The organism is Curtobacterium sp. NPDC089689 (assembly GCF_044749145.1).
Taxonomy (GTDB): domain Bacteria; phylum Actinomycetota; class Actinomycetes; order Actinomycetales; family Microbacteriaceae; genus Curtobacterium.
Genome location: NZ_JBIVHJ010000003.1, coordinates 1 through 54831, shown reverse-complemented (window position 1 = coordinate 54831; position 54831 = coordinate 1). Strand labels below are relative to the sequence as shown.

Here is a 54831-nt window from a genome sequence, read left to right as displayed (position 1 = left end):
GCCGCGACGCTCCCGAGGCAGGGTCTCGTGGAACCGCAGGACGACGAACACGAAGAACACCACTCCGAGCGCCGCGAGCACCACGAACATGAGGCGCCAGTTCGCGACCGTCAGCACGGCTCCCCCGGCCAGCGGCGCCACCACGGGACCGATCGCGTTGATGGCCGCGAGGGTGCCGAACACCTTCGCCATCCGCGGCCCGTCCGTCACGTCGGACACCATCGCCCGCCCGGCGACCGCACCGGCTGCCCCAGCGAGTCCCTGGAGCACCCGCGCGATGACGAGTGTCACGGCGTCCGGGGCGAGTGCGCAGCCGACCGATGCGAGCGCGAACACGGCGGTGCCGACGAGCATCAGCGGCCGGCGCCCGATCCCGTCGCTCACCGGGCCCGCGAGCAGCTGCCCGACGGCGAACGCGACGAGGAACGCCGTCAACGACAGTTGCACGGCTCCGGGTGTCGTCGCGAGGTCACGGGCGATCGCCGGGAGAGCGGGGATGTACATGTCCGTGGCGAACGGCGACACCCCGACGATGAGGGCGAGCGGCACGATCGGCGGCAGGGTCGCGCGGGTGGTCGTCCGGTCCGTGCTGCGCTCCGTCGTCACGTCGGCCACGCTACGCCGTGTCGAATCGATTCGACAAGGTTCGAGCGCGAGAAACGCGCCCTGCCGCGGCATGGAGGACCGGTGCCGGGCCGCCGGACGCGCCCCGGGCCTCCAGGCGGTCGCGGTGCGCCGGGGGCGCGACCCGGTCGCTGTCGTACGACGACCACCGTGCCGTCCGTTCGACAGCGACGGGCGGGCACCGCGCGCCGGACACGACGAAACGCGCGTCGATCGACGGGTGGGACGTCGGAACGCGCGCGCTTCGTGGAGCAGCCGGACCGGGCCGGACAGGCCGCCGGGTCAGCCGGTGTTCTGCAGGCCGGCGGCGATGCCGTTCACGGTCAGCAGGAGCAGGCGGTGGTCGCCGTCCGTCGGGTCGGTGCTGCCGCTCGTCCGGATGGACCGGAGCGCCCGGAGCTGCAGGTGCGAGAGCGCGTCGACGTACGGGCTGCGGAGCCGGACGGCGCGGGCGAGGACGGGGCGGTCCTCGAGGACGTCCGCGCCGCCGGAGATCCGCAGCACCCAGGCCCGGGTGCGGCGCATCTCGTCGAGCACGCGTGCGGCGAGGTCGTCGCGGTCGGCCAGCTCGAGGTACCGGCCGGCGATGTACTCGTCGGTCTTCGCGAGCGACATCTCGACGTTCTTGATCATCGCGCCGAAGAGGGGCCACTCGGCGGCGGCACGGCGGAGCACGTCGACGTCCCCGACGGCCTCGAGCGCCGAGCCGAGGCCGTACCAGCCGGCGAGGTTGATCCGTGCCTGCGTCCACGAGAACACCCACGGGATGGCGCGGAGGTCCTCGAGGGACTCGACCGACAGCCCGCGACGGGCCGGCCGCGACCCGAGGGGCAGCAGGCCGATCTCCTCCATCGGGGTGACCCGGGCGAACCACGGAGCGAACCCGTCGGCCTTGACCAGGTCGTAGAACGCCTGGCGCGACACGTCGTCGAGCTGCTGCGCGAGGTCGGCGAACTCGGTGGCCGCCGCGGCCGTGCGCTGCTCGTTCGACGGCGAGGACGCGAACAGCGTGGCCGACGCCATCTGCTCGAGGTGCCGCGCGGCGATGTCCTGGTCGCCGTACTGGGCGAAGATGACCTCGCCCTGCTCGGTGAGCTTGAGCCGTCCGTCGATCGACCCCGGCGGCTGCGCGAGGACGGCCTCGTTCGCCGGTCCGCCCCCACGCCCGAGCGATCCACCACGGCCGTGGAACAGCGTCAGCTCGACGTCGTTCGCCGTGGCCCAGTCGGCGATGCGGGCCTGTGCGTCGTACAGCGCCAGGTTCGCGGACACCGGACCGACGTCCTTCGACGAGTCCGAGTAGCCGAGCATGACCTCGAGGCGACGCCCGGTCGCTGCGAGTCGGCGCCGGAACGGCTCGGTGCGGACGGCCTCGTCGAGGATGTCGACGCTGGCGTGCAGGTCAGCGAAGGTCTCGAACAGCGGGATGACGTCGAGCACCGGGGCCGCCTCGGCCGACCCGAGTGCGGCGACCGCGAGCTCGTGCACGTTCGCGAGGTCCGCCGCGGACTGCGTGAAGGACACGATGTACCGGTGTGCGGCACGGACGCCGAACCGGGCCTGGAGGTCGGCGATGGTCCGGAAGACCGACAGGACCTCCTGCGTGGTGTCGCTCAGCTCGCCGCCGGCGCGGATCTCGGCGAGGGCGGTGCGGTGCACCTGCGAGTGCTGCCGGACCTCGAGCTCGGCGAGGTGGAACCCGAAGGTCTCGACCTGCCAGACGAGGTTCTGGAGCTCACCGTTCGCCGGGCGCACGGCACCGGCCGCCACGAGCGACGCCTGGATCGTGCGCAGGTCGGCGAGGAGCTCCTCGGGGCTCGCGTAGGCGGTGCGGTCGTCACGGCGGCGCGTCGCACGGATGCGGGCAGCCACGAACAGCAGCGCCCGACGGTGCGTCTCGTTCGGCGCGCGGACGCCGATCCGCTCAGCGACGGCGGGGTCGAGACGCTCCTGCTCGGCGACGAGGACGGTGAGTCCGGCGTCGGCCGGGGTCTCGCTCGCGTCGAGCGTGAGGGCGCTGCCGATGCGGGTCGCGGCACGGGCGAGGCCGAGCAGGATGTGCTCGGACGCGATCTCGGCGGCCTGCCGGGTGACGTCGGCCGTCACGTGCGGGTTGCCGTCGCGGTCGCCGCCGATCCAGGTTCCGAAGCGCACGAACGCCGGGGCGACCACCGGGGCGCGGCCCGCGTCGTCGCCCTGCAGCCGGTCGTCGAGCAGGCGGTACACCTGCGGGACGATCTCGAAGAGCGTCTGGTCGAACACGCTCATGGCCGTGCGGACCTCGTCGAGCGGGGTCGGCCGGGTGGTCCGGAGCGGCGAGGTCCGGAGGAGCGTGGTGATCTCCTCGAGGAGGCGTCGCTCGTTCTCGGCGCGGGCGGTGGCGTTCCGCGAGCGGTCGCGCTCGTCGATGAGGTCGGTGATGCGTCGGACGGCGGTGGTGACGGCGCGGCGACGGGCCTCGGTCGGGTGCGCGGTGAGGACCGGGTGGAAGCGGAGCCCCTCGAGCCGTGCCGCCGCCTCGTCGGCGCCGACCTGCTCGACGAGCGAACCGTACGTCGCCGGGAACGAGTCGCCGGGCAGACCGCCGTCGTCGCCGCGCTGCCGGAGCACGCGCACGCGGTGGTGCTCCTCGGCGAGGTTCGTGAGGTGGAAGTACGTGGTGAACGCCTGTGCGACGGCCTCGGCCCGCTCGGCGGACATGCCCGCGACGAGTTCCTCGGCCCGCGCTGCCCCGTCGGTGCCGGAGCCCTCGTAGGCCTCGATCACCGCGGCACGCAGGGTCTCCACGTCGCGCAGCAGGTCGTCGCCGCCGACCTCGCGCAGCACCCGCCCGAGCAGGTTGCCGAGGTAGCGGACGTCGGCGCGGAGGTCGCTGTCGACCGCTCCGCTCACGTCGTCCCTGGCGCGTCCGTGACGCGTCTGGCCGTCGATCGCCGTCATGTCGTCCTTTCCGGGTCTGCCGGGGACGAGCCCCGGTATCCCAGCAGCGTATCGGGCCGCCGGGACGGGTGACGACAACCGTCCGGACGGACCAGCAGCAGCGACGACGTCGTCCGGACGGACCAGCAGCGGCACTGACCGGCGGGCCGCCACCGCGGCGGCGCGGAGCAGGCGGCACGAGCACCGGGACCGCGGCACGCGGCAGGAGCACCCCTGCAGTCGCCGTGCGCCGCGGTCCCGGCGGGTCGGTGGCGCGGGTCAGCCGTGGACGACTCGCGGAGCGGACGCGGGCGTCCGGAGCGCCTCGAGCTCGGCGAGGAGCCGTCGGTCGAGGGCGTGGGCGGTCTCGACCTCGGCGATCACCCGTTCCTGCTCGTCGGCGTCCCACGGCGCCCGGTCGAGCTGCTCGCGGTAGGTGTCACCGAACGCCGCCGGGTCCGCGACCTGCTCGCAGATCCAGAACAGCACGCCGTTCGTCTCGAAGCCGAAACGGTCGCTCAGCACGGTGCCGATCGCCCGACCGCCGGACAGGTCGCCGAGGTAGCGCGTGTAGTGGTGCGCGACGAAGCCGCCCGGCCAGGTGGCGGCGACCTCGTTGAGCCGTCGGACGTACGCGGTCGTCGCCGGCAGCGGGCACACCAGCTCGGGCCAGTCCGGCCCGATGAGGTACTCGAGGTCGGCACGGATCGCGGGCATCCGGGTGAGCTGCGGCGTCACGAACGGCGCCACGACGGGGTGGTCCGCCATCCGCTCGGCAGCGCGCTCGAGAGCGTCGTACACGAAGGCGTACTGGCCGAGGAGGTCCGCGTGGTCCGCCACGTCGCACGTCCCCGCGGCGAGGTCGTGCAGCAGGCCGTCCCCCGTCGCGGAGCCGACGGCACGCCGGGTGCGACGGCGCAGCAGCTCCGAGAACGGCGTGACGGTGGTGTCCATGAGGTAAGGCTAACCTCACCTCCTGGAGAGTCAAGCACCACGCACGCGCAACCGAGAGGAGACTCGTCCCCGATGAGTCCCAAGCCGAACCGCCCCCAGCACGTCTTCGTCGTCGACCGCACCGAGCGGCTGAGCCCCCACATGGTGCGGGTGCACCTCGGCGGCCCCGCCTTCGCCGACTTCGTGTCCGGCGCCGACCCCGACCGGATCGCCGCGACCGACCGCTACGTCAAGCTCCTGCTCGCGAAGCCGGGGCTCGGGCTCGAGCCGCCGTACGACCTCGACGAGCTCCGCGCCGCGCTGCCGAAGGAGGACCGCCCCGCCCGCCGCACCTACACGGTGCGGAGCATCGACCACGCTGCGGGCACCATCGCGATCGACTTCGTGGTGCACGGCGACGACGGCCTCGCCGGGCCCTGGGCGGCCGCGGCGCGACCCGGCGACCGGCTCGCGCTGTCCGGACCGGGCGGCGGCTACGCGCCGTCCACCGACACGTCGGTCACGCACGTGCTCCTCGGCGACGACAGCGCGCTGCCCGCCATCGGGTCCGCCCTGGAGGCACTGCCCGACGCCGTCACGGGCGTCGCCCTGGTCGAGGTGGCCGGTCCCGCCGACGAGCAGCCGATCGCCCACCCGGCAGGTGTCGACCTGCGGTGGCTGCACCGCGACGCCACCGGCGCCGAGCCGGGCACCCTGCTGCTGGACGCGGCGCGTTCGCTGCCCCGTCCCTCCCGGCCGGTGCAGGTCTTCGCGCACGGCGAGCGGACCGCGGTGAAGGCGATCCGTCGGCTGCTGCAGGACGACTGGGGGCTCGAGAAGTCCGAGCTGTCGCTGTCGGCGTACTGGGCGCTCGGGCGGGCGGAGGACCGGTTCCAGGAGGAGAAGCGGGAGCCGATCGGCGTGATCTTCGAGGAGTGACAGGGCGCGCTGCGGACGAGCACGACCCGAGGACGTAGCGTCGGCGCCGTGAAGGTGCTGCTGCTCGAGGACGACGTGGAGCTCGGCGCCGCGGTGGTCGACGGCCTGCGCGACGAGGGGTTCGTCGTCGACCACGTGGGGACGCTCCGGGACGCGGACCTCCAGCGTTCCGTGACCCACTACGACTGCCTCGTGCTCGACCGCATGGTCCTCGACGGCGACGCCGTCGCCCTCGTCGACGCGCTGCGACGGGCCGGGGACACCACGCCGACGCTGCTGCTCACCGCGCGGGACCGGGTGTCCGACCGGGTCGCCGGGTTCGAGCACGGCGCGGACGACTACCTCGTCAAGCCGTTCGCGTTCGCGGAGCTGACCGCGCGGATCCGGGCACTCGGGCGTCGGGCGGCGGACCCGGCTCCCCCGGTGCTCCGGGCCGGGGACCTCGAGCTCGACACCGCCCGGCACGAGGTCCGGCGCCGTGGGCTGCCGGTGTCGCTCACCGCGAAGGAGTTCACGGTGCTCGAGGTGCTGCTGACCGCGGCCGGGCGGGTGGTCGGCCGGACGGAGCTGCTCGAGCGTGGGTGGGACGAGATGAGCGCGCCGGGCTCGAACGTGGTGGACGTCCTCGTCGGGCAGCTCCGACGCCGGCTCGGGAGCCCGGACCCGATCGAGACCGTCCGGGGTGTCGGCTACCGGGTGACGGGGTGAGCCGGGACCGACGCCGGTCGGACCCGGCACGCCGGCGCATCGCCAGCATCCGGTGGACGACGACGCTCGTGTTCGCGGCCGCGACGGCCGCGTGCCTCGGGGTGCTCGTGGGCGCGGCGCTCCGGATCGACCTCGCGTCGCGCGGCGAGGCGACCGACACCGACCTCCGACAGCGCGCCGAGACGCTCGCGGACCTCGTCACGTTCGGCGACGACCAGGCGCTCAACCTCGGACCGGTGCAGCAGAGCCACGCCGCCGAGTCCGTGCCGGTGTACGGGTTCGTGACGGACCGGGCGATCGCGTACGCGCAACCCGGGCAGGACGCGCTGCCGTCGGACGGCGTGCTGCGGCGAGCGCTCGCGGACGCTCGGCGAGCCGACGGGCAGGTCGTGACGTTCGTCGCGCCCGAGGCCTCGGCTCCCGACGGCCCCGAGCTGCACTGGGCGGCGGCGACGATCACGGACTTCGGGACCTACGTGGACGGCGGGTACACGGGTGGGATCGCCGTCGCGGGCAAGCCCGTGGCCGCCGCGGTCGGGCACACGCAGCTCCGCACCGGGTTGCTGCTCGCAGCGGGGGCGTTGACGCTCCTGGCGGCGGGGCTGGCGCACGTCGTCGCGGGGATCGCGGTGCGCCCGGCGGTGCGGGGGTTGGAGGCGCAGGAGCAGTTCCTGGTCGAGGCGGCGCACGAGCTCCGCACCCCGCTCGCGACGCTGCGGGTGCTGGCCGAGCGTCGGGCGCCGCCGGAGCAGACGGTGCGGCAGGTGGACCGGCTCGTGGCGTTGACCGAGCGGTTGCTGCTCCGGGCGCGTTCGGCGGGCCCGGCAGTGGTGTCGACGGTGCCGGTGCGGCTCGACCAGGTCGTCGAAGGAGCGGTGATCGCCCACGTCGAGGCGGCCGGTCCCGGTGCTACCGCCGACGCCGACATCGAGCTGCGGAGCGAACCGACGGTGGTGGACGCGGACCCGGAGCTGGTCGAGCGGATCGTGGAGAACCTGCTCGCCAACGCGGAGCGCCACGGGGCTGCGCCGGTCGCGGTCCGGGTCCGGGACGGTGCCCTGCGGGTCGCCGACCGTGGCCCGGGCGTCCCTGCACGGGACCGTCGACGGGCCCTGCGTCCGGGAGCGACCGGCGGGCTCGGGACGGGGACCGGGTTGGCGATCGTGCGGTGGGCGGCGCGGGCGCAGCGGGCCGAGCTGTCCCTGTTGCCCACCGCCCCGGAGGACGCCGAGCATCCCGGGCTGACCGTGGTCGTGCGGTTCCGGCAGGGTCGGGCCCGCGCCTCATCGAAACCTCATGCTCGCGGGCGGAGCGTGGACGCAGGCAGACAGGAAGGAGCCTGAGATGACCACCACGACGTGGAAGAGCGCGGCGTTCGCGGGGGCTGCGGGGATCATCGCCCTCGTCGCCCTCGCCGGGTGTGCGAGCGGCGGCGCTGTACAGGCGGAACCGACCACGGGGAGCACGCACAGCGCTGCCGGCGCGGCGTCCGCGACCGGGGCGAGCAGTGCCTCCAGTCCGGCGACCGCGTCGTCGGCGACCGACGCCGACGGGACGTCATCGGAGGCCGGGTCGCTCCGTTCGGGTGCGTGCACGGCGACACACCTGCACGGGTCGGTGACGACCGCCGCCGGCGGCGGGAGTGCCGGGCACCAGGCGTACGAGATCGTCTTCCGGAACACGGGCTCGTCGCCGTGCACCCTGCAGGGCTGGCCGGGGGTGTCCTTCGTGGGGAAGGGCAACGGGACGCAGCTCGGGGCGCCGGCGACGTTCGACCGGTCGAGTGCGCACGGGACGGTGACGATCGCGGCCGGAAGCACAGCGCACGCGACGCTGCTCGTGGCGCAGGCGCGCAACTACGAGGACTGCGGGATCACGACGGCGGACGGGTTCCGGGTGTACCCGCCGGGGTCGGAGCAGTCGTTGTTCGTGGACGCGGGGCAGCTGGAGCTGTCGGCGTGCACGGCATCGGGTGTGGAGCAGTTGCAAGTGCAGGCGGTGCAGCCGGGGGCGTGAGCGGTCGCTCCGCGTCGGTCAGGCCGGGTCCGTCCCGGTCTGACCGACGATGGTGCGCAGGGCGGTCCAGTCGGGCGTCGGGGCGTCGGTGTCGACGTCGGCGCGTGCGCCGTCGTGCGCGGCGGCGCGCGCGGCTTCGCGGAGGGCGGCGGGCGCTTCGGCGCATGCGGCTTCGTGAAGTGCGGCGCGGGCTTCGTCGTGCAGGGCAGCGGCCTGGAGGACCGTGGCCGGGCCGAGCGGGCCGGCCAACGCGGCGAGGGCGCGGGCTGCGGCCGCGTCGGCCACGGACCCGGACCGGTGGTGCGTGGTCCCGGTGCGCCGGTCCTCGACGGCCATCCAGCGTTCGAGCGTGCTCCTGACGACGCCGAGGACGAGGTGCAGGCCGATCAGGTCGGCGCCGCGGCCGAACCGCGTCGCCGCGAGGGCGAGGTCGAAGCGCACGGCGTTGTCCGGCGACGGCTCCGGCAGCCGCACCGTCCCGCCCCGGACCGCGGCGTCGACGCGCCGACCGTCGGCGAGGACGAGTCGCAGGCGCTGCACGGTGCCGTCCGCGTGGTCTCGGGTGTCCTGCCACGCCCAGGGCGTCCCGTCGAAGAGGTGCCCGGCGTCCGCGTCGCTGGTGAGGTCGAGCTCGAGGTCGAGGTCGCTCCACCGGTCGAGGTGATCGGGCGTCGTGACGGACCCGTACGGCCGGACGTCGCGGACGGTCGGGGCGGCGGTGCGGAGCCGTTCGAGGAGGTCGAGCTGCCAGTGCATGCCCGAACCCTACGAGGGTCGGTAGCGTCGCGGTCGTGGGCCGGGGACGCTGTGTCGTCGGCTCGTGTGAGACTCGCCGGGTGACGAGCTGCTGTGCACCCGGGTGCGACTCCCCCGCGACGGACGCTGCCGCTGCGGTGCCGCTCTGCGGCGTGCACCACGAGGCCGTGCTCGACGAGGCCGGGGTCGAGGAGGCCGGGGTCGAGGACGTCCTGCCCGGCCCGTGCCTGCTCTGCGGATCGCGGGTCGGCGTCCGCTACCCGAGCGGTGCCGTGTGCGCCGTCTGCGAGTGGCGCTGGGGCGACGTGCCCGACGGCGACCTCGCTCCCCCGCGGGTCGACGTCGTGTACTACCTGCGGATGCGGGACGCCTCGGGCGACCGCATCAAGATCGGGACGACCGCGAACCCCCGGCAGCGGCTCGCGGCGATCGCGCACCAGGACCTCCTCGCGTTCGAGCGCGGCGACCGCACGGTCGAGCGTCGACGGCACGCACAGTTCGCCGGGACGCGCTACCCGGGCACCGAGTGGTTCCGGACGACTCCGGAGCTGCTCGCCCACGTCGGGGTGGTCGCTGCTGGCGTCGGGGACCCGTGGGAGCTCCTGGCCCGGTGGCGGAGCGAGGCGCTGGCGCTGCGGGGCTGATCGACGTCTGCGGTCAACCGCTCAGGTCTGCCGACGCGATCGGTTCGAGCCGCATCGCGCCGCCGACCTCGCGGTACCGGACGAGGGCGAGGCACGCTCCTCGGAGGTCGCCGAGCGGCACGTCGCGTGCCCGGTCGACGTACGCGGCGACATGCGGTTCCGGTGCGGCTGCGCGGTGCACCCTCAGGGAGACGTGGGCGGTGTCGCGGACGAACGCCGGCGCGGGCGGTTCTCCGCCGTGCAGGGCGGCACCGACCTCTCGCATCCGTCGTCGGACGGCGAGCAGTCGGTCGTCGGCGAATCCCTGTGCGAACACGCCAGCAGCCGAACCGCCGAGGCCGCGGAAGGACACCTGTGGCATCCCTCCACGGAGCGCTTCTCCGGCCGCCACCCGGTAGGCCTCGACGAGTACGGGGTCCACCTCGTCGCGGTACGGCTCAAGGCTGGTGACGGTCATGTGCAGGTCGGACGGAGCGACCACGGTCTGTGGGCCGGCCATCCGGTCGGCGAGCGCAGCCGTCGCCTCGACGAGTCGTGCGTGCAGCTCCGCGCCCGGGAGCACGACGAGGCTGAGCCCCCAGCGGGCATCGCCGTCGACGGGCGGGCGGTCGATCTCGAGGTCCCCCGTGTCGTACGAGGAACGCGCACGGGCCCACAACGCGTCGTACCTCGACAGGTACTCGTGCACGGCCATGCGCTCAGCACACCACATCCGTCTCCCGACACGGTACGGTGCGGACGTGTCGACGTCGCCGCTGCCGTTCTCCCCGCTCCCGGTCGTGACCGGCGCGATGCAGTACACCCACGGGCCGTCGTCGAGACGGGCGGAGGGCGTGCCGCGGGGTCGGGTGGTGCAGTTCGACCTCACCGACAGCACGGTGTACCCCGGGACGACCAGGACCGTCCGCGTGTTCGTACCCGCCCAGTACGACGGCTCGGAGCCGGCTGCGCTCATGGTGTTCCAGGACGGTCGGCTGTACCTCGACGATGCCGAGGACATGCGTGCCGGGACCGTCCTCGAGAACCTCGTGCACGAGGGCTCGATGCCCGTCACCGTCGGGGTCTTCGTCGACCCGGGCCAGCCGACGAACCGCAACGCCGAGTACGACCCTGCCGACGACCGCTACGTCACGTTCCTGCTGGACGAGGTACTGCCCGCCGTCGAGCAGCGAACCGGTGTCCGGTTCACCGACGACCCCGCGCGGCGCGCGATCTGCGGCGGTTCGAGCGGCGGCAACTGTGCGTTCACCGCCGCCTGGCACCGACCGGACGCATTCGGTCTCGTGCTCGGCTTCGTGTCCAGCTTCGCCCAGATCCCCGGAGGCGACCCGTACCCGGCACTCATCCGTTCAGCCGAGGACAAGCCGATCCGGGTCTTCCTGGAGGCGAACCGCTTCGACCTGCGACACGACCAGCGGGAACGGAACTGGTACAGCGAGAACCTGCTGGTCGCCGCCGCCCTCGCCGAACGCGGGTACGACCACCGACTCGTCCTCGGCGACGGCGGTCACAGCCCGAACCACGGCGGGGTGGTCCTGCCTGACGCGCTGCGGTGGCTCTGGCGCTGACGCCGGCTCAGCGGGCGTAGGCGTCGACGAACAACGGCCCGCGCAGGTCCCGCAGGGTGTCCACGAGCTGCTCGATCGTCCGCTTGGAGATGCCGGACACCTGCAGGTCGTACGGTCCGAGCGCCGGGAGCCGACCGGTCCGGATGCGGACGACCTCCCAGCCGACGGCGCGGACGGCACGGTCCTTCCGTCGGTCGGTCTCTTGCCGTGGCCCGACGTGCTCGAGGCCGTGGCGCCCGGTGGAGTCGTACTCGATCGCGACACGGAGCTCCGGCAGCACGATGTCCGGCCAGGCCTCGACGTGGTCGAAGAACGGTCGGTCGAGGCGGATCGCGTTCTGGTCGAAGGTGAAGTCGAAGCGGCCGGAGAGGGCCGCACGCAGCTCGGCCTCGACCGCGGAGGCCGTCGCGGGAGCGCAGACGCTCGTGAACGACTCACCCGAGGGGACGCGCGGGGTCTTCGGGCAGATCGTGCGCGGTACCGGCGGCCGCCGCTCGCCCGTCCGCCGCGCGCCGCTGCGGTCGGGTCGGTTCCGCGACGTCGCGACCGCTCCGGCCGGGACACCCCGAGCAGGTGCGGCGGGCAGGGTCTGCCGGCCGGTCAGCCGCACGACCCGCTGGGGTGCGGGGACGGCCGCCGGCCAGTCGGCGGGCAGGACGGGCCACCGCTGCGGCTGTGCCTGCACGGCGCACTCGGGGCACCAGACCGACCGGCGTCGCTCACGGCCCGGCCGTCCGCGCTGCTCGGCGGGGGTGGCGACGAAGACGTGTCCGACGTCGCACTCCCACGTGAGCAGGACCTCGGCCGCCGGCGGGACCTGGGTCAGGACGACGCCGTGGTTCCACTCGGGGTGGTACTGCCTCACGAGCACCGGGTAGGACTCCCACGCGGCGCGGAACTCGCCGACGGCGTACGGTACCGCGACGCCACGCGACCACTGTCGGCGGCGCCACCACGCGTCCACGGGTTCGACCACGTCGCCACGGTAGGAGCGACCGCCGACAACCGGTCCTGCACAGCGAGCCCCGGAGCGCGGGCAGTCCACAGTCCGTTCGGCTCCCTGGCGACCGATGCGCACCCGTGCCAGGGTCGAGAGCGTGTACACCGACATCACCGGCCCCGAGCTCCTCACACACCGCGGGAGCGCCGTCGAACCCGCCGACTTCGACGCCTTCTGGGCGGACACCCTCGCATCCGCACGGCAGCACCCGAGCGCCGTCGAGCTGTCCCGGGTCGACACGGGCCTGTCGACGCTCGACACGTACGACGTGTCGTTCGCCGGCTGGGACGGACAACGCGTCCGCGGCTGGCTGACGGTGCCGGCGGGGACCGCGGCCGACGCTCCGCTGCCGGCGGTGGTCGAGTACATCGGGTACGGCGGCGGGCGTGGGCTCGCGACCGAGCGCCTGTTGTGGGCGTCGGCCGGGTACGCGCACCTCGTGATGGACACCCGCGGTCAGGGTTCCGGGTGGTCGGTCGGTGACACGCCTGACCCGGACGGCACCGGCCCGGCCTCTCCCGGCGTGATGACCCGGGGCATCGAGTCACGCGACACGTACTACTACCGACGTCTCACGGTCGACGCGGTCCGCGCCGTCGACGCCGTCCGGGCGATCGACCTCGTCGACCCGGACCGGGTCGCGGTCCTCGGCGTGAGCCAGGGCGGTGGGCTCGCGATCGCCGTCGCCGGACTCGTCGAGGGCCTGGCGGGGGTGTTCCCGCGGGTGCCGTTCCTGTGCGACTTCCCCCGCGCCTCGGTGATCACCGACGCCGACCCCTACCGTGAGATCGCCCGCTACCTGGCGGTGCACCGGGATCGTCGTGACGAGGTGTTCGGTACGCTCGCCTACTTCGACGGCGCGCTGCACGCGGCACGTGCGACGGCTCCGGCATGGTTCTCGACGGCGCTGATGGACCCGATCTGTCCGCCGTCCACGGTGTACGCGGCCTACAACGCCTACGCCGGCCCGAAGGAGATCACGGTGTGGGAGTACAACGGCCACGAGGGCGGCGGCGCACACGAGGACACGGCGACGCTTCCCCGGCTCGCGAGCGTGCTGCGCGGCGAGCAGAGCCGAGGGCGAGCGGAGGGGTAGCGGAAGACGCAGCGAGCACGCGCAGCCCGGCGCCCGGCGCCCAACGCGCCTCAGCGGCCGAGCGCGTTCCGGGTGTAGCCGACGAGGGCGTTGGCGTGACCGTGCCCGAGGCCGTGCTCCTCCTTGAGCCAGGACACGACCTCCATGTGCTGGTGGCCGTCGAGCCGGGCGGCGACCAGATCCAGCCACTCCTGCACGGGGCGGCCGTACTTCGCCTCGATGCTCGGGAAGTACGACTGCGGCCCCGTCGCCTTCGTGCCGTCTGCGGGCGGCTCGGGTGCGGTCACTCGGTGTCCGGTCATGCGCTCACGGTAGCGCTGCACACGGCGTCACAGAAGCCCCGCACAGCGCCGGAGTGCGTCACTCGACGTCACGGTCGGGCACCCGTGTGACGGTGTGTTCCGCCACGTGCCGGACTGTTTCGGCCACCGTTGTCGAGGTGCGATGAGGCCTCCTACGGTCGCCGCATGACCGACACCACCGAGGTCCCCCGACGGGACGCGACCCGCGTCCACGACGCGACGCCGACCGCGGACGCGACCCGCGTCCACGACGCGACGCCGACCGCGGACGCGACCCGCGTCCACGACGCGACGCCGAGCGCGGACGCGACCGGCGAGCACGACGCGACCCGCGTCCACGACGCGGCGGGCACTGCGGACGCGCGCCGCGCCTCCAGGCCGGAACGCAGCGACGACGCGACGGACGACACGCACCGTCCAGCGGACGACGCCCTCACCGCCGCCGGTCGCGCAGCACTCGACCGTCCCGTCGTCCCGCTCCGCCACCCGGTCCGCTGGATCGCCGCCGCCCTCGTCCTCGTCGTGCTCCTGAACTTCGTCGAGACGCTCTTCACGAACGAGCAGTGGGGCTGGCCCGCGGTCGGGAAGTGGCTGTTCAGCCCGGCGATCCTCACGGGACTGCAGCTGACGCTCGTCGCGACTGCGCTGAGCGCGGTGATCAGCTTCGCGGGCGGTGTCGTCGTCGCCGTCGCCCGGCTGTCGCGGAACCCGGTGCTGTCCGGCCTCGCGTGGGGGTACGTGTGGCTGTTCCGGTCGGTGCCGCTCATCCTCGTGCTCGTGTTCCTCTACAACCTCGGTTCGCTGTACCCGACGATCGGCATCGGGATCCCGTTCGGCCCGCAGTGGGAGGTCCCGACCGCGAACGTCCTCGGTGACCTCGCGATCGGGGTGATCGGTCTGAGCCTCAGCGAGATCGCGTACGCGTCGGAGATCGTCCGTGCCGGGGTGCTCGCCGTCGACCACGGGCAGCTCGAGGCCGCGCAGGCCCTCGGTCTCTCCCGCCGCCGGCAGTTCGTCCGGGTGGTGCTGCCCCAGGCGCTCCGCTCGATCGTGCCGGCGTTCGTCAACCAGATCGTCGGGCTGCTCAAGGCCTCGTCGCTGCTGTTCTACGTGTCGCTGCTCGACCTGTTCGGCGTGGTCCAGAACCTGTCGAGCACCTACCCGACCGACATCATCCCGCTGCTCGTGGTCGCGACGATCTGGTACCTCGCGTTGACGAGCGCCGTGTCGGTCGCCCAGTACTACGTGGAGCGCTGGACGTCACGCGGCTCCGCACGGGCGCTCCCGCCGACGCCGTTCCAGCGGCTGCGTGCCGCGGTGCGGCGGGGCCGGCCTGGAGGCACGGATCGCCGTGCGCAGGCCGCCTCGGCCCGGCGCGTGGTCACGTCCGGAGACAACGACGGGAAGGTCATCTCGTGAGTGCGTCCATCGCCGTCACCGGCGCCGTGAAGTCCTTCGGCGACCTGCGGGTCATCGACGGCATCGACCTGTCGCTCGCCGCCGGCAGCGTCACGGCCGTCCTCGGACCGTCGGGCTCCGGGAAGTCCACGCTCCTCCGGGCGATCAACCACCTCGAACCGCTCGACCGGGGCGTCGTCACGATCGGCGGGGAGACCGTCGGCGTCCGTCTCCGGACCGGTCGCGACGGCTCGGCACGCTACCGGGAGCTCCCCGAGCGGCAGATCCGGCGCCAGCGGTCGCGGATCGGGTTCGTGTTCCAGCGGTTCGAGCTGTTCCCACACCTGACCGCGCTGGAGAACGTCGCCGAGGGGCCGATCGCCGCCGGGGTGCCCCGTGCGACGGCGCTCGCGCGTGCGCGTGAGCTGTTGGACCGTGTCGGCCTCGGCGACCGCGGGGACGCTCGACCCAGGCAGCTCTCCGGCGGCCAGCAGCAGCGCGTCGCGGTCGCCCGGGCGCTCGCCCTCGAGCCGTCGGTCGTGCTCCTCGACGAGCCGACCTCCGCGCTCGACCCGGAGCTCGTCGGCGAGGTGCTCGGCGTGATCCGGTCGCTGGCCGACTCCGGGACGACGCTCGTGATCGTCACCCACGAGGTCGCCTTCGCCCGCGAGGTCGCCGACCACGTCGTCTTCCTCGACCACGGGCGGGTCGTCGAACAGGGGCCGCCGGCCCAGGTCATCGACGCTCCTCGCCACCCGCGGACCCGCGACTTCCTCGCCCGCGTCCGCTGACGCGGTCCTCCCCTTCCAACCCGTCGCGCACTGACCGCCCTGCCCCGCGCTGACCCCACTCGTCTCGCACTGCCCCGACCCGACCCCAGGAGAACCATGTCCACCACCACGCTCCCCCGCTGGCCGCACCGCGTCGGCGCCCTCGTCCTCGCCGCCGGCGTCGTCACCGCCCTCGCGGGCTGCTCGGCGAACGCCTCGGCCGACACGTCGAACGCCGACGGCACCGTGACGATCGGCGCGCACGCGAACGGCGCGGCCACCGAGACGAAGCTCACCGTCCAGAAGGACACGAAGCTCCACGACGAGCTCCCGGCAGCGGTCAAGCAGTCCGGCAAGCTGACCATCGGCGTCGGTGCACTGCCGTCCGGATTCCCGCCCCTCGCGTTCACGGGCGACGACCAGAAGACGCTGACCGGCTCCGAGCCGGACCTCGGCCGTCTGGTCGCCGCCAAGCTCGGACTCGAGGCCGACGTGCAGAACGCCACGTGGGACAACCTCTTCGTCGGCATCGACAGCGGCAAGTACGACGCCGGCTTCTCGAACATCACCGTCACCGAGCAGCGCAAGGAGAAGTACGACTTCGCCTCCTACCGCCGCGACGAGCTCGCGTTCCAGGTGCTCGCGTCGACGGCCTGGAAGTTCGACGGCGACCCGTCCGTGCTCGCCGGCAAGACCCTGTCGGTCAGCTCCGGGACGAACCAGGAGAAGATCCTGCTCGAGTGGCAGAAGGAGCTCCAGGCGAAGGGGAAGGACTTCACGATCAAGTACTACCCGGACGGCAACGCGATCAAGCTCGCGCTCGACTCGGGGAAGATCGACGGCTACTTCGGCCCGAACCCGACCATCGCGTACCAGAACACGCAGAGCAAGGGCACCGCGAAGCCGACCACGACCGCGGGCACGTACTCCGGAGCCGGCTCGACCCTGCAGGGGCTCATCGCGGCGACCACGAAGAAGGACAGCGGCATCGCGAAGCCCGTGGCCGCGGCGATCGACGAGCTCATCGCGGACGGCACCTACGCGAAGTGGCTCAAGGCGTACAACCTGTCGAACGAGTCGGTGAAGACCTCCGAGGTCAACCCCGAGGGGCTCCCGCTCGACAACAGCTGATCCGCTCGGCGTCACCGCGCCCCCGTCGCCGATCGGCGACGGGGGCGTTGACGTGTGCCACGGACCGCGCGAGCATCGGCCGCATGAGCCGCTTCATCAGCTGCCCGCGATCGCCCCGGACCAGTTCGTCATGCTGAGCTCCCGCGCCGCGTACGCGAGCGTCGGCGGCACCGACGACCTCGTCGGCGGGCCGGAACGCCGTCGAAGGTCACCGTGTCGTTCGACCTCGCCAGCCGCGAGGCCGTCGACGACCTCGTCGAACGTGCCCGGGCCGCCGGAGGTCGGATCGGCGACACCGACGAGTACCCGTTCATGTACCAGCGCCAGTTCGACGATCCGGACGGGTACCACTGGTCGCCGTTCTGGATGCACCCCGCCGACGAGCCCGCCTGACTCCCGGGCGGGCTCGGACGGTTCAGGCGTACTCGGGCCGGCCGCCGACCCGGTAGGTGTGCGCGACGACCCCGGTGTCGAAGACCCGTTGGGACTCCAGTTCGAGGGCGTGGTCGTGCCCTGGGACCGGGAAGAACGGTCGTCCCTCACCGACGAGCACCGGGAACTGCACGAGGTCGATCCGGTCCACCAGGTCCTGCTCGAGCAGCCACCGCGCGAGGGCGACGCTGCCGACCACGAGCAGCTCGCCACCCGGTCGGGCCTTCAGCTCCCGGATCGCGGCCGCGACGTCCCCGGAGAGCACCGTCGTCCCCGCCCACCGCGGCTCGGTGACGGTGTTCGACACGAGGTACTTCGGCTTGTCGCTGATGGCGTCACCGAAGCCGCGGTCGCCGGTGCGGGAGCCCCAGTGCGACGCGAAGAGGTCGTAGGTCCGCCGTCCGAGCAGGAACGCGTCCGGACGACGCCATGCCTCGAGGATGTACGCGGCGCCTGCATCGGTCATCCCTTCCGCTCCGGGGCCCATCATGCACGCGTCCGTCAGGCGGGGACCGCGACGTCTCCTCGTGTGTGGGTCGTCCGGAGCGCCCACTCCTCGGCGAGCAGCTCGTAGGAGCGGACCCGCGCGGCGTGGTCGTGCGTGATCGTCGTGACGAGCAGCTCGTCCGCCCCGGTGACCCGGCGCAGGGTGTCCAGCTGGTCGGCCACGGACGACGCGGTACCGACGAACCGGGTCGCCACCCGGTCGGCCACCGACGGCGCGTCCGCGGGGTCGAGCGGGTACGCCCGCGCCTCGTCCGGCGTCGGGTACGGGATCGCGCCGACACCCGAGCGGATCGAGTGCACCCACCGGTCGTAGCCGAGCGCGAGGTCGTCCGCCTCGTCGGCGCTGCGGCCCACGACGACGTCCGCGGAGACGATCACGTGCGGCGCGGCGAGCACCCCGGGTCGGAAGGCCGCCCGGTACGCGGCGACGGAGTCGAGGACCGTGCCCGGCGACGAGTGGTAGTTCGCCCCGTACGGCAGGCCGAGCGATCCGGCGATCCGCGCGCTCTCGCCGCCGGTCGACCCGTGGATCCACAGCTCGACCGGTGCGCCGGACGCCGGGGGCGCCTCCACGACCGCTCCGTCGACGGTGTGGTCCCCGGCGAAGAGCGCGCGGACCAGGGCGAGTTCGTCGGCGAATCGCTCGACGTCCCCTGGCACCCGACCGAGCAGCTCCCCCTGCAACGCGAACCGCGAGCCGGGGGCGACGCGGAAGGCGTACGGCGCCGGGACGAGCAGGCCGTCGACGACCTCGTCGCCGCGGGGCGCGGGTGCCGGCGGCTTCGGGGTGCCGGGCACGGGAGCGCCGGAGCGACCGAGCCCGAGGTCGATGCGCGGACCGTACAGCGCCGCGAGCGTGCCGAAGGCCTCGGCGATCTGGAGCCCACGGACGTTGCCGACGAGGGTCGCGGCACTGCCGACGCGGATCGTCGAGGTCGCGGCCGCGACGGCTCCGATGACGATGTTCGGCGCGCTGCCCGCGACCCCGGGGTTGAGGTGGTGTTCGGCCAGCCAGTAGCGGGCGTACCCGGCTCGTTCCGCCGCGCGGGCGAGGTCCACGGTGGCGTGCAGGGCGTCCGCGGCGGTCGAGCCGGACGGCACCGGGACGAGGTCGAGGACCGACAGCGGGGTGGCGCTCACGCGGGGACCACCTGACGCTGGGTGATGGTGCCCGGCAGGCCGAGGGTCTGCCGGAGCGTCGCCTCGTCGCCGTACGACTCGCGGTACACCCCGCGCTCCTGCAGCAGGGGCACGACGCGGTCGACGAACTCGTCCAGGCCGTACGGGTTCGTGTGCGGCACGACGACGAACCCGTCGGACGCCCGCTCCTGCACGTACCGGTCGATCTCGGCGGCGAGGTGGTCGGGTGTGCCGACGAAGCCACCGCGGGTCGACACCGCGATGACGAGCTCCCGGGTGGTCAGGTGCTCCGCAGCGGCGCGGTCCCGCCACTCCTGCACCGTCGCGCGGGGGTCCCGCACGTGCCGCACCCGGCCGCGGGTGATCGCGTCGGCGTCGACGTCCGGGTCGACCGTCGGCAGCGGGCCGTCGACGTCGTGGTCGGACAGGTCACGGTTCCACACCTGTTCGAGGAACGCGATCGCGGTGGCCGGGCTGACCTGGGCCCGTCGGATCGCCCGGGACCGCTCCTCGGCGTCGGCCGGGGTGTCGCCGATCGTGAACGTCGCACCGGGCAGCACGAGCAGCTCGTCCTCGGTCCGGCCGACGGCTTCGAGCCGTGCGGTGACGTCCCGGCGGAAGGCCCGCGCGTCCTCGAACTCGGTGTGCAGCGAGAAGATCACCTCCGCGTGCCGCGCGGCGAGGTCGCGGCCCTCGTCGGAGTCGCCCGCCTGCACGACGACCGGGTGCCCCTGCGGGCTCCGCGGGACCGGGAAGGTCCCGACGACGTCGAACTGCGGGCCGTGGTGGTCGACGTCGCGGATGCGGGAGCGCTCGGCGTACCGTCCGGCGGTCACGTCGGCGACGACGGCGTCGGGTTCCCATGAGTCCCAGAGCTCGCGGGACAGCTCGACGAACTCGGCTGCTCGCGTGTACCGGTCGGCGTGGTCGAGGAACCCGCCCCGGCGGAAGTTCGCGCCGTGGAACGCGTCCGAGCTGGTCACGACGTTCCAACCGGCCCGGCCGTCCGTGAGGTGGTCGAGCGTGGCGAGCTGCTTCGCGAGCTCGACGGGCTCGTTGAACGTGGTCTGCAGCGTCCCGACGAGACCGATGTGCTCGGTGACGCCGGCCAGCGCGGCGAGGACCGCGAGCGTGTTCGGCCGTCCGACGACGTCGAGTTCGTGGATGCGGCCCTTCTGCTCGCGGAGCCGCAGCCCCTCGGCGAGGAACAGGAAGTCGAAGAACCCGCGCTCGGCGTTCCGGGCGAAGTGCTCGAACGACGAGAACGCGATCTGGCTCTCGGCACGATCGTCGCTCCACACGGTGGTGTTGTTGACCCCCGGGAAGTGTGCGGCGAGGTGGACCTGACGCTTGCGGCTCATGCGGGGACCCCTTCGGTGGCGTGGCGGCTGACGGCGGGTGCGAGGCCGAGCCGCGTCCGCAGGTCGGCGGTGGGACGGGAGGCGACGTCGGCCCGGAGACCGGCCGTCACGAGTGCGGGCACGAGGCGTCGGGCGATCGCCGTGCTGTCCTCGGGGATGCGCAGCGGCCGGAGCCGGACACCGGCGTACCCGAGCGCGCGGAGCTCGGCGATGTGCTCGACCAGCGCGGGCACGGTCGTCGCGAGCACGGTTGCGTCCGAGATCGCGGTGTACGACGCACCGGCCGCGGCGTCGAGCGCGGCGAGGTCGTCGGCGGCCTCCGCCGCCGAGGACCCGAGGAGCACCGCGACGTCCGCGAGGACCGGACGCTCGCGGTCCGACCCGGCCGCCTTCTCGGCGTCTCGGACGAGTGCCAGGGCGGGTCGCGCCTCCAGGGCGGGTCGCGCCTCCAGGCCGGGTCGTCCCGTCAGACCGGACCGTGCGTCCGTGTCGAGTCGGGGCGTGACCAGCACGACGTCCGCGGCGTCGACGGCGAAGGCGGCGGCGTCGGCGCGGTGCGCGAGGGCGAACACCGGGGGCCGTCCCTGCGGCGACCGCGGCACGATCGACGCGCCGTGGACCGACACGTGCTCCCCGATGAACGCGGCGCCGTGGATGCGGTCGCGGTCGATGAAGCGGCCGGTGGTGACGTCGCGGATGATCGCGTCGTCGTCCCAGCTGTCCCAGAGGCGGCCGACGACCTCGGCGACCTCGCGGGCCTCGGCGAACAGGTGTTCGGTGGTCTCGCCGCCGGGGCGGCGGCCGAAGAGCGCGGCTTCGCGCGTCGACGGGCTGACCTGGAGACGCCAGCCGGCGCGGCCGAGCGAGACGTGGTCGAGGGTCTGGAGGCCCGTGGCGACGTGGAACGGTTCGGTGTGCGTGACCGAGACGGTCGGCACCAACCCGACGGCGCGCGTCGCCGGGGCGACCGCGCTGGCGACGAGGAGCGCGTCGAGGTGTCCGACGACCGTCGAGGTGTCGAGGTCGCCGGTCGCGTCGGCGGGACCGGCGGTGAAGGAGTCCTCGATCGTGACGGCGTCGGTGCCCGCACGGTCCTGCTCCACGACGAGGTCGCGCCAGTGCCGGAGGCTGCTCAGCCGTGTCGCGGTCGGACCGGCGACGCGCCAGGCGGCAGGGTGCCAGCCGGCGCCGTGCAGGGCGGTGACGAGAGTGGTGCGGTCAGGCACGGGGCGCCTCCGGGCGGTGCTGGGCGTCGGTCATGCCGTGACGCTACGGCGGATCCGCACTGCCCACGACCGGTGTTGCCGCACGTGACCGGACGTTGCGTCGTGTGACGCGAGCGGTGGTGCGGCGGTGTCGCGCACCGTCACGGGGCGGGCGGCGCGCGGCGGCGTCACCGGCCGCGCCGGGTTTCGGGCCGCGCCGGGTATCGAGCCGCGCCGAGTCTCGGGGTGAGCGACCGCCCTCGGGGCCGTGGCCGCGAGGGACGTCGCTGACGCCGAGACCCGGGCGGCGCCGCACGAGCCCCACGGCGCCACTGTGCGAGGCTCGGAGCATGACCGTCTGGTTCGTCACGCACGCAGAGCCCGTCGTCGACCCGGCCGCACCGATCGAGTCGTGGGGGCTCTCCCCCGTGGGACGCGCGCGGGCCGGGGCCTGGCGGGCACCGGCCTCCCGGGTGGTGGCGAGCACCGAGCGGAAGGCCGTCGAGACCGCGGAGCTCGTCGCCGGCGGCCGTCCGGTGGAGCAGGACCCGGCCCTCGGGGAGATCGACCGGAGTGCGACCGGGTACCTGCCGTCCGACGAGTTCGACGCCGTCGTGGACGCGTTCTTCGCCCGGCCGTCCGAGTCGGTGCGCGGGTGGGAACGGGCCGTCGACGCCCAGGAACGGATCGTCGCGGCGGTCCGCGCCCACGCCGGGGCCGGTGACGTCGTGCTCGTGTCGCACGGTGCGGTGGGTGCGCTGCTCCTCGCGTCGTTGTCCGGCAGGCCGATCGCCAGGACGTCCGAGCAGCCGGGCATGGGGAGCGTGCTGATGCTCGACCCGGTGTCGTGGCGCGCGACGACCGACTGGCAGCGGCTGCCCCTGCCGGCCTGACGCGCGCCGAGGCTCGCGCCCGCGGACACTTTCGCGGGCGGAGTTCCGCGAAAGTGTCCGCGGAGCCGAGTCTCGGGCTTGCGGCTCGGCTCCGCGCGCGGCGCCGCTACGCGGGCAGGCGCTCGCCGGCCTCGACGGCGACGTCGAGGCGGTTCTCGGCGGGCGGCAGGGGGCAGGTCGCGTGCGGCGTGTAGGCGCACGGCAGGTTCGTCGCACGGTTGAAGTCGATGGTCGTCCGGCCCGAGGCGTCCGGCGCCGGCACGTCGAGGCTCCGCGTCGCCGCGTACGTCGTCACGCCCGAGGTCCGATCGGTGAACAGCACGAGCAGCCCGTCGCCGTACCCGTTGAACGCTGTCAGCGTCCGCGGCCCGTCGAGGTCGAAGTGCAGCACGCCGGGCGCGGTGTACACGTGCTGGAGGCCGTCGACGACCGATCCCACGGTCACCCTGCGCGGCTCGCCGAACGGCTCGAAGCCTGCCTCGACGGCGAACGCGGGGTCCGGCGCGTACGCCGGCGTCCCCCGGTAGGACGTGCGCAGCGGGGCGGAGGGGCGCCGCGGCCGGATGATGTCGCTGCCGCCGCGCCGTGCGACCTCGATGACGACGGTCTCGTCGCCGTCGTGCCACACCGCGTCGACGCCGGACCTCTCGGCGAGCGACCCGAACCGGTGCGTGCCGGTCACGACCTGGCCGTCCACCTCGATCGACTGCCCCGGGTCGAGCGCCACGACCGGCCCGTCCTCGGAGGTCGACCACGCCCCGGGTGCGTCCTCGAACCGCTCGGGCTCGGCCTGCAGCCACCGGATGCTCGTGATCGCGAGGAACCCGTGCGGCGCGGACCGAGCGGCCTCGTGTGCGTCGTGCCAGGTGGTCCAGTCGGCGGCGAAGGGGGCGGTCGTCGAGGTCGTCATGCAGCGACCGTACGACGCCTGGGCTGCGACCGCGACGCGGCCGGTAACACAGCGCCGTCCTGGAGGCACGACCCACCTGCCCGACGCACGTCGCTCACCAGGGGTGGCTGATGCTGCGGGCGTGCACCGTGCCTCCCGTCCGCTGCCGCACCGCCGGGACGCGCGGCGCCGTCGCGAGGCTCCGCGCGATGGCGGAGCACGCCGCGCCGCGCGCGACGGCGACGACGCCCGCGGTCGAGAACGTGACCTCGGCGAACGGCCCGCGGGGCAGGCGGTCCCGGAGGCGCGACCGGACCGCCGCGAGGAAGGGTTCGCCGCCGAGGACGGCCGCGCTGCCGCCGATCGTCACCCGCGGCACGTCGAGGAGTTCGACCACGTGGGCGAGTGCCGATCCGAGGGCTGCGCCGCCCTCGGTGACGAGCTCGGCGGCCGCGGGTTCCCGGCACATCCGGGCGTAGGCGGCGCGGACGGCCGCGGCGTCGTCGGAGGAGACCTCGGCGTCGAGCACCCCGGCGGAGACGGCGCGCCGGACCTGCTGGAGCGGTTGGCAGGCCTCCCAGACCGCGGTCCACCGACCGTGCGCGTAGACGGGCATGCCGCCGAACTCCCCCGCGTTGCCGGTCGCGCCCCGGACGACCTCGCCCGAGGCCACCGCTGCCGCGCTGACCCCGCTCCCGAGGTGCACCGCCACGAGGTCCTCTCGCTCCGGTGTCGTCCAGGCCTCGCCGAACGCCCCGGCGATGGCGTCCTTCTCGAGGTGCACCTCGGCGCCGGTCCGTGCGGCGAGTTCGGCGGCGAGTGGGTACGCCGACCACGGGCGCAGCTGGGCGGGCGTCCGGAGCCGCTCGGAGACGGTGTCGATCGGGCCCGGGACGGCGACGGTGACCCCGTCCACGACCTGCCCGGGTGCCTCGGCTCGGAGTCGTCCGACCGCCGCCGCCATCCCGTCGAGCACCGCGCCGGGCGCCGTCCTCGCCGCGAGGTCGTGGTGCTCCGCTGCGAGGACCGTCCCGGAGAGGTCGACGAGGACGACCTCGAACGCGGCGGGGTCGAGGTGCACGCCGATGCCCGTCCGCGCCGAGGGCACCACGGCGAGCGCCCGGTCCTCGTCCTGGCGCACGAGTCCCTCGGCGACGAGCCGTGCGGAGATGTTGGAGACGGTCTGCGCGCTGAGGCCGGTGCCACGAGCGAGTGCGACCCGCTGGACGGGCCCGGTGCGGCGGACGAGGTCGAGCACGAGGGCGCGGTTCCGGGTGCCGACGTCGGCGATGTTCGTCCCGCCGTGGGTCGTTCCACCGTGCAGCACGGTGCGCCGGGAGGGTTGACGGGGCTGCTCCATGCTCCCTAGCATCGCTGCTCGAGAGGTTTTGTCAATCGATTGGATTGAACCGATCCGGTCGGGCGGACCTCGAGTTCGACCGAGGCCACGACGAGGTGGTCCGGGATCCGAGAGGACGCTCGTGACGACGACGACACGAACAGGGGCCGCAGCACCTCCGAGGCCGACGACCCGCAGCATCACCACCGCGGGTTCCGGCCGACGCCACCGCGAGAAGCACCCGTGGACCGCCGCCGAGAAGCGCCGCCTGCGGATCGGGCTCGCGTTCGTGTCCCCGTGGATCGTCGGCGTGCTCGTGTTCATCGGCTACCCGCTCGTGTACTCCTTCGCGATCAGCCTGACCCGTTACTCGGGCATGCAGGGCGCGACGTGGGTCGGGTTCGGCAACTACGTCGCGGCGTTCATCGACCCGCTGGTGCACACCGCGGTGGGCAACACGGTGTTCTACGCGGTCATCGCGGTGCCGGTCGGGATCGTGGTGGCGATCATCATCGCGATCGCCATGAACCAGGACGTCCGGGAGATCAGCTGGTACCGGACGGCGCTGTACATCCCGTCGCTCATCCCGACGTTCGCGCTCGCGTTCATCTTCGTCGTGCTGGTGAACCCGCAGACCGGACTCGTGAACCAGGCGCTCAAGCTCGTGGGCGTCCCGGCGACGAACCTCCTCGGGGACCCGACCACGGCGAAGCTCGTGATCATCGCCCTCGCGCAGATGGGTGCGGGGAACGCCGCGCTCATCTTCCTCGCGGGCATGCGGGGCATCCCGAAGACGCTGTACGAAGCAGCCCGCGTGGACGGCGCCGGTCCGGTGCGGCAGTTCTTCGCACTGACGCTGCCGCTGCTCTCCCCCGTGATCCTGTTCAACCTCATCACCGGGATCAGCAACGGGCTGCAGGTCTTCACGGAGGCGTACGTGATCTCGTCCGGGACGGGAGGCCTCGGGTCGCCGGACAACGGGACGTTGTTCTACATGCTCTACCTCTACAAGAACGCGTTCAGCTACGCGCAGCTCGGGTTCGCGAGCGCGATGGCCGTCCTGCTGTTCCTCGCGGGAATGATCCTTTCGGGGCTCGTCTACTGGCTGTCCAAGCGGTTCGTGAACTACGACGTGACCGGGGAGTGACCGACGTGACCACCGAAGTGACGAAGTCCATCACCACCGCTGCCGCGAAGGGCGATCGCGGGGCGTCCCGCAACGCCGACGGGTCCGTCCGGTCCGTCTGGTCGTCGATCACGGCGCGCATCGTGCTCATCGCCATGAGCGTGCTCTTCCTCATCCCGATCTACTGGATGGTCATCTCGGCGCTCAAGGGCAACACCGAGCTCGGCACCTTCCCTGCCACCTGGTTCCCGCACTGGCTCGACTGGGGCAACTTCGCCCAGGCGGTGCAGGCGATGCCGTTCTTCACGTTCTTCCGGAACACGCTGATCATCACGGTCCTCGTGACGGTGTTCTCGGTCGTGTCGAACCTCGTCATCGCGTACGGGTTCGCGTGCATCGAGTGGCGTGGCCGCGACCGGCTGTTCTACGTCGTGCTCGCGACGCTGTTCATCCCGTTCCCCGTGACGCTCATCCCGATGTTCGACCTGTACGCGCGACTCGGGTGGATCAACACGTTCCTGCCGCTCGTGGTACCGGCGCTGTTCGGGTCGGCGTTCTACACGTTCCTGCTCCGGCAGTTCCTGCTGCAGATCCCGAAGGACCTCCTCGACGCCGCCCGCATGGACGGGGCGTCGGAGTGGCGGATCCTCTGGACGATCGTGTTCCCGCAGGCGCGTGCGGCGCTCGTGACGGTCGGCATCTTCGCCGCGGTCGGCGCGTGGAACGACTTCCTCGGGCCCCTCATCTACCTGCAGGACCAGAGCGTGCAGACGCTGTCGATCGGTCTGCAGGTGTTCCGGCTCAACAACTCGCAGGACTTCCAGTTCAACCAGCTGATGGCGGCCTCGGTGCTCATCATCCTGCCGCTCGTGATCCTGTTCTTCGTGTTCCAGCGGACGTTCCTCAAGGGCGTCCAGATCGGGAGCTTCAAATGACCTCCGCGTTCAGCCGCCGTTCCTTCCTCCGCGGGGCGACCGCCACGGCCGGGGCCGGAGCCCTCGCGCTGCTCGCCGCGGGGTGCGCGACCGGGTCACGGTCCTCGAACCCGAACCAGGTGTCGCTCTGGGGCGTCACGGGCACGTTCGTCCCCTTCCAGACGAAGGTGATCGACCACTTCAAGCAGCTGCACCCCGAGGTCGACGTCCGCGTCGACGTCGTGCCGTCGCAGGGCACCGGCGACGCGACGAGCATCATCACCGCGGTCCGCGGCGGCACCGCTCCGGACCTGTGGCTGCTCGACCGGTTCAGCGCCGCGCAGTACGCCGCGATCGGGCTCATCGAACCCATCGACGACCTCATCGCCGAGTACGAGGACCAGTCGAAGGAGGAGTTCCTGTCGCAGTGGCTCGGGTTCGCCGTCGGCGAGGTCTCCTACGAGGGCAAGACGTACGGCCTGCCGCACGACACCGACGCCCGCGGCATGTTCGTCAACCGCACCATGCTCAAGGACGCCGGGGTGGACCTCGACGAGTTCGACTGGGAGCAGAACGGCCCGGTGACGATGGACCGGATGTGGGAGGTCAGCCAGCAGGTCACGAAGAAGTCCGCCGGCGACTACACGCACATGGGGCTCCTGCCCTGGTACGGCGAGGGCTGGCCGTTCACCTGGGGCCTCGGACTCGGGGCGTCCTACTACGACCAGCAGGACTCCCGGATGACGATGGACTCCGCGAGCGTCCGCGGCATCTACGACTTCTACGCCGAGTGGGCGAAGCGCTACGGGTACCGCGACGCCGACACCTTCATCGCGACCTACGAGCCCACCGGCCACCCGCCGGGGCAGACCGCGTTCCTCGCGAACCGCATGGCGTTCATGGTCAGCGTGCCGTCGACCATCCAGACGTTCGACAACTACGGACCGAAGGACCTCGACTGGACGACCGCGTACCTGCCCGTCCAGAAGGAGGGCGACCCGAAGTACACCTGGTCGGGCGGCTTCGCGCTCTGCCTGCCGAAGGGATCGAAGAAGACCAAGGCGGTGTGGGAGCTCATGAAGTACTTCACGGGCAAGCGCGGCCAGGAGACCTACATGGTCCCCGCGACGAGCGTGCCGACGAACATCGCCGCGCTCGAGGACCCGAACGGCTCCGCGAAGTCGATCCGCTACTTCGTCGAGTCCATCACCGCGAGCACCTGCCGCCCACCGCTGCCCGTCGGCGGCGCCTGGTGGGACTCCCTCGCCGACGCACGCTCGAGCGTGCTCCTCGGCACCGCGACACCCGAGCAAGCCGTCGAGCGGGCGCAGAACCGCGTCGACCCGATGATGCAGACCTACGCGCCGTTCAAGCTGCCGAAGGACTACGACAAGGTCCGCATCTAGCGGACCGCCACCCGCCCGTGCGGCGCGCCCCGTGCCTCCAGGCCGGAACGACGCGCCTGCCCGCCCGCGCCCGACGGGCCGGACCCACCGACCACCGCGAACCGAGAAGGACCATCCGCATGCCCACCGCCCCCCTCCGCGTCGCCGTCCTCGGCTTCTGGCACGTCCACGCCGGCGACTACGCCCAGCAGGCCGTCGACCACCCGGACACCGAACTCGTCGCCGTCTGGGACGACGACGAGGCCCGCGGCCGCGAGGGCGCCGACCGCTTCGGCGTCCCGTACACCGACGACCTCGACGCCCTCCTCGCCCGGGACGACGTCGACGCCGTGACGATCACCACCTCCACCGACGTGCACCACGACGTCATCACCCGCGCGGCGCGCGCCGGCAAGCACGTCTTCACCGAGAAGCTGCTCGCGCCGACCGTCGAGGAGTGCGAGGCGGTGGTCCGTGCCTGCGAGGAGGCCGGCGTCGCCCTCGTCGTCTCCCTGCCCCGGCTGTACCACGGGTACACGACGGCGATCCGGGACGAGATCGCGGGCGGCCGACTCGGCGAGCTCACGTACGCCCGGGTCCGGCTCTCGCACGACGGCGCGATCGCCCCGTGGCTGCCCGAGCGGTTCTTCGACCCGGCGACGGCGATCGGCGGCGCACTGACGGACCTCGGCTGCCACCCGGTCTACCTGACGCAGCTGTTCCTCGGCGCCGCCCCGGACTCCGTGTCGGCCGTGTACCGCTCGGTCACCGGCCGTGCCGTCGAGGACCACGCGGTCGTGACGGTCGGCTACCCGTCGCAGGCGATCGGGGTGATCGAGGCCGGCTTCGTCGCGGGCACGCCGTTCACGATCGACCTGTTCGGCACCACCGGCCGGGTCTCGTACACCGACGACGGGAACCGCCTCACCGCCGGCGGGCCCGGGTACGGCGGCGAGACCGTCGAGCTGCCGGTGCCGGACGACGCCCCCGACGCCTTCACGCAGTGGGTGACACACGTGCACGACGGCACCCGGGCGGAGGACAACGTCGCGCGGGCGATCGAGCTCACGCGGCTCGTCGTCGCGGCGAACCGCGCCGCCACCGCCCCCACCGCCGCGACGCCCGTCGCCGCCTGATCCCCGCCCCCGACCCTCACCAACCGGAGCACACGCATGACCACCTCCCTCCCCACCCCGATCCGCGTCGGCCTCATCGGCGGCGGCGGCATCGCCACCTTCCACATCAACGGGTACCGCGAGCACGCCGACACCATCACGATCGGCGCCGTCGCCGACGCGGTCCCCGCGACCGCCGAGGCCCGCGGCACCGAGCTCGGCGTGCCCTCGTTCACCGACTACCGCGAGATGCTCGAGCGGGCGGACATCGACGCCGTCGACATCTGCCTGCCGCACCACCTCCACCGCGACGCGATCGTCGCCGCTGCCAGGGCCGGCAAGCACGTCCTCTGCGAGAAGCCCCTCTGCCTCACGCCCGAGGAGGCCGCGGACGTCGAGTCCGCCGTCCGCGAGGCCGGCGTCACCCTCATGTGCGCCCACAACCAGCTGTTCATGCCCGCGGTCGCGAAGGCCAAGGAACTCATCGACGGCGGCGCACTCGGCACCGTGTACGAGGTCCGCACCACCGACTCGTTCCGGAACGAGTTCGACCCGTCGAACATGGGCTGGCGGGCACACGCGTCGACGAGCGGCGGCGGCGAGCTCATCGACACGGGCTACCACCCGAGCTACCTGCTCATGCACCTCGCCGGCGGTGTCCCGGTGTCGGCGACCGCGATGCTCTCCACCCACCGCCTCACGTTCATGGAGGGCGAGGACTCGGCACAGTGCCTGTTCCGCTTCGACAACGGCGCGGTCGGGCAGCTCGTCACGAGCTGGGCGTACGAGCCGGCCGCCGGGACCGAGCGGTTCAGCGTCGTGGGCGAACTCGGGTCGCTGACGAGTGACGGCATGACCCTCCGCTGGGACCTGCGCGACGCGGGCGGTCGACCGACGACCAGCGAGACCGTGACCTTCGACGAGGTCGACACGTTCTCGGCCGAGATCGCCGCGTTCGGCGCCTGCCTCCGGGACGGCACCCGGCCGATCCACACCGAGCGCGAGGGACTCGCGGTCCTCGGCATGATCCTCGCTGCCTACGAGGGCGCCCGGACCGGCACGATCGCCCCCGTCCGCACGGCCGACCGCCCGGTGTCGGTGTGACCGCCCGCGACCGCGCCGACCGTCCGGGGTCGCCGTGATCGTCGGTGCGGGCGTCGCCGCGCTGCTCCGGACTGCGGCCGACGCCGTCCGGACGAGCGTCGGCGAGCGCGCGGGCGACCTGGTCGAGGACGCCCTCCGCCGGACCCTCGAGGACACCATCACGATCGACGACGACGGCACCGCGTTCGTCATCACCGGGGACATCCCGGCGATGTGGATGCGCGACTCGACGACGCAGATGCTCCCGTACCTGCGGCTCGTGGCCGCGGCGTCCCCGGGCGACCCCGCTGCCCGGGAGCTCGCCGACGTCCTCGTCGCCGTCGTCCGACGGCAGTTCGCCAGCATCGCCCACGACCCGTACGCCAACGCGTTCAACCGCGGCCCGACCGGCGCCCACTACGACGACCGCGACCTGTGCGACGACCCGACCGTGTGGGAGCAGAAGTACGAGGTCGACAGCCTCGCCTACCCGGTGCAGTTCGCCGCGGCGGTCCACCGCGCGACCGGCCGGACCGAGCACCTCGGCCCGGAGGCACACGCGGTCGCCCGGACGATCGTCGACCAGCTCCGCCTCGAGACCGACCACGACCGGTCGCCGTACCGCTTCGTCCGGGACGCGCCCGAGCCGACCGAGACCCTCGTCCGCGAGGGCCGCGGCACCCCGGTCGCCGTCACCGGCATGACGTGGTGCGGCTTCCGCCCCTCGGACGACGCCTGCACGTACGGCTACAACGTGCCGGAGAACCTGCACGCCGCGTCGGCGCTCGGCGACCTGGCGGCGCTCGCGACGGACGTCTGGTCGGACCCGGTGCTGGCCGCCGACGCGGTCGCGCTCCGCGAGGGCATCCTGCGCGGCGTGGCCGAGCACGGCGTCGTCCCGCACCCGCGTGATCCGGGCACGCAGGTCTACGCCTACGAGGTCGACGGTCTCGGCGGCGTGGTGCTCATGGACGACGCGAACACCCCGTCGCTGCTGTCCCTGCCGCTCGACGCGCCGGACGTCCTCGACCCGGTGGTCGCCGACGCCACCCGGACGTTCGTCCTCGGGCCGGACAACCCGTACTGGTTCAGCGGCTCGGCCGCCGCGGGCATCGGGAGCCCGCACACCGAGCCGGGCCGGGTGTGGCCGATCGCCCTCGCGGTCGAAGGGCTCACCGGCACGCCGTCACGCCGTCGGGAGCTGCTCGACCTGCTGCTCGCGACGGACGCGGGCACGGGACGCATGCACGAGTCCTTCGACGTGGACGACCCGTCGGCGTACTCACGGCCGTGGTTCTCGTGGGCGGACGCGATGTTCTGCGAACTCGCGTTCGCGGTGGCCGAGGACGCGGGCGCGTCGATCGCGCGGGTCTCGTCCGCCACCAGGGCGACCACCTGACGGCCGGGAGGCACGGGTCGACCCCGCCCCGTGCCTCCCGCTCGTGGGCGGTAGCGTTGTGCCGTGGGGAACCGGGTCACGTGCATCGTCCGATCGGCCGCGACGGTCGGCGAGGGCGCCGTTCCCGCGCCAGCGCACGACGAACTCACGACCGAGGCCGTCGGGTCCTGGGACGTGCAGTACCTGCTGCCCTTCGGGTGGTGCGGGTTCGTGTCCCCCGCGTTCTGGGCTGCGCACCTCGACCGGCTGAGCGCAGCGATGAACGCGGGCGACGGGCCCGACCCGTCGGTGACGGACGTCGTGGTGGCGTGGCCGGTCGCGGAGCGGGTCTTCGCGCAGCGGCTGCCGGGAGTCGCCGCCGCGCTCCCCGGGGTCGCTGAACCACTCGGGCGCTTCCTCGAGGACGTCCGGTCGGTGGCCGTACGAACCGAGCGGCCCGTCGTCGAGCTCGTGCTCGGGGAACTCGTGGAGATGTACTGGGACGAGGAGGACCTCGAGCGTTGGTCGGTCGATCTCCGACGTGAGACCGGCTTCTGGGACTCGCCCGACACGGCACGGAGCGACGAGCGCACCGAGCTCACCGAGTTGGACCGGGCCGTCGCGTCCCGAGAACCCGAGCGGTCGTTCCTCCTGACCGGCGAGTGGACGCTCGGCGGCTCACCGGCGCCGCGCGACTTTCCTCCGCAACTCTGAAGCGTCGACTCCGCTTCAGGTGCACTGCCAGAGCACCGCGGCCCGGCGGCCGTCGCTGAAGACGTACGCACGACCGGCGTCACCGAAGTCGAAGCCGAGCGGCTCCGATTCGATCGAGGCCACGAACGCGAGACCCTCGGGCGTGTCGTCCTCCTGGATCCAGGGTGGTTCGCCTCCGTACTGCCCGGCCACGACGGCCCCCTCAACGTCGAGTGCAGCGGTGACAACACCGTCACGTGCCGCCGTGACCGACGCGGTCCCGAGCAGCATCGAGTCCGGCAGGAGCGGCGGGTACACGGGATCGGGGTCGTCGGGGTCACCATGCGGTGAGACCGGTGGGTCGGCCAGCACGAGGTCACGTCCGCTGAACACGAACGCCGCGTTCGCGCCGCTGTCGGCGTCCCACGAATCGCACGTGCCGGGGTCGAACTGACACACGAACGCGCTGACCAGCGTGCTGCGGTGCTCGATCTGCGCCGTGAACTGCATCGGCTCGTCGTGCTCCGCGCATGTGGGCCACTCCCAGTCCCGCGGGACGGCCGGCGCCCCACCGATGCGCGAGGCCGTGATCGGTGCCGGGGAGTCGGACCGGTACGCTCCGAGCACGACGACGTCTGCGGACGGGTCGTGGCCGCGGCGTGCGACGGGTCGTGGGGCTCCCGGGCGTGCAGCCTCGACACGAGGGGTTCGGAGCGTCAGGCGGGTCCGCTCGGGACGTCCGCCCGGCTCGGGGGTGCCGATCCGCTCGGCGACCACGGTGGTGCGGGAGCGGCGACCGGCGAGCGGCAGGTCCCAGCGCAGCAGTGGCCAGTCAGGACCACCCCGCTCCCCGGTCCCCGGGTCCGGCCCGTTGTCCCGCGCACGGAGCATCCGGAGCACAGCCGCCTCGTCGAGCTCGGGCATCCCGGCGCCACGAGCAGCCGCCAGGAGACGGGCCGCTGCACGACGGAACACCGCGTTCTGCCGTTGCGCGAGCGGACCGCCACGTCGGAACCGCACCGCGTGCGTCCCGTGCACGACGACGAGCAGGGGCAGCGCCCACGCGGCGCCGATCCAGAACGAGGCCGCGACGTCGCGGAAGCGCCATGCGTTCTCGTACACGGAGACCGCGACGAAGACGAAGAACGCGAGGATCCACGCCGTGACGAACACGACCGGCCACGGGTTCCGCGGACCGTTCCAGCGCGCGCGTGCAGCGTCCTCGGTGTCGACCTCGACGACGGTCTGCTGCTGCACGTCGCTCATCCGCTCCCCCGGTTCCGGGAGCGCCGCACGCCCGGCGCGCCCTGCGCACTCCCGGCAGCAGGCTACCGGGCCGCGACGGACGCGCCGCACGATCGCGACGACCACGTCGTGGCGGGTCGCATGCGTCCGCTCAACCGCGCCGACGCAGGACCAACGCCGCGGCGACCGCGATCGCACCGCCCCACACGAGCGGCCGCGTGACGCGCCGCCGCTTCGCCACCCAGCCGCCGTTCGTCGCGTTCCCGGCGTCGGCGGGGACGTGCAGGTTGCCGTCCGTTGGCTGCTGCCGGCCGCGGAGCGCGAACGTCTCCACCATCGGCTTCGTGATGAGGTGGAACAACCCCGGGAACACGTACTGCAGCGGCACGAGGGACGCCTGGATGCGCCCGACGAACCGGTAGCGCTTCGGGTGGATGGCTGCGTGCACCACGGCACGGCCGGCCCGCTCGACCGAGACCGTCGGGGGCAGCGGGTGCGAGGCCTTGCCGGTGTAGTTCGCGCCGTTCTGGTAGATCGGCGTGTCGATCGTCGAGGGCAGCAGCGACGTGAAGCGGATGCCCGTGCCCGCGAATTCGTCGCCGAGGACGTCCACCAGCCCGAGCGCCGCGTGCTTGCTCGTCACGTACGCCGACTGGTACGGCGCGCTGAGGAGCGACTGGATCGACCCCACCAGCACGTACGTGCCCTTCCCGCGCTGCTTCCAGTGCGGCAGCAGGTGGGTGATCGCGTTGAGGTGGCCGTAGAGGTTCGTGTCGACCACACGCTTGAACGACTCCGTCGGGGTCTGCTCGAACAGGCCGTAGACGAACAGGGCCGCGTTGCCGACGAACACGTCGATCCGTCCGAAACGGGTCGTCGTCGTCCCGATGAGGTCCGCGACCGCGTGCTCGTCGGCGACGTCGGTCGGGATCGCGATCGCCTCGGGAGCCCCGAGCCCGCGGCACTCGGCCGCTGCCGCCTCGAGGCTGTCGTGCGACCGCGCGGCGAGCACGAGTGTCGCGCCCTGTCGAGCGAACTCGTGTGCGGTGGCCCTCCCGATGCCGCTCGATGCTCCCGTGACGACGACGACCTGACCGCGGAACCGATGTGCCATGCCCCCGGTGTTACCCGGACGCGGGTCCGACGCGGCACAGGAAGGACACCCGGCACCCGACACCCGGCACCCGGCACCCGGCACCCGGCACCCGGCACCCGGCACCCGAGCGTCGGTGCTGCCCGCTAGCGTGGAGGGGTGCACGACGACGCGGTGGACACCCTGGGCCACGACGGACTGTGGTTCGACCCACTCTGGCGTGTCGAGGTCGCGCTCACACCGACCGAGCGCGCGCTGCTCACCGCGTGGCCGGTGCGGCGCCTCGCGTTCGTCGCCCACGCCGGCGCCGCGTCGATCACGACGACGCAGGCGTACTCGCGGCTCGAACACTCCCTGGGCGTCCTCGCCCTCGTCGCACACTTCGCGCCGGACGACCACGACGCCCGGGTCACGGCGCTGCTCCACGACGTCGGGCACCTGCCGTTCAGCCACACCCTCGAGGGCATCGCGGGCCTCGAGCACCACACCCTCGGGCGTGCCGCGGTCCGGTCCCTCGCCGAGGACCACCCGATCGACGCCGAGCGGGTCATCGCCATCGACGACGGTCGGGTCCCCTCGGTGCTGACCCCGGCGCACGGCGGCCTCAAGCTCGACCACCTCGACTCGTTCCTGCGGAGCGGGCAGGTGCACGGCCGTACGACGACGCCCCCGCACGAGCTGCTGCGACGGCTCCGGCTGGTCGACGGCGCGGTGGACGCGGACCCCGACGACGCCGCGGAGCTCGTCGACCTCGCCGTGCGGGAGGCCCGCGCCCAGCGCTCGACCGCGAACCTCGTGCCCGTCACGGTGCTCCGTGCGCTCGTGTCCCGCGCGGTGGCCGGCGGTCTGCTCGACGAACGGCAGCTCGCGGCCGCGACCGACGACGAGCTCTGGGCGCTCCTCGGGACGGACCCGTCGACCGCCGCCGAGGCCCGTTCGCTCCGCCGGCACCCCGAGCGGTGGCGGCTACGGGTCGGACGGACCTCGGGCGTCGGCGTGTACCGCCACGTCGTGCGCCGCAGCTACCTCGACCTGCCGACCGCGGACGGCCGACGGCTGCACGACCCTCGGGTCGACGAGCTGCAGCGCTCGCTGCCGTACGAGGTCGCGGTCCGCTACGACGCCAGCGCGACGAGCACCAGCGCAATGACCACCAGCGCGACGAGCGCCACCAGTGCGACGATGGGCCCATGCGCAAGGACGAGCTGACCGTCGAAGAGGCGACCGCCATCGCCGAGCACGCCCGGTCCGGCACCCTCCCACTCGACGACCCCGAGGTGCAGAAGGTCGTCGCCCAGGCGAACCGCGTCCTCGTCCGCGCGCAGATGTGGGGCGAGGACCGCAGCCCGAAGCTCCGCCGCCGACGCCGGTGGATCGCGGTCGGCGGTCTGCTGGTGGTCGCCGCCTGGGTCGCAGGGCTGGTCCTCCCCCTCATCTGGCACCTCACTCGCTGACGAACCAGGCCGCCCCGTCGCACGCCCGTGACCTGCGGATACTGGCGCATCGCTGGCGCGCGCGGCTGTTGCACCGCACAATTCCCGACATGGACCAGGGACCAGCCATCGACCGACGTCGCTTCGTGACGCTCGGCCTCACCGGCGCCGCCGCGACCGCAGCCGCCACGACCGCCGCCCTCGCGCACGGCAACGGCACCGCACGCGCGGCGAGCACGACCATGACGCTCCTCGCCGCGGACGAGTTCGACGGCGCAGCCGGCAGCGCACCGAACCCGGCGATCTGGCGGTACGACCTCGGCGCCGGCGGCTGGGGCAACGGCGAGCTCGAGACGTACACGGACTCCCGTCGGAACGCCCAGCTCGACGGCCGGGGCAACCTCGTCATCACGGCCCGCCGCGAGGCCGACGGCACCTACACCTCCGCGCGACTGAAGTCCGAGGGCACCTACACCGCCCAGTACGGCCGCGTCGAGGCCCGTATCAAGATCCCTCGCGGGCAGGGCATCTGGCCGGCGTTCTGGATGCTCGGCGCCGACATCGGGCAGGTCGGCTGGCCCGCGTGCGGCGAGATCGACGTCATGGAGAACGTCGGCCACGAACCCACGCTCGTCCACGGCACGGTGCACGGCCCCGGCTACTCGGGCGAGAACGGCATCTCGTCGACCTACCGCAACCCGTCCGGCGCGGCGTTCGCCGACGACTTCCACGTCTTCGGCGTCGACTGGCGTCCCGACTCGATCACGTGGACGGTCGACGGGGTCGCGTACCGCACCGTCACCCGCGCGGACGTCGGCACGAACTTCTGGGTGTTCGACGGGCCGTTCTTCGTGATCCTCAACGTCGCGGTCGGCGGCGGCTGGCCCGGGTCGCCGGACGCGTCCACGCGCTTCCCGCAGCAGATGACCGTCGACTGGGTGCGCGTCTCCCGACTTTCCTGACAATGGCCGGGCGCGCCCCGCTCAGCGGTGACGCGCCAGCGTCACGCGGGGCGCGCTGCCCGAGCCTGCGAGGGCAGACGTGGCGGGCCCGCCACGGGCCTCCCGTCCGGCCGTCGGTCGCGAAAGCGACAGATCCCGGCTCAGCAGGCCGGTGGCGACTGCGAAAGCGACACATCGCTGCGATCGCCGCGCGACGTTCTGTCGCTTTCCCGAAAGCGACAGAACGTGCCACGCCCCGCGAGGCGCGCCGCCCGTGCGCCCCGCGTCAGCGGCTGCTGCGCCGCGCGTCAGCGGCCGCTGCGCGCCGCCCGCGCGGTCAGCCAGAGGTACGTGGCGTGCCCGGCGAGCGCGAGGCCGAAGAAGATCGCCGCGACCGCGTACACCCGGTCGAGCTTCCCCTGCCCGATGACCAGCATCACGATGCAGAACAGCACGGCCGCGGACAGCACGGCGACCTGCACGGTCGACCAGAACTTGCGGAAGCGGGGCATGCCGGTGAAGCTCACGCATCCATTGTCCCGCAGACCACCCGGCGCCGCGACCCCGCCGTGGACAGACCGGTACGGACTTCCGTACCCCATGTGAACAGCAGGTGTCGCCTGTCTGGCAGAACCCTGGCAACCCCCGCCCCCCGCCCAAACCGCTCCGAGCAGCCCCCCGAATCGGGGGCATGACCTCGACCGATACCCCCGTTCTGGTGTCACCCGAGACCGAGGCCCCCACTCCGGTCCGCGCCGTCCGCGCCACCCGCCTGCTCACCCTCGGACGCCAGATCGCGTCCTTCGGCACCATCGGCGCCGTCTGCTTCGTCATCGACCTCGCCGTGTACAACGCCCTCCGCGCCACCGTCCTGCCCGACAGCCCGATCTGGGCGAAGGTCGTGTCGGCCGTGGTCTCGACCGCGGTCGCCTGGGTCGCGAACCGGTCCATCACCTTCCGCTCCGAGCGCGGCGTCGATCGTCGCGCCACCGTCCGCGAGGGGCTCCTCTTCGCCCTCGCGAACCTCGTCGGCCTCGGCATCGCGGCCGCCTGCCTGTTCGTCTCGCACTACGTCCTCGGTCTCCGATCCACCCTCGCCGACAACGTCGCCGGCAACGGGGTCGGCCTGGTCCTCGGCACAGCGTTCCGTTTCGCCGCGTACAAGGCCCTCGTCTTCCGTTCCACCGACGCTCGTCCCACGAAGGAGGCTCCGGCCTGATGACGACCACCCTCTCCGCCGCGCTGGTCACCGCGGCCGCCCCCCTGCTGCAGCCAGGCTCCCCCGCCACGTCCGGCACGGTGCCGAACCGCGGCACCACGAACACCCCGACGGGAGGCTCGGGGCAGCTCCCGCAGGCCGCCTGGTCGCTGGGCGAGTGGATCGGCTACTCCGCGCTGGTCGCGATCTCCGTCCTGCTCACGCTGGTCGCGCTGTCGACGCTCTGGTGGATGCTGCACGCGTGGCGTTCGCGCGATGCGCTCAAGGCGACCCGCTTCAGCGAGACGCCGCGTCCGGCCGCGCACCGTTTCACGCTGCTCGTGCCCGGTCGGCACGAGCAGGACGTGATGGGCCAGACCCTCGACATGCTCGCGACGCAGGACCACCCGGACTTCGAGATCATCGCGATCGTCGGCGAGGACGACCCGGAGACCGACGCGGTCGTCCGCGCGGCCGCCGCACGCCACCCGGAGCTCATCAAGGTGGTCGTGGACGACACGGCACCGAAGAACAAGCCGAAGGCCATGAACCTCGCGCTCCAGTACGCGACGGGTGACGTCGTCGGGGTGTTCGACGCCGAGGACGAGGTCTACCCGCACCTGCTGACCCTCGTCGACTCCCGCTTCCAGGAGACCGGCGCCGACGTCGTGCAGGGCGGCGTGCAGCTCATGAACTTCAAGTCGAGCTGGTGGTCGCTCCGGAACGTGCTCGAGTACTACTTCTGGTTCCGCTCGCGCCTGCACTTCCACGCCGAGTCGAAGTTCATCCCGCTCGGCGGCAACACCGTCTTCGTCACCCGCGAGCGCCTCGAGTGGTCGAACGGGTGGGACGCGCACTGCCTCGCCGAGGACTGCGAACTCGGCGTCCGACTGAGCGCCGACAACGCCAAGGTCGTCGTCGCGTACTCCCCCGAGGCCGTCACCCGGGAGGAGACCCCGCCGACCTTCGCGTCCCTGCTCAAGCAGCGCACCCGCTGGAACCAGGGATTCCTCCAGGTGCTCGGCAAGGGCGAGTGGAAGAAGCTCCCGACCCGCAAGCAGCGCTTCTTCGCGCGGTACCTCCTGACGATGCCGTTCATCCAGGCCGCGACCGGGCTCCTCATCCCGCTCAGCGTCCTCATGATCGCGTTCGTGAAGGTCCCGACCTCGATCGCGCTCATCTCGTTCATCCCGCTCGCCCCGACCCTCATGCTGCTGGCCGTGGAGATCGTCGGCCTCGGTGAGTTCGGGCGGCTCTACAAGGAGAAGGTCCGGGTCCGCGACTACGTGAAGCTCGTGCTCGGCCTGATCCCCTACCAGGTGTTCCTCGCCGCAGCGGCCGTCCGCGCCGTCGTGCGACACGTCCAGGGCCAGAACGGCTGGGAGAAGACGGAGCACACCGGGCAGCACCGCACCCCCGCGCCCGAGGTCGTCGGCTTCCCGAACGCCGTGACCGAGGACGACACCCAGTCCGCCGACGCCCGTGAGCTGCAGACCACCGGAGGCACCCGATGACCGCCAGCACGACGCACACGACCGGCATCCCGATCCGGGGTGCGATCGCCCACACCGGCGCGGCCGGCTGGGTCCGCCGTCACGCCGTCAGCCTCGCCTGGCTGCTCCCCGTCCTCGCCGTCGCCGCGGCCGTGCAGCTCTGGAACATGGGCGGCACGCCCCAGCGCATCGACGACGAGGGCACCTACACCGCGCAGGCCTGGGCGATCACCAACCTCGGCGAGCTCACGCACTACACCTACTGGTACGACCACCCGCCGCTCGGCTGGATCCAGATCGCGGCGTACACGTCCGTGACCGGTGCATTCGCCCGCTACCCCTTCGCCGTCGAGGCAGCGCGCGAGTCGATGGTGTTCTTCACCGCGGTGTCGAGCGTGCTGCTGTTCGTGCTCGCCCGCCGCATCGGTGCGGCACGCCCCACGGCAGCGGTCGCCGTGCTCGTCTTCGCGCTGTCGCCGCTCGCGCTCCAGTACCACCGCACCGTCTACATCGACAACGTCGCGACCCCGTGGCTGCTCGCCGCGTTCGTGCTGGTGCTGAGCCGCCGCAAGCAGCTCGCCGGGTTCGCCGGCGCGGCCGCCTGCCTCGGCATCGCCGTGCTCTCGAAGGAGACGTACCTGCTCGCGCTGCCGTTCCTCATCTGGATGGCGGTGCGCGGCGCCGACAAGAGCACCCGCCGGTACACGCTCAGCGTCGCCGGTGCCGTGCTCACGGTGATCGGCGGCGGCTACCTCCTGCTCGCCGCGGTGAAGGGCGAGCTGCTCCCCGGACCCGGTCGCGTCAGCCTCCTCCAGGGCATCACGTACCAGCTCGGCTCGCGCGCCGCGTCGGGGTCGGTCTTCGACGGCGGGAGCCTCGCGAACCAGGCCGCCGCCCAGTGGTGGGCGCTCGACCCGGTGTTCATCGTGCTCGGGAGCGTCGCCGCGGTCGTGGGGTTGTTCCTCCGTCGGGTCCGTCCGATCGCCGCGATGCTCGTCTTCCTGCTCGCGTTCATGTTCCGGCCGAACGGCTACCTGCCCGTGCCGTACGTGATCATGCTCATCCCGTTCGCCGCGCTCCTCGTGGCGTGGACGGCCGACCGCGCCGTCGTCGCGATCGCCGGGTGGTCCCGGAGCCGCAGCCGACTCCCCGGCGGCGTCCGTCGCACCCTCGGGATCACGTGGGCAGCGGTCACCGTCGCCGCGCTCGCCGTCGCAGCACCGCTCTGGACCGCACAGCTCCGCGGCTTCACGACGAGCGACCTCGACCAGCCCATGCAGCAGGCCGAGCGCTGGGTCGGCGACAACGTCCCGAAGTCCTCGCGGCTCCTCGTGGACGACGCGATGTGGGTCGACCTCGTCAAGGCCGGGTTCGCCCGCGACAACGTCGTCTGGTACTACAAGCTCGACACGGACGCCGCCGTGGAACGTCAGTCGCCGAACGGCTGGAAGGACTCGGACTACGTCGTCACGACCGACTCGATGCGCACGGGCGGCAACTCGTCGCAGGACGTCGCCGACGCCATCCGCAACTCGACCACCGTGGCCGTGTTCGGTACCGGAGACCAGCAGGTCGACGTCCGCCGCATCCACTCCGAGGGCCAGGCCGCAGCCGAGCAGGCCATCACGAAGGCCACCGACCAGCGGAAGGCGATGGGCACCGAGCTCGCCGCCAACCCCGCACTCGAGGCCGACGGCGGCACGCGGTCCCAGTTCCGCGCCGGTCAGGTCGACAGCCGGGCGATGATCGCACTCGGCCAGGTGCTCGCCGACCAACGGGTCTCCGTCGACCGCTTCACCCCGCTCACGGGCGAGACCGGCCAGGCCTTCCGCCGCGTGGTCCTGCACACCGACGGCGCTGCCGCCACGACCCGGGTCGAGCGGACCCTCGAGGCGATGTCGGACGCCTACCGCCCCGAGTCGGTCGAACGGCACGGCGACGAGCTCGTCGTCACCTACGCGCCGATCGACCCCACGACCGCCCCCACCACAGCGTGACGCGACGCCGTCCCTGCACCGACCCGAACCGCACCTCCATCCGAAGGAGCACCACCATGACCGCACGCACCCGCACCGCACGCCCCGTCGTCGTCGGCACCCTCGCCGCGGCCCTCGTCGCCGCGACCGTCGGCCTCGCACCCCAGACCGCCTCGGCCGCCACGCCCGACGACGGCTGGCTCCGCGTCGGGCACCTCTCCCCGGACACGAAGGGCGTCGACGTCGAACTGTCGAGCCTTTCCGGCGGCAAGAAGGTCTTCGAGCTCGACGACGTGACCTACGGCCAGGTCAGCCCGTACCAGGAGCTGCCCGTCGGCACGTACGTCCTGTCGATGCGCGCCGCCGACGCTCCGGACTCCACCCCGGTGATCTCGACCGACGTCACGGTCAGCGCGGGTGACGCGAACACCGTCGTCGCCTACGGCAAGAACTCGGACCTCAAGACCACCGCGTTCACCGACGACCTGCAGCAGCCCGGCGACGGCAAGGCGAAGCTCCGGCTCGTGCAGGCCGCGACCACCGCGAAGCGCGTCGACGTCGCCACCTCGACCGGCACCACCGTCGCCGAGGACGCCGCCTTCGGCACCGCGACCGGCTACGCCACCGTGAAGAGCGGCAAGTGGACGCTCGACGTGACCGGCAGCGGGCAGCGCGGCACGGCGAAGGTCGACCTCGCCGGGAACACCGTCTCCACCCTGTTCGTGCTCGACGACAGCAAGGGCGACCTCACGGTCGTGCCCGTGACCGACGCGGCGGCGACCGCCGCCACCCCGAAGGGCGGCGTCCAGACGGGCGGTGGCGGCACGGCCACCGACCGTCCGGCCACCGACGCGTTCCACGCGATCGTCGCGGCGTTCCGCAGCATCTTCCGGTGACGGCCGGGAGGCGCGGTGTCGGTGCGCTGACCCGCTCACCCGCACCGGGCCTCCAGTCCGGACCCCCACCCGCCACCCAACGAGAGGCAGGCCCCGTGCACCGCAGGACCTGGATCCCGGTCGCCGCGATCGCGGCGGTCGCCGTCGCCGCCGGCGCAGCCGTCGTCGCCGTCCACCCCTGGTCGGACGGGTCGGCGCCGCAGGCGGCGTCCACCCCCACCTCGACAACCGCACCCGACACCACCCGGTCCGCCGCGCAGCTGCGCACGGCGTTCCTCGATCGCTACGTGGACGACGGCCGCGTCGTCCGGACGGACCAGGGCGGCGACACCGTCAGCGAGGGTCAGGCGTACGGCCTGCTCATCGCGTACGCCGCCGGTGACCGCTCGAGGTTCGACGACGTCTGGCGGTGGACCGCACGGCACCTGCTCACCGACGACGACCTGCTCGCCTGGCGGTGGACGCCGAAGGGCGGCGTCGCCGACGAGCAGTCCGCGAGCGATGCCGACCTCGACGCCGCGCGGGCCCTCGTGCTCGCGGGGCAGGCGTGGGACGAACCCCGCTACACCGCCGCCGGCAAGCGCCTCGCGTCGGCGATCCTCGAGCACGAGACGGTCGAGACGGACGCCGGCCGGATCCTGCTCGCCGGTCCCTGGGCCGACCAGGAGCCCTACCGGTACGACGCCTCCTACGCCTCGCCCGCCGCCTACCGGGTCCTGGCCCAGGCGACCGGCGACGACCGGTGGAACGAACTCGAGACGGGGTCGCGCACCGTGACCGCCTCCCTCCTGCGCGCCACCGACCTGCCGAGTGACTGGTCACAGGTGCACGCGGACGGCCGCGTCGAACCGATGCCCGCGTCGGCGGACGACGGCCGGGTGCTCTACGGCTACGACGCGATGCGCCTCCCGCTGCGGTACGCCGAGGCGTGCACCAGTGCCGACCGGAAGCTCGCCGGGTCGATCGCGCCGACGCTCCGCCGCACGACCCAGCTCGCGGCGCAGCTCGACCTCGGCGGCACCGCGGTCACGGGCGACACGAACGCCCTCGCCTACGCAGCGCGGGCGGCGGCCGAGCACGCTGCCGGCAGCACGTCGGCGGCGCGGGCCGACCTCGAGCGGGCGGACCGGACCGCGGCCACGACACCGACGTACTACGGCGATGCCTGGGCCGCGCTCGGCGCGACGATGCTCACCTCCGACGTGCTCGGCGGGTGCGCGGCCGGCTCCGGGAGCGACTCGTGAGCCGCCGGGCTGCGTCGCACCGGACGCCACGTCGTCGGCCGACCCTGGCGATCGCGGTCGGCGTGGCCGTGGTGCTCGCCGGCGGGGCGGTCGCAGGCGTCGCGGTCGCCGCGTCGAACGGCGGTTCCCCGGATGCCGCCACCACCGTGAACCCGAGCGCGACCGGTGCGGCAAGCCCGTCCGGAGGGGCGGCCCGGTCGGACTCCGCCACCGAGGGGTTCCAGGACCCGGCCGCTCCCGCAGCGGCCTCGACCGCGACGCCCGTCCGCGTGGAGATCCCCGCGATCGGGGTGTCGAGCGGACTGGAGGACCTGCACCGCGGGGCGGCCGGCGAGCTCGACCCGCCGAAGGACTGGGACAGCGCGGGCTGGTTCAGCGACGGCATCGTCCCCGGACAGGTCGGCCCGGCCGTGATCGCGGGCCACGTCGACTCCCCCACGAGCGCGGCGGTGTTCTACCGACTCGACGAGCTCGTCGCCGGGGACCGGATCACCGTCCGGATGTCCGACGGCAGCGACCGGGTCTTTCAGGTGCAGCGCTCCGAACGCGCCGCGAAGTCGGCGTTCCCCACGAGCGACGTCTACGGCACCTCCCCCACCCCGGCACTGCGGCTGATCACGTGTGACGGCACGTTCGACACCGCCACCGGGCACTACACCGACAACCTCATCGTGTTCGCGACCCTCGTGCACGACTGACCGACCGACTGAACGAAGGAGACCACGATGCCCGAGTCACTGGTCATCATCCCGACGTACGACGAAGCGGAGAACATCCGTGCGATCGTGGCGCGCACGCTCGCGGCCACGGACGCGTCGGTGCACGTGCTGGTCGTGGACGACAACTCACCCGACGGCACCGGTGACATCGCCGACCAGCTCGCGACCGAGACCGACCGGGTGCACGTGCTGCACCGCACGGTGAAGGACGGTCTGGGCGGGGCGTACCTCGCCGGGTTCGCGTGGGGGCTCGAGCACGGCTACGACAAGCTCGTCGAGATGGACGCCGACGGCTCCCACCACCCGGAGTACCTGCCCTGGATGCTCGAACTCGCCGACACCAACGACCTCGTCCTCGGCTCCCGCTGGGTCCGGGGCGGGCAGGTCGAGAACTGGCCCTGGTACCGGGAAGCGCTCTCCCGTGGCGGGAACCTCTACACCCGGATCGCGTTGGGGATCGCGGTGCGGGACGCCACCGGCGGGTTCCGGGTCTTCACCCGCAACGCGTTGGAGCGGATCGAGTTGGCCGGGATCGCGTCGAAGGGGTACTGCTTCCAGGTCGACCTGTGCTGGCGCGCCCTCGAGGCGGGGCTGCACGTGGTCGAGACGCCGATCACGTTCACCGAGCGTGAGCACGGGGTGTCGAAGATGAGCGGCAACATCGTCCGCGAATCACTCACCCTGGTCACGAAGTGGGGCATCGACCGACGCCTCCGCGAAGTCCTCGCCCTCGTCCGCGACCACCGACCCCTGCCCTCCGTCCGCACCAACGCCCACGTGGCGTGACGTCGGGCGTCAGTGGTCGCGGAGGGCGTCGATCAGTTCGCTCTTGCGCTTCGACGAGTACCCGGTGAGTCCGAGCTCCTTCGCCCGCTTCCGCAGGTCGGCGACCGTCCAGTCGTCGTAGGAGCCGGACTCACCGCCCTTCTTCCCGACGGCCTTCGTGCCCCGGGCCGCAGCGGCGTTGCTGATGCGCGCAGCCTTCTCCTTCGAGGCGCCCTCCTTGCGGAGCTCCTCGTACATGTCCGGCTTCTTCAACTGGTTCGGCATGGCACGGACGCTACGCCGCGGCCCTCAGTCCTTCTCGGGGTCGTTGCCCCAGTTCATGAGCGAGTACCGCCACTTGGTGTCGTGCACGTCGCCCTTCGGCCGTTGCTTCGAGTGCCGTGCGACGTACCCGACGACCTTCTTCATGTGGGCGTAGTCGTCGTCGGTGTAGTCACCCTGCTTCTTCTCGAGGATCCGCACGATGTGCCGGCCGCTCTCGTGCCCGGTCGACTCGCCGCCGCCGTCGGACTTCTGGCCGACCTCCTTCGACTCGTCGGTGTCGAGCCACTTCTTCAGTTCCGTGGCGGTCATGTTGACGGCGTCCGCGAAGTCGTCGCGGATCTCCTTCTGGTCGTCGCTCATGCTCCGACCCAACCCGGTCCGCCTGATCGTCGACGTGCGGTGCGCCCAGCGGACTGACGCTCCACGTCCTCGGAGCGGTCGGCGGGTTGTGTGGTCTGCGCGAAACCCCACGACGGAAGAGGAACACATGCGCGCAGTCGTCTGGCACGGCATCGGGGACATCCGCCTCGACGAGGTCCCGGAGCCCACCATCCAGCACCCAGAGGACGCGATCGTCCGCATCACCAAGAGCGCGATCTGCGGCACGGACCTGCACTTCGTCCGCGGCACGATGGCGCCGATGGAGGAGGGCACGATCCTCGGCCACGAGGCCGTCGGCGTCGTCACCGAGGTCGGCGACGCCGTGCGCGGGTTCAGCCCCGGCGACCGCGTGGTGATCAACTCGACGATCTCGTGCGGCGCCTGCCGGTACTGCCGGATGGGCAAGACCGCGCAGTGCGACGTCGCCAACCCGAACGGGCCGCAGGCCGGTACGAGCTTCTTCGGCGGTCCGCAGTCGACCGGCCCGGTGAACGGCCTGCAGGCCGAGTACGTGCGGGTACCCTGGGCGCGCAACACCATGCACCCGCTGCCCGAGAACGTCAGCGACGAGCAGGCGATCCTGCTGTCCGACATCTTCCCGACCGGCTGGTTCGGCGCCGAGCTCGCAGGTGTCACCCGCGGCGACGTCGTCGTCGTGTTCGGCGCGGGCATCGTCGGACAGTTCGCCGCCGCCTCGGCGTACAAGCTCGGTGCTGCGCGGGTCATCATCGTCGACGGCGAGGAGACGCGGCTCGCCGCGGCACTCGAGCAGCACTGCGAGGTCGTCAACTACAACACCGAGGACCCCGTGCAGGCGATCATGGACCTCACGAACGGGATCGGCGCGGACTGCGTCATCGACGCCGTCGGGATCGACGCCGAGCGGCCGAAGCACGGTCCGGCGGCGGTCGACGACCAGCAGGCGGCGGACTTCGACGACGAGGTGGCGCAGGTCGCGCCCGACGCCTCGGCGAAGGGGCGCGGCGAGGAGCAGCGGTGGAAGCCGGGCGACGGGCCGTCGCAGGCTGCGCGCTGGGCCGTCGCGTCGGTCGCGAAGTACGGCAGGATCGGCATCATCGGCGTGTACGGGCCGACCGCCGAGCACTACCCGATCGGCGAGGCGATGAACAAGAACCTCACCGTCCGGATGGGCAACTGCGACCACCACTCGGTGACGCCCCCGCTCATCGACATGGTCGCTGCCGGGCAGTTCGACCCGACCGCGCTGATCACCGAGCACGAGCCGATCGGGTCCGCGATCGAGGCCTACGAGGCGTTCGACCGGCGCGAGCCGGGCTGGATCAAGGTGGAGCTGGAGGCGGCCCGATGAGCACGGACGACCAGGCTGCGCCGTCCGACCAGTTCGCTTGGGCGGACCCGCGCACCCGGTACCCGAACGTCTCACCGGAGCCGCAGACGCAGGCCGAGCCGGGCCTCCAAGCCGAGATGACGCCGGTGCCCGACCTCGGCGAGTCGACGTACCGGGGCACCGGCCGGCTCGCCGGCCGGAAGGCCCTCGTCACCGGTGGCGACTCCGGCATCGGAGCGGCCGTCGCGATCGCGTTCGCCCGCGAGGGCGCCGACGTGGCGATCGCGTACCTGCCCGAGGAGCAGTCGGACGCCGACCACGTCATCGAGCAGATCGAGGCGGCCGGTCGCACCGCGGTCGCCGTCCCCGGCGACCTCCGCGACCGCTCGTACGCGAGCGAACTCGTCGGGCGCACCGTCGAGGGCCTCGGCGGACTCGACGCCCTCGTCAGCGTCGCGGGCAAGCAACGCTGGCAGCCGGACCTGCTCGACATCACCGACGAGCAGTTCGAGGCCACGTTCGACGTCAACGTGTTCGGCCTCTTCCGCCTCGTCAAGGCGGCACTCCCGCACCTGCAGCCCGGCTCGACGATCACCACGACCGCGTCGATGGAGGCGTACAAGCCGGCTCCCGACCGGCTCGACTACGCAGCGTCGAAGGGCGCGATCAACAACTTCTCGAAGGGGTTGTCGCAGCTGCTCGTCGAGCGGGGCATCCGGGTCAACGTGATCGCCCCCGGCCCGACGTGGACCGTGCTGCAGCCGAGCGGCGGCGTCGACCCGTCGACGCTGCCGGAGTTCGGGTCGAGCGAGTCGCCGATGGGGCGTGCCGCGCAGCCGGCCGAGCTGGCACCGGCGTACGTGTTCCTCGCGTCGCAGGAGTCGAGCTACGTCGCCGGCGAGACGCTCAACGTGAACGGCGGCATGGTCACGCCCTGACGACGGCGACCACGACCTCGATCGGGCCGGTGGCCGATCCGGTGCGCGATCCCCGGGGTCCGCACACCGGATCGGCCACCGGCCGTCCCGGTCGTCCGCCTGCCCACGCCGTCGTTCCACGCTGGTACTGTCTCGGGGGCGCGGCCGGGGTGGTCGCGCGCAGGAGCACAGGGGGAACGCATGAGCACGACACCACCGAGCAGCCCGACGGGCGAGCCGCAGCAGCCCGGTCAGCAGTACCCGGCGCAGCCGCAGCCCGGTCAGCCGTACCCGGGCCAGCCGTACCCGGGCCAGCCGTACCCGGGCCAGCCGTCCCCGGGGGCCGCGCCGTACGCGCCGCGGCCGAAGGCCAAGCGGTCCCGTGCCGCCGCGATCGGCATCACGATCGCGTCCGTCGTCGTCGCGGCCGTCGTCGCGTTCGGCGTCCGGTACGCCATCACGTCGGCGATGCAGCCCTCCGCCGAGGACCAGGTCCAGCAGGGTGTCACCGAGCTGAAGAAGGACTACGACCTGCCGAAGCAGATCGACTCCGTCACGACGCTCACCGACATCGAGGCACGTGGCAAGGCCATCCGCTACGACTACACGATCTCGCAGTCGGTCGACTCGTCATCGGTGCAGCAGAGCACGCTCCGGCAGTCCGTCGTGTCGAACGCCTGCACCACGAGCGCGACGAAGAAGCTGCTCGACGACGGCATCGGCATGCAGTACCACTACGTGTTCGCGAGCGACCAGAAGACGCTGGACCTCGCGATCAGCAAGGCCGACTGCTGACGCGTCGACGCGCGTCCTGACGGACGGGCGCATCCCGCTCAGCTGCGACGCGGAGCGTTGCGCGGGGTGCGCCGACCGAGCCTGCGAGGGAGGACGGTGCGGGCCGGCACCGTGCCTCCCGACCGTCAGGCGGAGACCGCAACGGTGCGGCGGAGCAGGAGCACGCCGGCGACGACGCCCCAGATCGTCAGCGTGTCGAACGCCAACCGCTCGACGAGGCCGACGCCCACCGCGGCGGCGGCTCCCCCACCGACCGCGCTGACGAACAGGCCGAGGCCGACCACGGACACCGCCGTCGCGGCGAGCGTCACGACCGCCAGGGTCCCCATGCCCGTTCGCCGGGCGGCGAGAGCGGCCACGACCATCCCGGTCCACTGGACGGGAGCCTGTGCGAGCGCGAACGCCTCGTGCGCGGCCGGTGCCTTGTCGAGCGGCGTGACACCGACGCCGACCACGAGCAGACCGCCGACCGCGAGCAGCACCGGTCCGACGACCCCGAGCGGGCGGGACCGGGCCAGCGTCACGGCGATCGCGCCGACCGTCAGCAGCAGACCGTTCACCACGGTGGCCGCGTTCGCGACGACGTGCAGCGGTGAGCAGACGGTGCGTTCGACCCTGGTGCCGGCGTCGAACACACCGCAGGTGGTCGCGCCGAGGTCGCTGATCGTGTTGTCGGCCCAGGAGTACTGGCCGGGCCACGCCGCCGCCACCAGGAGCTGGGCGAGGAGCGCGATCGCCGCGGCGATCCAGGACCATCCGGCGAGCTGCTGTTTCCACACCTGAGCGATCGTACAGGGTGCGCTGTTGCGGTCGGTCCGTGGCAGTTCGGTGACAGCACACGAGCCGACGCACCGGGATTCGGGGCTCATCGGTGGGCGTCCGGACACGGAGCTGCCGCACGGCGGTCACACGCGGGACCTAGCGTGCCGCCATGACCTTCCCGACGCACGAGACCGACGACTCCCACGCCCAGGACGACCTGGTGGTGCTGCTGCTCGAGGTGGCGATCGCCGTGACGTTCACCGTGATCGTCGGTCTCGCCGTGTTATGGGTGCTCCCGGTCACGCGCTGAAACCCGACCGTGCGTCGGGGTCTGCCGCCCGGAGCTCGACGACCGCCGCCGCTCCGTCACCCGGGTCCTCGAGCCGGAGCACCGCCCCGAACGCGGCGAGGTGCTGCAGCACGATGGCGAGCCCGATGCCGGCACCGGCGTGCGACCCCAGCGCACCGAAGCGCCTCGGGCCGTCGCGCAGCAGCTCCTCGGGGAACCCGGGGCCGGCGTCGCGGACGGTGAGCGTGGTGCCCTCGGTGCGGACGACGACCGGTCGGGCGCCGTGCCGTTCGGCGTTCGTGACGAGGTTCGTCACCGCCCGTGCGAGGTGCTCCGGGTCGACCATCACCGTGTCGGTCGGCCGGGCGTCGCGCTGCACTCGGCCGTCCAGCCCCTCGCGTCGGAGCAGCCAGTCGACCGTGCTCCCGAGGTCGCGCGGGACGGCGTGCACGGCACCGGCGTCGTGCGCGGCGCGGGAGAGGTCGAGCAGGTCGTCGAGGAGTTGGCGGAGGCGGTCGGCCACCCGTCGCACCCGAGCGGCGTCCGGGCCGTCCGGCAGCAGCTCGGCGGCACCGACCAGGGCGGTGACGGGCGTCCGGAGGTCGTGCGCCACCTCGGCCGTGACCGCCCGCTCGTGGTCGAGGCTCCGCGCGAGGGCGGCGGCCGTCTCCGCCAGCCCACGGGAGAGCACGGCGACCTCGTCGTCCCCGGTGACCGCGTCGGGCGTGCGTCCCGCGACGGTGTCGTCCACCGCCGCCGCGGCCCGCCGGAGTCGGGCGGTGAGTCGTCCGGCGGAGATCCAGGAACCGACGGCCGCCACGGCCGCGGCGAGGACGGCGGCCACGACGAAGGTGCGCTGCAGGTTTGCCCACTGCTCCCGGACCGGGGCGTCGTCGATCCGCGTCGCGATGATGCCGGAGCTCTGTCGACGCGCCGCCCACATCGAGTCGCCGTCGTCGTAGGTGACGGGACCGCCGGCGTCGAGCGCCCGTCGGAGTGCCGCCGGGAGCGCCGAGGGGTCGTCGGTGGCGCGCGGCGGGAGGTTGCCGCCGAACGCCTGGGTCGCCGTCGTCTCGTCGAGCTGCGTGAGCGCCTGCTGCCGGAGCTGCGCGGTCGCCCCGTCGATCGCGGTCCGCGCGAACACCGCGCCGGCACCGACGACGAGCGTCGTCGCGAGGAGGGTCATGGCGACGGCGGTCCGGAAGCGGAGGGAGCGCCACCAGGGGACGCGCTCGTTGGGGGGCGCGGGGCGACGCACCGTGTCCGCGGAGGACCACGCCCTGCTCATGCGCGGTCGGCCTCGATGCGGTAGCCGAACCCACGGACCGTCTCGACGACCTCGGCGCCGAGCTTGCGCCGGAGCCGCTGCACGTTCGTGTCGACGATGCGGGGGTCCTGCCAGGTGCTGTCCCACGCCATCGCGACGACCTGCTCCCGGCTGAGGACCGCACCGCGCTCGCGGAGCAGGGCCTCGAGGACACGGAACTCCACCGACGTGAGGCTCACCGGCACCCCGTTCCGCTCGACCCGTCGGGCGCGCAGGTCGATCCGGACGTCGCCGATCGTGACGGCCTCGGACACGACGCCCCGCGCACGGCGGAGCACCGCGTGGAGCCGCGCCGAGAGGACGTCGGCGTCGAACGGCTTCGTGACGTAGTCGTCGGCGCCGGCGGCGAGTCCCGAGACCTCGTCGACGGGGAGGCTCCGGGCCGTGAGCAGCACGACGGGGACGCCGAGCGCCGTCAACCGGGCTGTGAGGTCGAGGCCGTTCATCCGCGGCATCGCGACGTCGACGACGGCGACGTCGGGCACCTCGACGTCCACGGCGGCGAGCGCGTCGACGCCGTCCGCGGTCGGGGTCACGCGCCAGCTTCGGCGCAGGAGGAGCAGCTGGGTCGTCTCGCGCACGTCGGGGTCGTCCTCGGCGAGCAGGACGAGCGGGGCCGGTCCGTCGGCGTTCCCGCGTCTCACGGGCGCTCCTGGTCGGTGAGGAAGCCGAGGTCGCCCCACAGGAAGTGCATGGTGGGTCGGACGGCCCACGCCGGTCGGTCAGCGGCGAACGTGATGCTGAGCCGCCCGTACCGCTGCGCGGCACCGACGGTGGTGGGGTCGTCGAACCGGACCGCGACCGGGTACGTGGTGACGGTGCCGCCGGCGCAGTCGCACGGGTTGTCGGTGAACACGCCGGTCGCGAGTGCCCGGCTGCCACCCCAGGAGGACCAGGTGAGGTCCTCGAGGCGTTGGTCGGCGGACTGGCACCAGATCGGGACGGACACGGGCTCGGCGACGGCCTGGTCGCCGCAGCCGGCGTAGTAGGCGGTGCGGACGGCGGGGTCGGCACGGACCGGTGCGGCGTCGTGTCCGAGTGGTGCGGCCATGGCGCCGGTGGCGGCGACGAGGACGCTCACCACGGCGAGCGCGGCGGCGGCGAGGCCGGTGGTTCGCCAGGGGACGGTTCGGGTCATGGTGTGAGCCTCCGTCCTGCCGGTCTCGGTCGCGCTGCAGGGATGTGTCAGTCCCGTGACAGATGTTCCCACGCTGTCGTGCGGTTCGGGGACGCCGTGCGCTCGTCACCACGGCGGAGCTGTCGTGGTGCTGCGACGACGGGTGGCTACGGTCGAGACCATGCAGCTCCACACGCCTCTCGTCCGTTCGGCGATGATCGTCGTCGCCGCGTCCACGCTCGCGCTCTCGGGGTGTGCCGCCTCCGGCGCCGTGGAGCCGTCGTCCCCCGCGTCCGTCACCTCGGCGGGGTCCGACTCCCCCACGGCGGTGGCGTCCACACCGACGGCGACCCCCGCCGTGACGGCGACCGCGTCGGCCGCTCCCCCGACCCAGGCGGACGGTGCGACGGGCACGACGGGTGCGACGGGGAGCGCCGCGGCGGGTGCGGGCGCCGGGTTCCCGTCCGGGCAGCCGCCGCGGCCCGGCGCGCAGGACGCGTACCCGGAGGCGACGTCGGTCGCCGGGCTGCAGCAGGCGATCGCTGCGACGCCGCACCCCGGCCTGCAGATCTGCGACGGCGACCTCGCGTCGTTGGTGACGGCCTCGGGCGACCTCCGCGGGGACGGCGGCCAGCAGTACCTCGTGGACACGACCTGTTCGCTGGCGACCGCGAGCTCGCCGGACGAGGTCGCGGTCTACGACCGGAAGGGCGGGGCGCTCGTCCGGAGCGCGGTGTTGTCGGAGTTCACGGCGAACCGTCCGAAGCCGAGTGCGTACCCCTACCTGTGGCAGGGCCACACCGTGGTGCTCGCGTACGACGGTGGTGCGTCGTACCGGCTCGTCCAGCTGTCGCCGCGGGGCGAGACCACGAGCGACGTCCGTCCGTTCCGGTGAGCGGTGACGGACGCGCGTCGGTAGCGTCGATCGGGTGACGACGGGGTCCTGCCCGCTCCACCGCACCGACCCCGAGGACGCCATGCCCTTCCTGCACCGGACCACCGCCCCGATCGACGGCCGGAGGTCGCTGTGGTCCGACCCGTTCGGACGGCTCGCGGTGCGCTGCGTGCAGCTCGTGGTGGTCGTCGTGGTGGCGTCGATGATCGTCCTCGCGACCGTGAAGCTGAGCCTCGTGACCATCCCGGTCCTGCTCGCGCTCATCGTGGCGTCGGCGCTGTTCCCGCTCGTGTCGTGGCTCCGGCGGCACGGCGTCCCGTCGGTGCTCGCGACGATCGCGTGCTTCGTCGCGGTGCTCGCGGTGATGGCCGGTGTGGCGTGGCTGCTCGTCGCGGCGGTGGCGAACCAGTGGTCGAGCCTGCAGTCGTCGGCGGTGAGCGGGCTGCAGCAGCTGCAGGACGTGCTGCACGACCTCCCGGTCCGGATCACGGACTCGCAGATCAACGACGCCGTCGACGGTGTGGTGTCGTTCGTCACGAGTCCGCAGTTCGGCTCCGGAGCGATCGCCGGCATCTCGGCGGTGACGAACTTCGTCACGGGCGCCGTGCTGATGGCCGTGATCCTCTTCTTCTTCCTCAAGGACGGTCCGGCGCTCTGGGAGTTCCTGCTCCGCCCGTTCACCGGTGGGCAGTACGACCGTGCTCGTCGGGTGGGTGACCGGGTCGTGCAGACGCTCGGCGGCTACGTGCGCGGGACGGCGGCCGTGGCCGCGTTTGACGCGCTCGCGATCGGGACCGGGCTGGCGATCCTCGGCGTCCCCCTGACGATCCCGCTCGCCGTCGTGGCGTTCGTGACGTCGTTCATCCCGATGATCGGCGCCCCCATCGCGGGCACGCTCGCCGCCCTCGTGACGCTCGTGTCGGTCGGCCCGGTGCAGGCGATCATCGTCGTGGCGATCGTCGTCCTCGTCAACCAGATCGAGGGCAACTTCCTCCAGCCGGTGCTGATGGGCAAGACGCTGAGCCTGCACGGCCTCGTCATCCTCGTCGGCCTCACCGCGGGCACGGTCCTCGGCGGGGTCACCGGCGCGATCATCTCGGTGCCGCTCCTCGCCGCCGCGTGGGGCGTCGTGCAGGTGTGGAACGGTCCGGAGCAGCCGGCCGAGCCGTGGCGTCAGAAGCGCCGCGAGGACGTCCCCGTCGGCTGACGCCCCGTCCGTCGGGCGGTCGCCGTGTCGACGGCGGCAGCCGTCCGTCGATCCCTGGCCACGGCCGGGGGGGGCGGGGGGGGGGGCCGCCCCCCCGCCCCCCCCCCGCGGGGGGGGGGGGGGGGGGGGGGGGGGGGGGGGGGGGGGGGGGGGGGGGCCCGGGGGGGGGGGGGCCCCCGCGGGCCGGCGGGGGGGGGGGGGGGGGCCCCCCCCCGCCCCCCCCGCCCGGCTCCTGGTCGCGGCGCCCTCGCCGAAGCGACAGATGCCCGGCGAGCGCCGC

The 54831-nt window shown here is 72.9% G+C and carries 56 protein-coding genes and 1 pseudogene (1 of these 57 only partly in view); 35 read left to right on the top strand and 22 right to left on the bottom strand.

All coding sequences use genetic code 11. The features are described 5' to 3' along the window. From ACIPYW_RS11880 to ACIPYW_RS11870, 3 genes are all read right to left on the bottom strand, one after another. Positions 1-606: the 5' portion of a multidrug effflux MFS transporter gene (locus ACIPYW_RS11880; RefSeq protein ID WP_400413746.1), read on the bottom strand. The gene continues 609 nt to the left of window position 1, outside the view; the window shows 606 of its 1215 coding nt (coding positions 1-606); its start codon is at positions 604-606; its stop codon lies beyond the left edge, outside the window. A 300-nt stretch (positions 607-906) separates the two neighbouring features. Next, entirely contained in the window at positions 907-3564 is a 2658-nt protein-coding gene (locus ACIPYW_RS11875; protein WP_400413743.1) for a phosphoenolpyruvate carboxylase, read from the bottom strand. A 258-nt stretch (positions 3565-3822) separates the two neighbouring features. Next, a complete protein-coding gene (locus ACIPYW_RS11870; RefSeq protein ID WP_290131921.1) occupies positions 3823-4497 on the bottom strand; it encodes a heme oxygenase (biliverdin-producing) in 675 nt (224 codons plus the stop codon). Between the two features lie 72 nt (positions 4498-4569). On the opposite strand from ACIPYW_RS11870, the gene ACIPYW_RS11865 reads away from it, so the two are divergent. From ACIPYW_RS11865 to ACIPYW_RS11850, 4 genes are read left to right on the top strand one after another with little or no spacing between them, the layout of a single operon-like run. After that, positions 4570-5415, top strand: a complete 846-nt coding sequence (locus tag ACIPYW_RS11865) for a siderophore-interacting protein (RefSeq protein WP_400413740.1) — start codon at positions 4570-4572, stop codon at positions 5413-5415. 48 nt (positions 5416-5463) lie between these two features. Then, positions 5464-6123: a response regulator transcription factor gene (locus ACIPYW_RS11860; protein ID WP_400413737.1), complete on the top strand. Its 660-nt coding sequence runs from the start codon at positions 5464-5466 to the stop codon at positions 6121-6123. Next, positions 6120-7466 (top strand): sensor histidine kinase, encoded by a 1347-nt coding sequence (locus tag ACIPYW_RS11855; protein ID WP_400413734.1) that lies wholly within the window; start codon positions 6120-6122, stop codon positions 7464-7466. The genes ACIPYW_RS11860 and ACIPYW_RS11855 overlap by 4 nt, the downstream gene beginning before the upstream one ends. A 1-nt stretch (position 7467) precedes the next feature. Continuing rightward, positions 7468-8139: a DUF4232 domain-containing protein gene (locus ACIPYW_RS11850; RefSeq protein ID WP_400413732.1), complete on the top strand. Its 672-nt coding sequence runs from the start codon at positions 7468-7470 to the stop codon at positions 8137-8139. Between the two features lie 18 nt (positions 8140-8157). Here ACIPYW_RS11850 and ACIPYW_RS11845 read toward each other — a convergent pair whose 3' ends face one another. Further along, positions 8158-8895, bottom strand: a complete 738-nt coding sequence (locus ACIPYW_RS11845) for a hypothetical protein (RefSeq protein ID WP_400413730.1) — start codon at positions 8893-8895, stop codon at positions 8158-8160. Between the two features lie 80 nt (positions 8896-8975). Between ACIPYW_RS11845 and ACIPYW_RS11840 the strand changes: the two genes are divergently transcribed. Next, positions 8976-9539 carry a GIY-YIG nuclease family protein gene (locus ACIPYW_RS11840; RefSeq protein WP_400413727.1) on the top strand — a complete coding sequence of 188 codons (564 nt, stop codon included), beginning with the start codon at positions 8976-8978 and terminating at the stop codon, positions 9537-9539. A gap of 13 nt (positions 9540-9552) precedes the next feature. Here ACIPYW_RS11840 and ACIPYW_RS11835 read toward each other — a convergent pair whose 3' ends face one another. Then, entirely contained in the window at positions 9553-10233 is a 681-nt protein-coding gene (locus tag ACIPYW_RS11835) for a 2'-5' RNA ligase family protein (protein ID WP_400413726.1), read from the bottom strand. A 46-nt stretch (positions 10234-10279) separates the two neighbouring features. Here ACIPYW_RS11835 and ACIPYW_RS11830 point away from each other — a divergent pair, with 46 nt between their 5' ends. After that, the gene (locus ACIPYW_RS11830) at positions 10280-11107 is read left to right on the top strand and encodes an alpha/beta hydrolase (RefSeq protein WP_400413723.1); all 828 of its coding nucleotides are present in this window, start codon (positions 10280-10282) and stop codon (positions 11105-11107) included. Positions 11108-11114: 7 nt separating this feature from the next. Here ACIPYW_RS11830 and ACIPYW_RS11825 read toward each other — a convergent pair whose 3' ends face one another. Then, positions 11115-12083 carry a hypothetical protein gene (locus ACIPYW_RS11825; RefSeq protein WP_400413721.1) on the bottom strand — a complete coding sequence of 323 codons (969 nt, stop codon included), beginning with the start codon at positions 12081-12083 and terminating at the stop codon, positions 11115-11117. A 121-nt stretch (positions 12084-12204) separates the two neighbouring features. Here ACIPYW_RS11825 and ACIPYW_RS11820 point away from each other — a divergent pair, with 121 nt between their 5' ends. Continuing rightward, positions 12205-13203: an acetylxylan esterase gene (locus ACIPYW_RS11820; RefSeq protein WP_400413718.1), complete on the top strand. Its 999-nt coding sequence runs from the start codon at positions 12205-12207 to the stop codon at positions 13201-13203. Positions 13204-13253: 50 nt separating this feature from the next. On the opposite strand, the gene ACIPYW_RS11815 is transcribed toward ACIPYW_RS11820, so the two are convergent. Continuing rightward, positions 13254-13505: a DUF4287 domain-containing protein gene (locus ACIPYW_RS11815; protein ID WP_400413716.1), complete on the bottom strand. Its 252-nt coding sequence runs from the start codon at positions 13503-13505 to the stop codon at positions 13254-13256. A 165-nt stretch (positions 13506-13670) separates the two neighbouring features. Between ACIPYW_RS11815 and ACIPYW_RS11810 the strand changes: the two genes are divergently transcribed. The 4 genes and pseudogenes from ACIPYW_RS11810 to ACIPYW_RS11795 all read left to right on the top strand — a co-directional run. Next, the gene (locus ACIPYW_RS11810; protein WP_400413713.1) at positions 13671-14924 is read left to right on the top strand and encodes an amino acid ABC transporter permease; all 1254 of its coding nucleotides are present in this window, start codon (positions 13671-13673) and stop codon (positions 14922-14924) included. After that, positions 14921-15694 (top strand): amino acid ABC transporter ATP-binding protein, encoded by a 774-nt coding sequence (locus ACIPYW_RS11805; RefSeq protein WP_400413710.1) that lies wholly within the window; start codon positions 14921-14923, stop codon positions 15692-15694. Before ACIPYW_RS11810 ends, ACIPYW_RS11805 begins: the two co-directional genes overlap by 4 nt. Before the next feature lie 96 nt (positions 15695-15790). Beyond that, positions 15791-16804 (top strand): transporter substrate-binding domain-containing protein, encoded by a 1014-nt coding sequence (locus tag ACIPYW_RS11800; protein ID WP_400413707.1) that lies wholly within the window; start codon positions 15791-15793, stop codon positions 16802-16804. Positions 16805-16910: 106 nt separating this feature from the next. Further along, a pseudogene (locus tag ACIPYW_RS11795) lies at positions 16911-17197 on the top strand (VOC family protein); the annotation flags it as partial. 22 nt (positions 17198-17219) lie between these two features. Here ACIPYW_RS11795 and ACIPYW_RS11790 read toward each other — a convergent pair. Genes ACIPYW_RS11790 through ACIPYW_RS11775 form a run of 4 tightly spaced genes read right to left on the bottom strand, consistent with a single transcriptional unit; the run spans position 17220 to position 21470 of the window. Next, positions 17220-17702: a dihydrofolate reductase family protein gene (locus ACIPYW_RS11790; RefSeq protein ID WP_400413704.1), complete on the bottom strand. Its 483-nt coding sequence runs from the start codon at positions 17700-17702 to the stop codon at positions 17220-17222. A 35-nt stretch (positions 17703-17737) separates the two neighbouring features. Then, a complete protein-coding gene (locus ACIPYW_RS11785) occupies positions 17738-18883 on the bottom strand; it encodes an LLM class flavin-dependent oxidoreductase (protein WP_400413702.1) in 1146 nt (381 codons plus the stop codon). Beyond that, the gene (locus ACIPYW_RS11780) at positions 18880-20244 is read right to left on the bottom strand and encodes an NtaA/DmoA family FMN-dependent monooxygenase (protein WP_400413699.1); all 1365 of its coding nucleotides are present in this window, start codon (positions 20242-20244) and stop codon (positions 18880-18882) included. The genes ACIPYW_RS11785 and ACIPYW_RS11780 overlap by 4 nt, the downstream gene beginning before the upstream one ends. Beyond that, the gene (locus ACIPYW_RS11775) at positions 20241-21470 is read right to left on the bottom strand and encodes an LLM class flavin-dependent oxidoreductase (protein WP_400413696.1); all 1230 of its coding nucleotides are present in this window, start codon (positions 21468-21470) and stop codon (positions 20241-20243) included. Before ACIPYW_RS11775 ends, ACIPYW_RS11780 begins: the two co-directional genes overlap by 4 nt. Before the next feature lie 329 nt (positions 21471-21799). Between ACIPYW_RS11775 and ACIPYW_RS11770 the strand changes: the two genes are divergently transcribed. Further along, the gene (locus ACIPYW_RS11770) at positions 21800-22342 is read left to right on the top strand and encodes a histidine phosphatase family protein (protein WP_400413693.1); all 543 of its coding nucleotides are present in this window, start codon (positions 21800-21802) and stop codon (positions 22340-22342) included. A 106-nt stretch (positions 22343-22448) separates the two neighbouring features. Here the strand turns inward: ACIPYW_RS11770 and ACIPYW_RS11765 are convergent, their stop codons facing one another. Both ACIPYW_RS11765 and ACIPYW_RS11760 read right to left on the bottom strand, forming a co-directional pair. Beyond that, positions 22449-23252: a DUF1684 domain-containing protein gene (locus tag ACIPYW_RS11765; RefSeq protein ID WP_400413691.1), complete on the bottom strand. Its 804-nt coding sequence runs from the start codon at positions 23250-23252 to the stop codon at positions 22449-22451. Between the two features lie 94 nt (positions 23253-23346). Beyond that, complete coding sequence (locus tag ACIPYW_RS11760) at positions 23347-24591, bottom strand: ROK family transcriptional regulator (protein WP_400413689.1); 1245 nt, start codon at positions 24589-24591, stop codon at positions 23347-23349. Positions 24592-24712: 121 nt separating this feature from the next. On the opposite strand from ACIPYW_RS11760, the gene ACIPYW_RS11755 reads away from it, so the two are divergent. The 7 genes from ACIPYW_RS11755 (at position 24713) to ACIPYW_RS11725 (ending at position 32285) form a co-directional block, all read left to right on the top strand. Further along, on the top strand, positions 24713-25717 hold the full coding sequence (locus ACIPYW_RS11755; RefSeq protein WP_290131943.1) for a carbohydrate ABC transporter permease: 1005 nt from the start codon (positions 24713-24715) through the stop codon (positions 25715-25717). A 5-nt stretch (positions 25718-25722) separates the two neighbouring features. Next, entirely contained in the window at positions 25723-26631 is a 909-nt protein-coding gene (locus ACIPYW_RS11750; protein WP_400413686.1) for a carbohydrate ABC transporter permease, read from the top strand. Beyond that, a complete protein-coding gene (locus ACIPYW_RS11745) occupies positions 26628-28016 on the top strand; it encodes an extracellular solute-binding protein (RefSeq protein WP_400413683.1) in 1389 nt (462 codons plus the stop codon). Before ACIPYW_RS11750 ends, ACIPYW_RS11745 begins: the two co-directional genes overlap by 4 nt. A gap of 119 nt (positions 28017-28135) precedes the next feature. Next, complete coding sequence (locus tag ACIPYW_RS11740; RefSeq protein ID WP_400413680.1) at positions 28136-29131, top strand: Gfo/Idh/MocA family protein; 996 nt, start codon at positions 28136-28138, stop codon at positions 29129-29131. A gap of 36 nt (positions 29132-29167) precedes the next feature. Then, complete coding sequence (locus tag ACIPYW_RS11735; protein ID WP_400413678.1) at positions 29168-30214, top strand: Gfo/Idh/MocA family protein; 1047 nt, start codon at positions 29168-29170, stop codon at positions 30212-30214. Between the two features lie 34 nt (positions 30215-30248). Beyond that, positions 30249-31592 carry a glycoside hydrolase family 125 protein gene (locus tag ACIPYW_RS11730; protein ID WP_400413676.1) on the top strand — a complete coding sequence of 448 codons (1344 nt, stop codon included), beginning with the start codon at positions 30249-30251 and terminating at the stop codon, positions 31590-31592. A 63-nt stretch (positions 31593-31655) separates the two neighbouring features. Next, a complete protein-coding gene (locus ACIPYW_RS11725) occupies positions 31656-32285 on the top strand; it encodes a hypothetical protein (RefSeq protein WP_400413673.1) in 630 nt (209 codons plus the stop codon). A 15-nt stretch (positions 32286-32300) separates the two neighbouring features. Here ACIPYW_RS11725 and ACIPYW_RS11720 read toward each other — a convergent pair whose 3' ends face one another. Both ACIPYW_RS11720 and ACIPYW_RS11715 read right to left on the bottom strand, forming a co-directional pair. Next, on the bottom strand, positions 32301-33530 hold the full coding sequence (locus ACIPYW_RS11720) for a hypothetical protein (RefSeq protein ID WP_400413672.1): 1230 nt from the start codon (positions 33528-33530) through the stop codon (positions 32301-32303). Positions 33531-33660: 130 nt separating this feature from the next. Continuing rightward, complete coding sequence (locus ACIPYW_RS11715; protein ID WP_400413670.1) at positions 33661-34623, bottom strand: SDR family NAD(P)-dependent oxidoreductase; 963 nt, start codon at positions 34621-34623, stop codon at positions 33661-33663. A 138-nt stretch (positions 34624-34761) separates the two neighbouring features. Between ACIPYW_RS11715 and ACIPYW_RS11710 the strand changes: the two genes are divergently transcribed. The 3 genes from ACIPYW_RS11710 (at position 34762) to ACIPYW_RS11700 (ending at position 36997) form a co-directional block, all read left to right on the top strand. Further along, on the top strand, positions 34762-35811 hold the full coding sequence (locus ACIPYW_RS11710) for an HD domain-containing protein (RefSeq protein ID WP_400413667.1): 1050 nt from the start codon (positions 34762-34764) through the stop codon (positions 35809-35811). Next, positions 35793-36056: a hypothetical protein gene (locus ACIPYW_RS11705; RefSeq protein ID WP_400413665.1), complete on the top strand. Its 264-nt coding sequence runs from the start codon at positions 35793-35795 to the stop codon at positions 36054-36056. Before ACIPYW_RS11710 ends, ACIPYW_RS11705 begins: the two co-directional genes overlap by 19 nt. 89 nt (positions 36057-36145) lie before the next feature. Further along, positions 36146-36997 (top strand): family 16 glycosylhydrolase, encoded by an 852-nt coding sequence (locus ACIPYW_RS11700; RefSeq protein WP_400413664.1) that lies wholly within the window; start codon positions 36146-36148, stop codon positions 36995-36997. A gap of 287 nt (positions 36998-37284) precedes the next feature. On the opposite strand, the gene ACIPYW_RS11695 is transcribed toward ACIPYW_RS11700, so the two are convergent. Further along, entirely contained in the window at positions 37285-37503 is a 219-nt protein-coding gene (locus ACIPYW_RS11695) for a hypothetical protein (RefSeq protein WP_400413662.1), read from the bottom strand. 164 nt (positions 37504-37667) lie between these two features. Here ACIPYW_RS11695 and ACIPYW_RS11690 point away from each other — a divergent pair, with 164 nt between their 5' ends. The 7 genes from ACIPYW_RS11690 to ACIPYW_RS11660 all read left to right on the top strand — a co-directional run bounded on the left by ACIPYW_RS11690 (position 37668) and on the right by ACIPYW_RS11660 (position 45288). Then, the gene (locus ACIPYW_RS11690; RefSeq protein WP_400413660.1) at positions 37668-38195 is read left to right on the top strand and encodes a GtrA family protein; all 528 of its coding nucleotides are present in this window, start codon (positions 37668-37670) and stop codon (positions 38193-38195) included. Further along, entirely contained in the window at positions 38195-39688 is a 1494-nt protein-coding gene (locus ACIPYW_RS11685; RefSeq protein ID WP_400413658.1) for a glycosyltransferase, read from the top strand. The genes ACIPYW_RS11690 and ACIPYW_RS11685 overlap by 1 nt, the downstream gene beginning before the upstream one ends. Then, positions 39685-41664, top strand: coding sequence for an ArnT family glycosyltransferase (locus ACIPYW_RS11680; RefSeq protein ID WP_400413656.1), 1980 nt, complete (start codon positions 39685-39687; stop codon positions 41662-41664). The genes ACIPYW_RS11685 and ACIPYW_RS11680 overlap by 4 nt, the downstream gene beginning before the upstream one ends. A gap of 56 nt (positions 41665-41720) precedes the next feature. Then, positions 41721-42539 (top strand): DUF4397 domain-containing protein, encoded by an 819-nt coding sequence (locus tag ACIPYW_RS11675; RefSeq protein WP_400413655.1) that lies wholly within the window; start codon positions 41721-41723, stop codon positions 42537-42539. A 95-nt stretch (positions 42540-42634) separates the two neighbouring features. Beyond that, the gene (locus ACIPYW_RS11670) at positions 42635-43783 is read left to right on the top strand and encodes a glycosyl hydrolase family 8 (RefSeq protein WP_400413653.1); all 1149 of its coding nucleotides are present in this window, start codon (positions 42635-42637) and stop codon (positions 43781-43783) included. Then, positions 43780-44481, top strand: a complete 702-nt coding sequence (locus tag ACIPYW_RS11665) for a class F sortase (protein ID WP_400413650.1) — start codon at positions 43780-43782, stop codon at positions 44479-44481. Before ACIPYW_RS11670 ends, ACIPYW_RS11665 begins: the two co-directional genes overlap by 4 nt. 27 nt (positions 44482-44508) lie before the next feature. Beyond that, positions 44509-45288 carry a polyprenol monophosphomannose synthase gene (locus ACIPYW_RS11660; protein WP_400413648.1) on the top strand — a complete coding sequence of 260 codons (780 nt, stop codon included), beginning with the start codon at positions 44509-44511 and terminating at the stop codon, positions 45286-45288. A gap of 9 nt (positions 45289-45297) precedes the next feature. Here the strand turns inward: ACIPYW_RS11660 and ACIPYW_RS11655 are convergent, their stop codons facing one another. Both ACIPYW_RS11655 and ACIPYW_RS11650 read right to left on the bottom strand, forming a co-directional pair. Continuing rightward, complete coding sequence (locus ACIPYW_RS11655; RefSeq protein WP_400413645.1) at positions 45298-45552, bottom strand: Rho termination factor N-terminal domain-containing protein; 255 nt, start codon at positions 45550-45552, stop codon at positions 45298-45300. Positions 45553-45576: 24 nt separating this feature from the next. Further along, a complete protein-coding gene (locus ACIPYW_RS11650; protein ID WP_400413644.1) occupies positions 45577-45912 on the bottom strand; it encodes a DUF3140 domain-containing protein in 336 nt (111 codons plus the stop codon). Between the two features lie 127 nt (positions 45913-46039). Between ACIPYW_RS11650 and ACIPYW_RS11645 the strand changes: the two genes are divergently transcribed. The 3 genes from ACIPYW_RS11645 (at position 46040) to ACIPYW_RS11635 (ending at position 48954) form a co-directional block, all read left to right on the top strand. Beyond that, positions 46040-47263 carry a zinc-dependent alcohol dehydrogenase gene (locus ACIPYW_RS11645; protein ID WP_400413641.1) on the top strand — a complete coding sequence of 408 codons (1224 nt, stop codon included), beginning with the start codon at positions 46040-46042 and terminating at the stop codon, positions 47261-47263. Further along, positions 47260-48180 (top strand): SDR family oxidoreductase, encoded by a 921-nt coding sequence (locus ACIPYW_RS11640; protein ID WP_400413638.1) that lies wholly within the window; start codon positions 47260-47262, stop codon positions 48178-48180. Before ACIPYW_RS11645 ends, ACIPYW_RS11640 begins: the two co-directional genes overlap by 4 nt. 180 nt (positions 48181-48360) lie before the next feature. Further along, the gene (locus ACIPYW_RS11635) at positions 48361-48954 is read left to right on the top strand and encodes a hypothetical protein (RefSeq protein ID WP_400413636.1); all 594 of its coding nucleotides are present in this window, start codon (positions 48361-48363) and stop codon (positions 48952-48954) included. 125 nt (positions 48955-49079) lie between these two features. On the opposite strand, the gene ACIPYW_RS11630 is transcribed toward ACIPYW_RS11635, so the two are convergent. Further along, positions 49080-49733, bottom strand: coding sequence for a DUF998 domain-containing protein (locus ACIPYW_RS11630; RefSeq protein ID WP_400413634.1), 654 nt, complete (start codon positions 49731-49733; stop codon positions 49080-49082). 152 nt (positions 49734-49885) lie between these two features. Here ACIPYW_RS11630 and ACIPYW_RS11625 point away from each other — a divergent pair, with 152 nt between their 5' ends. Next, positions 49886-50026 (top strand): hypothetical protein, encoded by a 141-nt coding sequence (locus tag ACIPYW_RS11625; RefSeq protein WP_400413631.1) that lies wholly within the window; start codon positions 49886-49888, stop codon positions 50024-50026. Here the strand turns inward: ACIPYW_RS11625 and ACIPYW_RS11620 are convergent. Genes ACIPYW_RS11620 through ACIPYW_RS11610 form a run of 3 tightly spaced genes read right to left on the bottom strand, consistent with a single transcriptional unit; the run spans position 50016 to position 52470 of the window. Further along, positions 50016-51293, bottom strand: coding sequence for a sensor histidine kinase (locus ACIPYW_RS11620; protein ID WP_400413629.1), 1278 nt, complete (start codon positions 51291-51293; stop codon positions 50016-50018). The genes ACIPYW_RS11625 and ACIPYW_RS11620 overlap by 11 nt on opposite strands. Beyond that, a complete protein-coding gene (locus ACIPYW_RS11615) occupies positions 51290-51976 on the bottom strand; it encodes a response regulator transcription factor (RefSeq protein WP_400413627.1) in 687 nt (228 codons plus the stop codon). Before ACIPYW_RS11615 ends, ACIPYW_RS11620 begins: the two co-directional genes overlap by 4 nt. Next, positions 51973-52470 (bottom strand): hypothetical protein, encoded by a 498-nt coding sequence (locus ACIPYW_RS11610; protein ID WP_400413625.1) that lies wholly within the window; start codon positions 52468-52470, stop codon positions 51973-51975. Before ACIPYW_RS11610 ends, ACIPYW_RS11615 begins: the two co-directional genes overlap by 4 nt. Before the next feature lie 160 nt (positions 52471-52630). On the opposite strand from ACIPYW_RS11610, the gene ACIPYW_RS11605 reads away from it, so the two are divergent. Next, positions 52631-53344 carry a hypothetical protein gene (locus ACIPYW_RS11605; protein ID WP_400413622.1) on the top strand — a complete coding sequence of 238 codons (714 nt, stop codon included), beginning with the start codon at positions 52631-52633 and terminating at the stop codon, positions 53342-53344. A gap of 34 nt (positions 53345-53378) precedes the next feature. Then, on the top strand, positions 53379-54551 hold the full coding sequence (locus ACIPYW_RS11600) for an AI-2E family transporter (RefSeq protein ID WP_400413620.1): 1173 nt from the start codon (positions 53379-53381) through the stop codon (positions 54549-54551). Positions 54552-54831: the final 280 nt, after the last annotated feature.

What these genes read in the sequence shown, in the direction of transcription:
- ACIPYW_RS11875 (WP_400413743.1), bottom strand. Translation starts at nt 3,564, where the DNA reads ATGACGGCGATCGACGGCCAGACGCGTCACGGACGCGCCAGGGACGAC.
- ACIPYW_RS11870 (WP_290131921.1), bottom strand. Translation starts at nt 4,497, where the DNA reads ATGGACACCACCGTCACGCCGTTCTCGGAGCTGCTGCGCCGTCGCACC.
- ACIPYW_RS11865 (WP_400413740.1), top strand. Translation starts at nt 4,570, where the DNA reads ATGAGTCCCAAGCCGAACCGCCCCCAGCACGTCTTCGTCGTCGACCGC.
- ACIPYW_RS11850 (WP_400413732.1), top strand. Translation starts at nt 7,468, where the DNA reads ATGACCACCACGACGTGGAAGAGCGCGGCGTTCGCGGGGGCTGCGGGG.
- ACIPYW_RS11845 (WP_400413730.1), bottom strand. Translation starts at nt 8,895, where the DNA reads ATGCACTGGCAGCTCGACCTCCTCGAACGGCTCCGCACCGCCGCCCCG.
- ACIPYW_RS11835 (WP_400413726.1), bottom strand. Translation starts at nt 10,233, where the DNA reads ATGGCCGTGCACGAGTACCTGTCGAGGTACGACGCGTTGTGGGCCCGT.
- ACIPYW_RS11815 (WP_400413716.1), bottom strand. Translation starts at nt 13,505, where the DNA reads ATGACCGGACACCGAGTGACCGCACCCGAGCCGCCCGCAGACGGCACG.
- ACIPYW_RS11810 (WP_400413713.1), top strand. Translation starts at nt 13,671, where the DNA reads ATGACCGACACCACCGAGGTCCCCCGACGGGACGCGACCCGCGTCCAC.
- ACIPYW_RS11800 (WP_400413707.1), top strand. Translation starts at nt 15,791, where the DNA reads ATGTCCACCACCACGCTCCCCCGCTGGCCGCACCGCGTCGGCGCCCTC.
- ACIPYW_RS11790 (WP_400413704.1), bottom strand. Translation starts at nt 17,702, where the DNA reads ATGACCGATGCAGGCGCCGCGTACATCCTCGAGGCATGGCGTCGTCCG.
- ACIPYW_RS11780 (WP_400413699.1), bottom strand. Translation starts at nt 20,244, where the DNA reads ATGAGCCGCAAGCGTCAGGTCCACCTCGCCGCACACTTCCCGGGGGTC.
- ACIPYW_RS11770 (WP_400413693.1), top strand. Translation starts at nt 21,800, where the DNA reads ATGACCGTCTGGTTCGTCACGCACGCAGAGCCCGTCGTCGACCCGGCC.
- ACIPYW_RS11765 (WP_400413691.1), bottom strand. Translation starts at nt 23,252, where the DNA reads ATGACGACCTCGACGACCGCCCCCTTCGCCGCCGACTGGACCACCTGG.
- ACIPYW_RS11760 (WP_400413689.1), bottom strand. Translation starts at nt 24,591, where the DNA reads ATGGAGCAGCCCCGTCAACCCTCCCGGCGCACCGTGCTGCACGGTGGA.
- ACIPYW_RS11745 (WP_400413683.1), top strand. Translation starts at nt 26,628, where the DNA reads ATGACCTCCGCGTTCAGCCGCCGTTCCTTCCTCCGCGGGGCGACCGCC.
- ACIPYW_RS11740 (WP_400413680.1), top strand. Translation starts at nt 28,136, where the DNA reads ATGCCCACCGCCCCCCTCCGCGTCGCCGTCCTCGGCTTCTGGCACGTC.
- ACIPYW_RS11735 (WP_400413678.1), top strand. Translation starts at nt 29,168, where the DNA reads ATGACCACCTCCCTCCCCACCCCGATCCGCGTCGGCCTCATCGGCGGC.
- ACIPYW_RS11720 (WP_400413672.1), bottom strand. Translation starts at nt 33,530, where the DNA reads ATGAGCGACGTGCAGCAGCAGACCGTCGTCGAGGTCGACACCGAGGAC.
- ACIPYW_RS11715 (WP_400413670.1), bottom strand. Translation starts at nt 34,623, where the DNA reads ATGGCACATCGGTTCCGCGGTCAGGTCGTCGTCGTCACGGGAGCATCG.
- ACIPYW_RS11705 (WP_400413665.1), top strand. Translation starts at nt 35,793, where the DNA reads ATGCGCAAGGACGAGCTGACCGTCGAAGAGGCGACCGCCATCGCCGAG.
- ACIPYW_RS11700 (WP_400413664.1), top strand. Translation starts at nt 36,146, where the DNA reads ATGGACCAGGGACCAGCCATCGACCGACGTCGCTTCGTGACGCTCGGC.
- ACIPYW_RS11690 (WP_400413660.1), top strand. Translation starts at nt 37,668, where the DNA reads ATGACCTCGACCGATACCCCCGTTCTGGTGTCACCCGAGACCGAGGCC.
- ACIPYW_RS11685 (WP_400413658.1), top strand. Translation starts at nt 38,195, where the DNA reads ATGACGACCACCCTCTCCGCCGCGCTGGTCACCGCGGCCGCCCCCCTG.
- ACIPYW_RS11680 (WP_400413656.1), top strand. Translation starts at nt 39,685, where the DNA reads ATGACCGCCAGCACGACGCACACGACCGGCATCCCGATCCGGGGTGCG.
- ACIPYW_RS11675 (WP_400413655.1), top strand. Translation starts at nt 41,721, where the DNA reads ATGACCGCACGCACCCGCACCGCACGCCCCGTCGTCGTCGGCACCCTC.
- ACIPYW_RS11660 (WP_400413648.1), top strand. Translation starts at nt 44,509, where the DNA reads ATGCCCGAGTCACTGGTCATCATCCCGACGTACGACGAAGCGGAGAAC.
- ACIPYW_RS11655 (WP_400413645.1), bottom strand. Translation starts at nt 45,552, where the DNA reads ATGCCGAACCAGTTGAAGAAGCCGGACATGTACGAGGAGCTCCGCAAG.
- ACIPYW_RS11650 (WP_400413644.1), bottom strand. Translation starts at nt 45,912, where the DNA reads ATGAGCGACGACCAGAAGGAGATCCGCGACGACTTCGCGGACGCCGTC.
- ACIPYW_RS11645 (WP_400413641.1), top strand. Translation starts at nt 46,040, where the DNA reads ATGCGCGCAGTCGTCTGGCACGGCATCGGGGACATCCGCCTCGACGAG.
- ACIPYW_RS11640 (WP_400413638.1), top strand. Translation starts at nt 47,260, where the DNA reads ATGAGCACGGACGACCAGGCTGCGCCGTCCGACCAGTTCGCTTGGGCG.
- ACIPYW_RS11635 (WP_400413636.1), top strand. Translation starts at nt 48,361, where the DNA reads ATGAGCACGACACCACCGAGCAGCCCGACGGGCGAGCCGCAGCAGCCC.
- ACIPYW_RS11625 (WP_400413631.1), top strand. Translation starts at nt 49,886, where the DNA reads ATGACCTTCCCGACGCACGAGACCGACGACTCCCACGCCCAGGACGAC.
- ACIPYW_RS11620 (WP_400413629.1), bottom strand. Translation starts at nt 51,293, where the DNA reads ATGAGCAGGGCGTGGTCCTCCGCGGACACGGTGCGTCGCCCCGCGCCC.
- ACIPYW_RS11610 (WP_400413625.1), bottom strand. Translation starts at nt 52,470, where the DNA reads ATGACCCGAACCGTCCCCTGGCGAACCACCGGCCTCGCCGCCGCCGCG.
- ACIPYW_RS11605 (WP_400413622.1), top strand. Translation starts at nt 52,631, where the DNA reads ATGCAGCTCCACACGCCTCTCGTCCGTTCGGCGATGATCGTCGTCGCC.